Raw genomic sequence first — 57045 nt, 5'->3', positions numbered from 1 at the left:
TCTTCCTCCCTAATCGGCCTAATTTCAAGCGACGCTATCCAGATTTCTGTGTTGCGCTTGAAGACGAGCCACTTCCCGTCGGGAGACACGAGCGCCCGAGTCATTTGGCGCCTCAGTTGTGTCAGTGGCTCCGGCCTCGCTTTGTCTTTGAGCGGCAGCCGATAGAACGTGCCAGCCCCTGGCGGCCCCGAGAAGTAGAGCAACAGACCATCTGCGGAGAGCTGCGGGCGTGATCCCCACCACCACGCCGCTTCGGTGAGTTTTTCCTTTTTGCCGTCGCCGTTGAGATTCACGGCCACCACCCGGCTGGGGTCTTCCATAAAAACTAGCCGCTCACCATCGGGGCTCCAGCTCAGGTTCCAGTAGTACGACCCCGAAGCCACGGTGCGTGTCTGTCGGGTGTCCAAGTTGAACACTCTGAGTTCTTCCTTCCCGTGCTCGCTGGTCACGAACGCGAGCTGCCGCCCGTCCGGTGAAAACGCTGGCTCTCGCTCGAAGGCGTTGCCTGCAAATAGCCGCTGAGCCTGCCCGCCATCGAGCGGCTGCTCCCATAGGTAGCGCGCTGCCTCAAAGACCAGCGTGCGACCGTCCGGCGAAAGCCGGGGATTCAGGACGCTGCGCGGCGGCGCGGCGCCTCCCGGCGGGACGAAAGCGACCTTGCGCGGGAAAACAGGATCTTGAATTTCCAAGCGCACGTACGCGCTGAAGGCTATCGGTTCGTGCGATCGGCCGGGAAGCGAGATTTTCCATAAACGCCCGCCCTCGCCCAAGTAGAGACCCTTTCCGTCGGGGGCCACCGCAAAGCGCGGCGTCCAGCCCCGGGGCCGCGCCAAGCGGAAGATCTGCCTCTCAGCTCCCTCAGGGAGGGGAATGAAGAGCAAGTCTTCCGCCGGCCGTGTATACCAGCCAGCCAAGGGGTGGAAGCGGCGGCAGTAGACCCCGTCACCCGTCGGACTCGGAATCACAGGAGCGGCGTAGCCGGCAAGCGTGCGGAGCGTCGACACCGTACCTTGCTCATTCCTCACCTGAATCCGGGTTGTCGCACTGGGAGATCGGGTTTCTGGTTCGATTTCTAGATCGATTGCTGCCCAGGCCAAGCGTCCATCCGGCAGGTAGAAAACTGAGCCGATGACCTGCGGCGGCGCACTGAGGGTTTCGGGCTCTGCCCCGCCCAAGGCCACCCGGCGGACCAAAGCCGGAACTGTGTCGGGTACTGAAAATGAGAATTTAGGCATGGGCAACACGCCTGGGACCTTACGAACCAGACTCAAATAGACAATGCTCTGGCCGTCGGGACTCCAAGCCGGACGGGCGGCCCAAGCTTCGTGCGTGACCTGGGTGATTTGCCCCGTTACCAGTTTCAGCACAAAGATGTTGCCGTCGCTGCGGTCCCGGTCGGAGACGAACGCCACGCGGCTCCCGTCAGGAGAGATTGTATGGTCGGTGTCGTAGTAAGGCCCGAAGGTGAGCTGCTCGGCCGTGCCGCCCTCGACCGGCAAGCGGAACAGGTGGCCGAGCATATTGAAAATCAACCACGCACCATCAGGGGAGACCGCCACATCAGGTGCCGTGACCTCGGTGGTCTCGAACTCGATGATGCGCAAGTCGTCGTCTTGAGCGGTGGCGGTATTCGGCAGCACCAATGTCGCAAGGACGAGTGCGAACCAGATGGGGCGCCGGTGAACCACGGTGACCTCTCCCTAGATTTCCGATTCTCACAGTCTAATTGATCGCACTCACGACGTCCGCTTTGGGTCGTCAGCGGCCCCTCACGATTCTACCATCCCAACGGCCGCTTTGGGTTGCGATTTCAACCGGTCGATGCAACACATGCGGCACAATCCTGCGGTTCGATATCGTATTTTACGACGACATGGTCTAGATTCTGATAAACAACAATTTGTTTACCACCCATAACGTTTCGCTGGTTTGCTCACTCGAAATATCGGTCTCTAGGGAAGATACGCGATGCACAGACGAGAGTTCATGGTACTGCGGCCATGCGCCATCCTCGGACGGGTCCTGCTGTGCGCGCTCGCCGGATGCTTGCTGGCGGGCTGCACAACCGCGGCATTCAGCGTCGTAGCGCCGCCCGCCGAGCAGGAGGAACTGGCCACCTTCGCCGCGGCATGGTCGGACTACGAAAACCGCGTAAACGAAACGCCGCACGCGGCCGACTGCGAACCAAGGCGCTTCACCGCAGTGCCAGGTACGAAGCGTCGCGGCGCCGTCATCATGTTCCACGGTTTCGGTACCTGCCCGCAGCAGTTCCTGGAGCTGGCCCCGCGGATCAGCGCGCAGGGTTTCGACGTGCTGCTGCCGCTGCTCCCCGGCCACGGCGCCATGCCGACCGCGGGCGGCGAAGACGACCTGTCAGCCCTGCCGTCAGCCGGCGAAGACAGTTCCGGCTATTTCGAGTTTGCGACGTCGATGAATCGCATCATGGCTGCGAGCCCGGGCGAGAAGATTATTGTTGGCTTTTCGCTTGGCGGCGCCATCAGCTTGAGCGCCGCGCTGCAGGCGACCGAGCTGTACAACCGGCTATTGTTGCTCGCGCCGATGCTCGGGATTCGCGGCGGCGCCTTCATTGAGACCTTGGCGGAGGCGCTCGGCCGGACACCGGGATTCAACAAGATGATCGTAAAACCGCGGGGCTTACGTGCGAAATGTCACTCCTGGCAGGCAGCCGGCCGAGCGGGATTCTGCGATTATCGATACAAGCACGTCGTCGCGCTGATCGACCTCGTGCAAATCAACCGCCAGCTATACGCGAGGCAACCGCTGTCGAACCCGATCCAGGTCGTTACGGCCGGCGACGAAAAATACATCAGCAATGACCGGATCGCTGACTACGCATCGGCACAAGTCGATTTCGGGCCGATCTCACTCTGTTACATGCCGGCCGACGTACCACATGAGATGCTGACGCCATACGAGAACTCGGGTCGCGACATGTACTGGCTGGAACCGCTGCTGGTGGATATGGCAGCGTTTGTGGCCCACGGTCGCTTTTTTCGGGTCGTGCAGTTCGACGGCAGCGGTGAAGTTGCTCACTGCGATTTGTCATATTGAGGGGCAACACGCCATCTTCTGCGTTTTAGCTAAAGTGTTGCGTCGACCGGTTGAAATCGCAGCCAAGAGCGGACGTTCGCCGGGAAAAGAAAACCCCGCCACGGGGGTGGGGCTTTCTGCGCTCTGTGGGAAATCGGATCAGATGTTTAGCAGATCGATGATTGCTTGCGCCGCGGCTAAGCACGCTGCTTTTTCGCAAGCTCCGAAAACGGTGAGTACGTGTTGGTCAGCCCGAGCGCCTCGGCTACCGGCTTGTATGTCAGGTGCCCGAGATAGGTATTGACCCCTTTTGCAAATCCTTCATCCTCGACGAAAGCTTGGAGACCTTTCTTCGCCAAGTGCAGGGCGTAGGGCAAAGTCGCCGTCGTCAGCGCGAGGGTCGACGTTCTTGGATACGCCCCCGGCATGTTGGTCACGCAGTAATGAATGACATCGTGTTTCTCGAACACGGGTTCGGAATGCGAAGTCGGTCGTGATGTTTCGATGCATCCACCCTGGTCAATACTGACATCGACGATGACCGAGCCGGCCTGCATCTCACGGACCATGTCATCGGTGACCAGGTAAGGAGCGCGCGCGCCAGGGAGGAGGACGGCGCCGATGAGAAGATCGGTGTCTACAAGATGCTGCCGAATATTGTCCGGCGATGACAGGACGAAATTCAGGGTTGGTGAGATTTCCTGCTGCAATGTCGGGAGTCTTTCGCTGTGCCTTCCGCAAATAAAGACCTGCGCACCAAGCGCGGCGGCGGCTTTGGCGGCATACCGTCCAACGACGCCATCACCGATGATAAGCACCTTGCCATACTGCTGATCGAGAATTGTGCTGAGCAGGATGCCCTTACCCCGGTTGAACTTGGCCAGGTAATAACTGCCGATAGTCGTCGCCATATGGCCGGCCACGGCACTCATCGGTTTTAGCAGCGGCAGAGCGCCGCGCGCGTCCTCTACCGTTTCGTAAGCCACCGCGGTGACGCGATTTTGCAGCAAGGTCTCAGTCAGACTCTTGTCGGCGCCGGCCAGGTGAAAGTAGGTGAAAAAAATCTGGCCGTTGAGATAGGGGTATTCGATGGGGAGCGGTTCTTTGACTTTCAGCACCAGCTCCGAAGCCCAGGCATCGTCCAAGGGAACAGTCTCCGCTCCGGCGGCCAGGTAGTCCGCGTCGCTGAAGCCAGAACCCACACCCGCGTCTGTCTGTACATGTACCTGGTGACCTGCCTCGGTCAGGGCTTTCGCGCCTTTCGGCGTGAGCGCTACGCGGTTTTCTTTGTCCTTAATTTCCCTGATGACGCCAATCTGCATAGAAATTCTCTCCTGAGTCGTCCTACCTTAACCTCTAATCTACGAGCCCGTCGCGGTTAAGCTGAAGCGATGTCCAATACAGCATAGTGACTGCGGCATGGGTAGTGCCCACTTTGGTGCCCACTTCGACGCGGCACCAATCAATTTTGCTTCATGTTGAATGTCTGCTTTTCCCGAAAGCGGACGTTAAAATGACCAGAAATAGGTGATTCTGAAGGTCCGCTTTCGGCCATAAGCGGACGTTCGAGCAAACCAGTTTTCGCAGCGATAAGGGCCAAAAGCGAGACAAATGGCCGTTCAATAAACGTGGGCTTCATGGAATAGGGCTTTTATACGTCCTATACTTTGATTGGATGTCAAGCCAAAAAGCGCAGCCTTCTTTTCAAGCAAAGGAGAGAAAAAATGAACCGTTTTCTTCGAATCTTTTTGTATAGCGTACTTCTCATACTGCTGGTTACCGGATGCAGCAAACCAGAAAATAAGTCAGCTACCAGAGAAACTCAATCGGGAGAATCCTCAGGAACGGTGACCGTCAATGGCACTCAACTGGCTTCCGTCATCGAAGGCCTGTGGGTGGGGGCGTTCGAGCTTGAGAAGGAGTCGGTGTACCTCAGAGTTGAGTTGAAATCGGAAGACGGGGGCATAAAACTGACCGTCGTCTACATGTTACCAGGGGCACCAGGGGCGGTTGGAGATGTCCGTCTGGAATCCTCTCGCGTCAACTTTGAACTGACGAGGGATGCCGACACGATTGCCTTCGATGGACGGCTCCAAGGCGACACAATTACGGGAGTCGTCGAGCACGCCGGAGAGTCAGGCACCTTCGGACTCGTGCGGTGGGTCCAAGTTGATGACACGCTCTACGACGACTACATGGGGGCGTATGAATTGGAGCCTGGCAGAGCCGTATTCATTCGGCGGCATGATTTCCTGAAGCCGGATCCCCCCTATCCCATTTCCAGGTCATGGCTCTCCTACGTCGAGGAATCAGGGCGCGTCGGACGTCTCTACCCCTCCTCCAAGACCACCTTCTTCTCTGGGCCGACGTATCTCGTTCCCTTTCCCGTCGAGGTGGAAGTCACCTTCGTCCGCAACCAAGAGGGCAAAGTCAGCGGCCTCGTCTGGCGCGAGCGGGGTGGTGCGGAGCGAACTGCCCCACGAAGCACGCTGTACAGGGAAGAGAACGTGACCTTCCGAAACGGCGATATCACCTTGGCCGGCAGGCTCCTCGTACCCAACACGAAAGGCCCACATCCCGCCGTCATCATGGTACAGGGCGGCGGCCCAACGAACCGTAATCTGCCAGTCTTCCCAGAGTACGTCTTCGCCCGGCACGGGATCGCGGCACTCGTCTACGACGGGCGAGGGACTGGCGCCTCCACCGGAGGAGCGTGGCGTGAATCCAGCTTCGGAGATCTGGCCGAAGATGCCCTCGCCGGTGTTGAGTTCCTTCGCCGTCATAAGGACATCAACCCGAGGCAGGTCGGCATCTGGGGGTTTACCGACGGAGGGGGAGCTGTTGCCTCACTGGCTGCCGCGCGCTCCAAGGACGTCGCGTTCCTCATCATGGTATCCGCTCCAGGCCTGCCCTATGCGGAGCAGTTACCGATGGGGACAGAAGCAGCCCTTCGGGTAGACGGCTTTTCGGGGGAGGAGATTGAGGAAGCTCTCGCGTTCGTGAAACTCGAAGCCGACTTTATAAGGACCGGGGAAGAGTGGGAAAAGCTCGAAGCTGCCATTCAGACGGTGAAGGACAAGAAATGGTTCTCCTACACAGACGCGGGTTATTGGGGGGAAGCAACGTCAGAGGACCATTGGGTCTGGCGGTTCCAGCGCCTGAGGGCAGGTCACAATCCTGTATCTGTGCTCGGTGCAGTCACCTGCCCGGTCCTGGCGATCTGGGGAGAACTGGACATGTGGGTTCCGCCTGAGCCGAACAAATCGATCGTCGGGAAAGCCTTGAGAGAAGGAGGGAACACGGACTACACCCTCAAAGTGTTCGCCAAGGCTGGTCACAGCATCTGGCTCGCTGGAACCGGTGGTTTGGAGGATTGGCCTCACGTAAAAACGTATGTTCCCGGCTATTTCGAGACGATGACGGAATGGCTCCTCAAGCGGGTGGATGTGGCTAGGAGAACCGAGTAGATAATCTGAGATAGTGGTGCGTCCTCTCCCGCTGAAACTGGCACTGGTACCGAGGGAGACAAAAATGTTGATTCCGGTCCGTCAAGTTCGCTAAGGTGGGCGGAGCAGCCGTCAAGGGCTGTTGGAGCGTGATACCGAGAACAGCTATCTCACCCTGGATGCCGTCGATGAGGGGCCGATGGATCAGCTGTTGGGTCATTCCATTACCTACCGCATCGCTGTTGGTCCGCAATAAGGTCGCAAGGTATTCGCATTGCTGACCTGCCCGCATTAATTGGTCCAGTTGTTAAGTTAGTCTAAGCGGTATTGAGACAAGATTGCCTTAATTGATCAGCGACGCAATGGCCGCTTTTGGCCATTTGCAGCTACTGGGCTGAATGTTCGCTTTGGGTCGAAAGCAGACGTTTTGCTTTTACTATTTGCGGCAGCGTGACCGCCGTTCGCAATGTCCGCCATATCCATCATGAAGGCAGAACTTCCAGTATTGATTACATTCCAACTTCGAATAGTCTGTATATCAATAGGTTAAGTGGCTACGATAATAAAGGTCCCGGACTGCTGGCCACGCTACTTAACGAAAACAATGGAATCAATATGACGACGGACAAGAAAGCCGCCGATGCGACCGCCGTGTACCGCCTGCGTGCCGACCGCAAACGGTGGGCAAAGCGTCGGGAAGAACTTATAGCTGCGCGGGAAGAAAAACTCGCGGGCGGTTGCGCCGTAACGTCGAACACGATTCTGGCACTCGAGGAGCGAATCAAACAATTCGAGATGAAACTTAGAGACACCGATCACATTGATCTCAGAACCGCCGAGGAGAAACGCGGAGTAGAGCGTAATGAATACACGCGGACAAAGGAAATAGAATCCCGGGGCTTAACCGAATTAGAGATACAGGCCCGCAAGAAACGTATACAGCGACGTCGTAGGGAGTACGTGAAGAGATTCGAGGATCACGCCATCTTGATGGAGAAGGTGTTTCATGAGCTGTCTCAACAACGAATATGGGCCAAGATAGAGGCAGTAAAGAAACAATGTACGGTGCGGCTACCTGACAATACGTTCAGTATCCAACTGGATGCCGACGCTAAAGAAGAGATCAAAACACTGCGAGCCGAGTTCGATACCCTCTGCGAGAAGCACCCAGAACTGCCCCGGAACGACTTTGACAATCCGAATGCGTTGTTCGACGTTTTACTTGAACAAGATGCCGCAAAAGAATATGGCTATTCGCCCATCCTCTATCACACGGATATGGAAGGGGAGCGCACAGAGCGGTTGCCATTACTGACTGAAGAGTGGGCAGCGAAGTATCGGGAGACGCAGGAGCGTACCGACCGCGTCACCGCTCCTCCAAGACTCGAAGCGGCTCAGCGATCACTCGCAGATAGCCTTCGCCAGCTTGAGACTGTTAAGGCGGCTCTCGATGATCCGCAGAGATGCCTTGATGGACATATGGACTACCTCCGGGAGTGGGTACGAAATGAGGAGAGTGGATGCCACAAGGTGGAACAATGGCTCGCGAAAACCAAAAACGACCTCGCAGCGGCTAAGCGTAGATTTCCAGATCGTACGGAGTTAGAAGACGACGCCCACGAGGAAGCGCTGCAGTTAGACAGCACGGCCCGTGGACATCTTGCCAACGCGCGTGGACGACTGGCGACTGCACGAGCCGACCCCAAAGGGACAGGCGAAATGTTGCGCTTGAGGAATGTGCGTCAACTCCCGGTTGCCGAGGAACAGGTTCAGGACGCCGAGAAACTGGTTCAGGACGCTGAGGCGGTAGTCACGAGGCTTTTTGAGGGTCTGAAAGTAGTCTGAAACGGCCGCCTACGGCTCCTCAAAAGGTCAAATTTGTGACCTCTCGATATGTCCACCCAACGATTCGTCTGTAGCTCAATAGTCATGAGCGCTACAGACGTTTTCGCCCGTGTTTACAAACGTCAAATACCCGTTACGGCCCCCCCACGAAGCTAACAACCGAAATTCACGGGTAAATTCACCAGAATCCGAGGAATCTTACCCGGTACCGAAGGCTCCTGAGAGAGTCAAATTGGCGATCTAGGAGTGTCCACCCTACGATTCGGCTGTATCTAAATAGCCACAGAGGCTGCAGGCGTTTTCGCCAACGTTTACAAAGCCCAAATACCCTCTACTACGTCCCCACGAAGCTAACTACCGAACTCAAGCGGTAGGAATACCTACTGACTGACAGCAACAAGTCCCTTGTGATTCCCCATAATGGCGAGATCAAGCCCACCGCCGGTCCGGCCAAGGCTCTCGCAGACCTGACGCCGCAAGAGGTCGATGCCGCTCTACGGGTCGGTGATTTCCAAGAATCCAACCAAGGTTTCTGCCGGCATGAGTCGACGTCTCACGTATGGCTGATGGGCTGAAGGTATTGGAAAGCTAAAGTCACCCGCCTTACGCCCGCTGGACACTCCGTACCGGACAATCTGCAACAGCCAATCGACTCGATGCACAGGTCGATGGATTTTCAGATCGGCTTAGGTGCGAACGGACTGCCGGAAGAGGCACTGGCAAGCACCATAGCGAACATCCCTGATCCCGCGATCAAGGTGAACTAGCAAGAGCGTGACGTGTACGAATCGAACTACACCACGGCTGTTCTATTGGAGCAACGCAACCTGCGGCTCCGCGGCTTGGCCGCCGATGCGAAGACTGCCGGCGAAGTAATCAATGTACGCATTCAGCGTGAAGGCATCGATGCCGTACTTCCACAGTACGCCAGATTCGTGCGGCGAAACGCTGCATAACCCGAAATCGTCCTATTGGTTTGGGATGGTGCCGTCCTGTTGCTCCTCTTCGGGGGAGCGCAGGCTTTCATCGTTTCGAATCATGTGGACACCAACCCGCACCAAGACCAAACCAACCCGATAGGAGAACGAAATGCCATACGCAAATCCGCAAGACACACAGCCGAAAGCAATTGATATAGGCGAAATCCTGAGACATTTCTTTGAGCATTCGCCCATCGATAAGTCGAGGGGCTACGAACTGCTCAACACGGTGTCCGACGAGGAACTTGCCATATTTCACATTGTGACCGAACAGACTGACCTTGCCGACCAGCCAACTGAGAATTGCTTTATGGGTGAGCTACACTCGAAACGCAGAGGCCGCAACGTGATTGTAAAGATGGCGCGGTACGACGACCAACACCATCCGATTATCGCTATGGCGGTCTTCGATATGGATAAGCCCACGCAAGAAGAAGCCATCGATAGCTTTGCGCTGTTCGCGAATGAAACCGGCGAAGGCTTTAACCCGGTCAACTTCAGCACGTACACCAAGCAGTAAGCAGGATATGTCTGAGGAAACCCGGCGCTGTTCGCAGTGCCGGGAACTCAAACCGCTCGAAGAGTTCGGTAGGTACAAGTATGGCCGCAATGGCCGACGAGCTTATTGTAAATCGTGCCGGTCCGAGTATGACCGACGATACCGGCGGGACAACAAGTCGAAGGTCTCCGCCAAGAATGCCCGACAGCGAGCGCTAAGACTCGGACAGACGCCTGATTGGTGCGCGCCTGGAACACCGGCCTACGCCGACATTCAATCGGCCTACGTGACTGCGGAGGCATTGACCGACGCGACCGGTCTTGAGTTCCATGTCGATCACATTGTCAGCCTGTTCAACGGCGGCCAACACTGTCCGGATAACCTTACACCGCTACGTGCTGACCAAAACATCGCCAAAGGATCACGGACGGACTGGCTTCCCCCGAAGCCGGTCTTCCTCCGCGTGAGCTTTGTTACCTACAAGAAATAAACCTAATTTGCGTGAGTAGTGTCTCGCAATCCGACTCCCCGAGACGGGCTTGATCCCCCGCCTTGGGGGTCCCTTTGAGACACCTTCACGTATCCCCTTAGACACTACAACGAGACACTGCTGTGAAGAAAATAAACGCACACAACATTGACGAACGCGACCGGAGCTTCAGTCCGTATCGCATCCCCTACGATGTCGGCGACAACATCGCACAGATCATCGTGGACAACGTACTGAATCAGATACGCAACTACGAACTATTCAAGGGACTCCGACGGCGCTCTCGTCGGACATCCGCTCACAATAACCTGATGGCAGCTATCACTGCTCTCGTGTGCGGCCTGATGCATCGCGCAGTGACCTCTGAGAAGGGCGCAGGGCGCATCCATTTGAGTCGACGCACCACGGTCAAGCAAAAGAATCGCTATCAAGCGGCCTTCGAAGGTCGGCCCACAGTCAAAGCTCTCGATCTACTGACGGCTCCCGAAATGGGATTCGCGGAACTGGCCGAACGTGGTGACTACTACGCCGGTCGACAGACCGCTTACAAGGCTGGCCCGAGTCTGCTTAACCTGATTGACGACCACAAGATTGTGCCGGAAGACATGACGCTCAGTGACGACGAAGAGATCGTCATACTGAAGAGCGCAAAGCCGACACAGAATAACCTTAAGGCCGCTCACGAGAACCGCGCGAAGTGGCTCGACTACATCGACACCGACCTATCGAACGGTTACCGCGACGAAATGCGCCGGATCAATGCGTATCTTCGACACGCTGATATAGATTACAGCGGCGGCAAGTTTGTGGATCTCACCAACCGTCGCCAGCGTCGCTACTTCAATAATGCATCGTTTACTGAGGGTGGCCGACTCTTCGGCGGTTTCTGGTTGAACGGACTGCGCGCCAAGCAGCGCAAGCACATATCAATCGACGGTTGCGGAGTGGTCGAAGTGGACTTCCGATCCATGATGCCGTCACTGGCGTATGCGAATCAGGGGCTATTACTCCCGGTACGGGGGTCTATCGAAGAAGTGACCGGCCCCGATGCCTACAACATTCCAGGCTTGGGCCAATGGCGCACTGGCGTCAAGCGCATCTTTGGCGCACTCATGTTTGCTCGGAAGCCGCTCGTAAGGTGGCCGAAAGGTGTTCGCGAGGAGAACTTCAAGGGATGCGACATTCCACTTCCTGAGATCGTATCTGCCATCAAAGCGCACCATCCTGCACTCGATTCGCTATGGGAACGTGGCTTAGGTCATTATTTCCATTTCATGGAATCAGAGATCATTGTGGACGTACTGCTCGAATGTATCGAGCACAACATCACAGCACTACAGGTTCATGACGGCCTTGTGGTCTCTTTCAGGCGAGAGACGCAGGCGGCTCAGATCATGATGGACAAGTTTAATGCCCATACTGGTCAGACTACCTTCGTTCACTCCACTGCCGTAAGACTCCTCCTTAACAGGTAGGTCTCAGTTCTCTACCCCTTAGAGGGTACTACTAAGTACAAATGTCACTTAGTGAGTCCCTATAAGTCCCTTAGGGAATGACCTACCTCCCCTTAGTGGCTCACTTAAGGCTGAAGCCCTTACACAGCAACGCTTTCAGAGGAATCCAATGCCTCAATACCTACCTATGACTCCCTCCGGAGTTCCCAAAGACCCCGATGGATTCCTCGCTGGCAGCATAGCCATGGAACTTTCAAACGAAGACTTTGAGACGCTCCGGACACACAGCGGTCACACTGCCGAATCCCAGGCTGTCTGCGCAAAGCTGCGTGAGGCCGGCCAGAAGTTCTGCGGTGTCTGCAACATCGTGAAGACACTCACAGAGTTCCACCGCAATTCCTCGACAAAAGACGGGCGGCATGGAGTCTGTAAGTCCTGCGACAAGCGCAACAAGTCTCGCGCTCGCGAGGGAGTGACCCTGTTCAACTTCACTGACGCAGAGCGAAACGCTCGGTACAGAATGCGTATGACGCCCGAAGAGCGCGTCGAGTACGACCGACGCGGCAACGCACAACGCCGCACCGCGTAACCCTCAATGGTGGCGCTGGCGGGTCTACTGCACCTGTGGTCGCAGGGCTTCCTTCTGCCCGTCAGTGCCGCCTCCCTTTACTCCAAGTAGCGCAAAAGAGGCCGCTAGTGAGTCACACTAAGTATCACACTTTAGAGTCTTTCTGATCGCTGGAAGCCTTATATATCAAGGGTCTCATGAGATGGTGCCGAAGGTCGGACTCGAACCGACACGCCCGAAGGCACAGCATTTTGAGTGCTGCGTGTCTACCAATTCCACCACATCGGCGTATTCGGACTGCAAGGGGGCGGCAGAAAACCGGGCGCAAGTGTAGCATGGCAGGCTAAAGATGAGGGGTCTGCCGGATTTCCCCCCCAACAATTTTCATTTACCTGCGACCCCGCTCGCCGATAAGGCATCAGAGAAGGCGAAATGTCGACATTCCTGCAAGCCAGTATCGATCCGGCCATCGTGAGCCGTGCCCAGCGCGGCGATCTGAAAGCACATGAGCTGCTCTACAAGGCCTATGCGAAACCGGTCTATAACCTGGCGATCCGGATATTGCATGACCCGAACCAGGCCGAAGAGGTGATGCAGGACACTTTCGTCGAGGTGATCCGCAAGATCGGCAGCTACCGGGGCGATGCGCCGGTCGGCGCCTGGATCAGGCGGATCGCCGCGAACAAGGCGTTGATGGTGCTGCGTTCGGCCTGGCACCGGCTGGCCACGCCGCTGGAGGCCGAACACGAACGGCCGGCCGAAGATCACCTCGCCATGGGCGATGGGTTGCGGGCCGTGGAAGGTGCCGAACTCGAACGCCAGCTGGCGAAACTGTCGCCGGTTACCCGTGCGGTGATCTGGTTGTATGACGTCGAGGGTTATACGCACAAAGAGATAGCGACAATGATGGGCAAGACCGCCAGTTTTTCAAAATCGCAGTTATCACGGGGGCACGAAAAACTGCGCAGGATGATGGCGGATGCCGGTGAGGTGGAAACATGCATGCAAATATCGAACAGCTACTAGATCTGCGAGACGCGCAAAGTCAGGACGGCCATGCCGGTGATCCTGGGCTCAGGGCGCACCTTGACAGTTGTGGCGCCTGTAAAGCGGAATTGTCTCGCCTGGTCACCCTGCGCGAGACCATGTGCTCCTTGCCGGAAATTGAGCCGCCCGATGGTCGCTGGCGAAATATCGTGCAGCCATCTGCGGAAAGTGGCTGGTCATGGCGGCAACCGCTGGCCTGGGGCATTGCTGCGTCATTGCTGGTGATGGTCTGGCTGGCGGGCAACCTCAGCGGTCGCGACTCGATTGACAACCGCGTCGTTGCCCCGACCGGCGATGTTGCACCGCCTTATCTCGCCGTTAACCAGGACGACGACGTGGATGTGCTGATCGATCGCTCGCGTCGCCTTGGCATGTTGTTGCAGAGCTTGCCCGGAAGGCCGGAGGTCGTCCGCGCGGGAACCGATAACACCATCGCCAGCCTGGAAAACAGTCTTGCATTGGTGAATTACACGCTGAACCAGCCCGACACCGCACTGACCTCTGGCGAGGCCAGGGATTTGTGGCGGTCCAAGGTGAATTTGATGGATTCGCTGGTCAAGGTGCGTTACACCGAGGCCAGTTTTGCTTCTTTGTGATCAATGTTTTAATGGAGAAAAATATGAAAATTTTGAGGATTCTAATCGCCGGCATTGCCGGCATGTTGTTCCTGGCGTTGCCGGTCCAGGCGACCGACGCCGAGAAAATTACCGAGGAATTGTTCGCCGAACTTGATGCGGTCGCCGATGTTGAGCTGATGAACGATGTCGTGTTCGAAAGCCTGCGGTTGGCACAGGCCCAGGTGGAATCGGTGCGCGAAGAAATCGAACTCGACCGCGCCGAACACGGCGCTGAAATGGCGCTTGCCCGGGAGGCGCTGGAACATGCCGCTCGTGAGATGGCTCGACTGGGTCAGGAAATGGCGGGCGATATCGCGATTCGCATCCATCGGCGTCAGCCAAAAGCGATGCTGGGGATCAACCTTGGCGGCGGCCCGGCAACGAAACATGACAATGGCGTAGAAGTGGTCGGTGTGTCGTCCGGTGGTCCCGCCGAAAAAGCCAGCCTCGAGGCAGGCGACATCCTGGTAAAGATCGACGATGTTTCGCTCAAAGCCGATGATGAAGAATCGTCGATTGGCAAGTTGATTGCTTACATGGCGGATGTGGAACCGGGTCAAAAAGTGACCGTGGGCTATTTGCGCGATGGCAAGTCCCATAGTGCCGTTATAGAAACCACCGAGTTCAAGTTCTTCGATATGAACTTCGATTTTGATTTCTCCGGTGGTGAAGATCTTGCGTTCGCATTTAGCGCCCCGGACGGCCTGCCGGGACATGCGCCGCATATAGCAAGAAAATTTTTCGCCTTTGGCGGGCACCGGTTTGGCGGCGCGTTGGGCGATATTGAGATGGTTTCCCTGACCGAGGAGCTTGGCGAGTATTTCGGCGTCAAGGAAGGCCTGCTCGTGGTGCGCGCACCAAAGGATGAAAACATCGATTTACGGGATGGCGATGTCATCCTGAAAATCGGTGACCGCAAACCGTCCAGTCCCGGCCAGGCGATCCGCATCATCGGCTCCTATGAGGCTGGCGAAACGGTCGAGTTGCAGGTGATGCGCAACAAGAAAAAACGCAAGCTGGAAATCACGCTACCCAAGATCGATCGGGATATCAGGATTTGGAAAAACAGCGACGATGCGATCATTCACAAGTTGAAAATCGTGCCGTCCACGGGCACTTGACGATTAAAACAGACGCAGGATCTTTGTTACGGCCCGGATACTTCCGGGCCTTTTTTTTCGGCGCCGGCAGGCGAAGCTGATACCATGCGCGACCTATGCAGCTCGCCGATTTTGATTATGATTTGCCGCAGTCGCTGATCGCCCAGGAACCGCCGGAGCAGCGCGGCGCCGGCCGTCTGTTGTGCCTGGATGGCGCCAGCGGCGCATTGCGTGACCGGCAGTTTTCCGATATTTGCGATCTTTTGCAGCCAGGCGATCTGCTGGTGCTCAATGACACCCGCGTGATACCGGCGCGGCTGACCGGCCGCAAGGCAAGCGGCGGCCGCTGCGAGGTCCTGATTGAACGCATCATCGATAGCGATCGCGCGACTGCGCAGGTCCGGGCCAGCAAACCGCCGCGCGCCGGGACCCGGTTGATATTCCAGGGCTGTCAGGCTGTCGTCGAGGGCCGCGACGGCGATTTGTTCCGGCTGCGTTTCGATCGTGCGGTGATGGATTGTCTCGCGAAAGACGGTCATGTGCCGTTACCGCCTTATATTCGACGCGCCGACCAGGCGCTGGACCGCGAGAGATACCAGACCGTATACGCGGATCGGCCAGGCGCGGTGGCGGCGCCGACCGCCGGCCTGCATTTCGACCAGGCCATGCTCGACCGCCTCGCTGAACATGGCGTGGGGCAAGCACGGCTGACCTTGCACGTGGGCGCCGGCACTTTCCAGCCGGTGCGGACCGATGATATACGCGAGCATCGGATGCACGCCGAACGGGTCGAGGTCTCGGCGGAGGTTTGCGGGGCCGTGCGCCGGACGCGCGAACAGGGCGGCCGCGTAGTCGCCGTGGGCACGACCGTCGTTCGCAGCCTGGAAAGCGCCGCCGCCGGCGGCGAACTGTGTCCCATGAGCGGCGAAACGAATCTGTTTATCTATCCCGGATACTGTTTCCGCGTCGTCGACGCCATGCTGACCAATTTTCATCTGCCGAGATCGAGTTTGTTGATGCTGGTCAGCGCGTTCGCCGGGCGCGCCGCGGTATTGGCGGCCTATCGCCATGCCGTGGACAAACGCTACCGGTTCTTCAGCTATGGCGATGCGATGTTTCTCAGGCCAGACCCCGCCACCGGGCAGAACCATGAATTTTGAGTTGCGCGCCGCTGACGGCGATGCGCGACATGGCAGGATGAGTTTTGCGCGGGGTACCGTCGATACGCCGGCGTTCATGCCGGTCGGCACCTATGGCGCGGTCAAGACGATGACCGCCGAAGAGCTCGCCGATCTGGGCGCCCAGATCATCCTCGGCAATACCTTTCACCTGATGCTCAGGCCGGGCGCCGGGGTCATCGAAAAACACGGAGGTCTGCATCGCTTTATGCACTGGAACGGGCCGATCCTGACCGATTCAGGCGGTTTCCAGGTATGGAGCCTGGCGCCACTGCGCAAAATTACCCCGCAAGGGGTGCGTTTTCGCTCACCGCTCGATGGCAATGAAATATTTCTCAGCCCGGAAAAATCGATGGAGATCCAGCACGCGCTGGCTGCCGATATCGTCATGATTTTCGATGAATGCACGCCGTATCCCGCGTCATTTGGCCAGGCGCAGGCATCGATGGAGTTGTCGCTGGACTGGGCCGAAAAATGCCGCCGCCGCTTCGACGAACTGAACGAGGGGTCAGCGGACACGGCATTGTTCGGCATTGTCCAGGGCGGCATGTACCCGGATCTGCGGCAAGTGTCGCTGGCCGGTTTGACCCGGCTGGATTTCGATGGTTATGCCCTCGGCGGCCTGTCGGTCGGCGAAAGCGAGGAAGAGCGTTCGATGGTGCTGGAGACCACGGTACCGTTAATGCCGGTCGACAAGCCACGGTACCTGATGGGGGTCGGTACGCCAGCCGATATCGTGCGGGCGGTCGCGCGCGGTATCGACATGTTCGATTGCGTCATGCCGACTCGCCATGCACGGAACGGTTACCTGTTTAGCAGCGAAGGGGTCATCAAGATTCGCAATGCACGGTTCCGGGAGGACAACGGGCCGCTGGATCCTGCCTGTGATTGTTATACCTGCAAGCACTATAGCCGTGCCTACCTGCGTCATCTGGATGCCTGCGACGAGATGCTTGGCGCCCGCCTGAACACCATCCACAACCTGCACTTCTATCAGCAACTGATGGCGCGGATTCGTACGCTCATCGGCGAGGGCCGGTTTGCCGATTTTGCCCGCAAGTTTCCGGCCGGCGAGCAGGCTGTCTGAATTAGTCTCAGCTTGTGGCATAATAGCGGGCTTTCGGGCCTGCCATGGCTCGATACAGCGGTTGAAAAAACCGGTCGTTTAGCATGTTCCAATCCGTGGCAAAACCGCGGATAACCGAGGGAGACAACATGGATTTCTTTATTTCCAGCGCATGGGCCCAGGACGCCGCCGCTCAGCAGAACCCGATGTCCAGCGTGTTTTTTATAGTCATTCTTTTTGTCGTGTTCTATTTCATGCTGATCCGGCCCCAGCAGAAAAAAGCCAAGCAGCACAAGGCGATGATCGGCGCGTTGAACAGCGGCGACGAAGTTGTGACCAACGGCGGCATCCTCGGTAAACTCACCGATGTCGGCGAGCATTTCGTAACCGTCGAAATTGCGGAGGGTACCTCCATCAAACTGCAAAGACAGGCGGTTGCGACGGTATTGCCCAAGGGAACCATAAAAAGTGCCTGATCAGGCTCTGCGACAAGGAAGCTGCAAATGAATCGATATCCAGCCTGGAAGAACATTCTGGTTGTCGCGGTCATTGTTTTTGGCACGCTGCTGGCGTTGCCCAATATCTATGGCGAAGATCCGGCCCTGCAGATCGCGCCCGAAAAGCGCGAGCCCATGGGCGAACTCGGGCTGAACCAGGCCAAAGGCTTCCTCGATGAAGCCGGCGTCGAATTCCTGGCCGCCCATCTCGAGCAGGACCGCGTGGTGGTGCGTTTCGCCGATAAGGACATACAAATCCAGGCAGCCGCCGTACTCGGGGAGCAGTTTGGCGACAATTACGTCGTCGCCCTGACCATGGAACCGCGTACGCCGGATTGGTTGCGTGAGTTGGGCTTGCAGCCGATGAGCCTGGGTCTCGATCTGCGCGGCGGTGTTTACTTCCTGTACGAGGTCGACCTGCAAGGCACCATCTCACAAACCTTGGAAAGGTACAGATCCGATTTTCGAGCGCTGTTGCGCGATGAGAAAATTCCCTACCGCAGTATCGAAGTCAGCGGTGACAGGATCAACCTGACGCTGCGTAACCCGGACGACCTGGATACGGTCAACGGCCTTTTGCGTGCCTACGATGCGCAGTTGGTGCTCAGCGACAGGCGGATCGGCGGGGACACGGTAGTCCGCGTCGGCATGAGCGCGAACCTGATCAAACAACGCCAGGATTTTGCGATCCAGCAAAACATCACGACCTTGCGCAACCGGGTCAACGAACTGGGCGTCGCCGAGCCTTTGGTCCAGCGCCAGGGATTGGGTCGTATCGTCGTTCAGTTGCCGGGCGTGCAGGACCCGGCGCAGGCCAAGATCGTTCTGGGTGCGACGGCAACTGTCGATTTCAGGCTGGTGGACCAGGACAGCAATGCCTATGAGGCGCAGCGCCGCGGCCGGCCGCCGCTGGGCAGCAAACTGTATTTCGAGCGCGACGGCTCACCGGTGCTGCTCAAGCGCGAGGTCATTGTCACCGGCGACCAGCTTACCGATGCGACCTCGGGCTTTTCGGAAGGCCAGCCGGCGGTCTTCGTCAAGCTGGACGCCAAGGGCGCGCGGCGGATGCTCGAAACAACGAAGAACAATCTGAAAAAATCGATGGCCGTCGTGTTTATCGAGCAAGTCTGCGATGAACTCGGTCCCGGCAACAGCGGCTGCCTCAGGTCTTCGACCCGTGAGGAAGTGATCAGCATCGCCACCATTCAGGGTATATTCAGCAGCAATTTCCAGATCACCGGGTTGACGCCGGTCGAGTCACGCGATCTCGCGCTGTTGCTCAGAGCGGGTTCGCTGGCGGCGCCCATATTCATCGTCGAGGAAAGAACCATCGGCCCGAGCCTGGGCCAGGACAATATCGACAAGGGCTTCGAGGCGGTCAAGATCGGTTTCTTCGCAATCTTCGTGTTCATGATCATCTATTACCGCGTGTTCGGCATGGTCGCGAACCTGGCGCTATCGGCTAATCTGGTGCTGGTCGTGGCATTGCTGTCGTTGCTGCAGGCGGTGCTGACGCTGCCGGGTATCGCCGGCATCGTGCTGACGGTTGGTATGGCGGTTGATGCCAATGTGCTGATCTTCGAGCGTATCCGCGAGGAATTGCGTAACGGCAACAGTCCGCAAGCCAGCATCGCCGCCGGTTATGGCAAGGCGTTTTCATCGATTATCGACGCCAACGTCACCACGCTGATCGCCGCGGTGGTCTTGTTCACCTTTGGCACCGGTGCGATCCGCGGTTTTGCCGTCACCTTGTCGCTGGGTATACTGACCTCGATGTTTACCGCCATTGTCGGCACCCGTGCGCTGATCAACGTGATTTATGGCCGCCGTCAGCATTTGGACCACCTGTCGATCTGAGAGGGATCTCCTGATGAAAACCACGCTTGTATTTTCCGGTGTTGACTTCATGGGCAAGAAGCGAATCGCATTCGCCTTTTCGACGCTGCTGCTCGTTATTTCAGTGGGCTCGCTGTTTGCCAAGGGCCTGGAATTCGGTATCGATTTCACCGGCGGCGTGCTGCTCGAGGTGGGCTACCAGGACGCCGCCGATTTGCCGCGAATCCGCAGCGGACTCGAGGCGGCGGGCTTTGCTTCCGCGCAGTTGCAGAATTTCGGCACCGATCGCGATGTGCTGATTCGCTTGCTGCCGCAGGAAGGCGAAGCGAGCAGCGATGCGGTCGGCGTGCAAATCCTCGAAGTGCTTTCCACCCAGGACCCGACCGTGACCTTGCGCCGGGTCGAGTTTGTCGGCCCGCAGGTCGGCGAGGAACTTCGCGAACAGGGTGGCCTGGCGATGTTGTTCGCCCTGCTGTTCATCATGGCCTATGTCGCGTTCCGCTTTCAGTGGAAATTCTCGCTCGGCGCGGTCGCTGCGCTGGTGCATGACGTGATCATCACCTTGGGGTTTTTCTCGCTATTCAACCTGCCGTTCGATCTTGCCGTGCTCGCAGCCGTGTTGGCCGTTATCGGTTACTCGTTGAACGACACTATCGTCGTCTTCGACCGGATTCGCGAAAATTTCTTGCGGATTCGTAAAAGCCATGCACTGGAAGTCATGAACGTATCCATCAACCAGACTCTGAGCCGCACGCTGATCACATCGATGACGACGTTGCTGGTATTGCTGGCCTTGTTTTTCCTTGGTGGTGAAGCCATCCATTCGTTCGCGACGGCGCTGATTGTCGGTGTCGTGATCGGTACCTATTCGTCGATATACGTGGCCAGCAGCCTGGCGCTGGTCCTGGATGTTTCGACCCAGGACCTGATGCCGCCGGTGATCGAAAAAGAACTCGACGAAATGCCCTGATGCTTCGATGGGCGCGGCATGCAGGCTAAAGAGCGCCAAGTGCGCCAAGGTGGGGATGGATGGCTTTCATCAGGTCTTTATAGACCTTCGGGTTGCCGGCGATGATGTTGCCGCTTTCGAGAAAGTTTTCGTCGCCGCTGAAGTCGGTTACGAAACCGCCGGCCTCACGAATAATCAGCGCGCCGGCCGCCATGTCCCAAGGTGACAAACCGGTCTCCCAGAACGCATCGAGCCGGCCGGCGGCGACATAGGCCAGATCGAGCGCGGCCGCGCCGGGCCTTCTGACCCCGGCCGCGCTTTTTATCACCGTCTTGAGCATTTCCATATACTCGTCGAGCCAGCGGTTGTTGTTGCGGAACGGGAATCCGGTGCCGATCAAAGCGCCTTGCAGGCCGCCTTGTTTGCTGACCCGGATTCGATGGCCGTCGACTTTGGCGCCCTGACCGCGCGAGGCTTCGAAAATTTCCTGGCGCATGACGTCGTAGATCAGGCCGCATTCCAGGCGGCCATTGATCTGTAGCGCGATCGATACGGCGAATACCGGGAAGCCGTGGAGGTAGTTGGTGGTGCCATCCAGCGGGTCGATAATCCAGACAAATTCGCTATCGCCGGTCTGGCCGCTTTCCTCGGCGAGGTAGGCGTGATCCGGATATGAATGGCGTATGGTCCCGATTATTTCCTGCTCGGCCAGCCGGTCGACCTCTGTGACGTAATCGTTGCGGCCTTTTTTGGTGATCTGCATCCGCTGTAGCCGGTTGATGTTGCGGACGATGATATCGCCGGCATTCAGGGCAGCCTGCCGGGCTATGTTCAGCATCGGATTCATCGGGATCACCTGTTTATCAAAGAGCAGTAACCGCCGTTATAATACGACGGCCTTTCGGGGGCGGAAGGATAGCAAACATTGGGGGTTTTCGCCGTTGTTGATTGAAATTGAGTGGTTCTGCGGGATCTCATCGTCATGAGTCAATCGTTGAGAATCGTGTTGCTGGAAACCAGCCATGCGGGCAATATCGGCGCCGCCGCACGGGCAATGCATAACATGGGATTGGACGATCTTTGGCTGGTGGCGCCAAAATCCTTTCCCGATGACGATGCTACCGCCAGGGCCTCCGGCGCGCACGAGTTGCTGGAATCGGCAACGGTGGTTGCCAATCTCGACCAGGCTTTGCAGGGTTGTGGCCTGGTTGCGGCGGTCAGTGCCCGGCAGCGCAGCCTGGCCTGGCCTTGCAAGACGCCGCGTGAAGCGGCTGCCGAACTGGTGGCGAGCACCGCCAATACAACGGTCGCTTTGTTGTTTGGCCGTGAAAAATATGGTTTGTCCAACGCGGAACTGGAACGTTGCCACCTGTTGATCAGCATTCCGGCGAATCCCGAATACAGCTCGCTGAACCTGGCCATGGCGGTGCAGCTTCTCGCCTACGAAATTCGCCTGGCGCGCGGGCAGAGCGCTCTGCCTCCGGCATCCGCCGACCCGCCGCCGGCGGTGGCCGAAGATATGCAGCGTTTTTATCAGCACCTGGAGGAAGTTCTGCTGGCAAGTGGCTTTCTCGACCCGGATAATCCGCGACACTTGATGCGTCGCTTGCGGCGTTTGTTCAACCGCGCCGCTCCGGATGAAAATGAGATCAATATTCTCCGTGGCATATTGTCGGCGGTGCAGAAACCAACCGGGAAAAAACCCAATGACTGAATCAGGACTGCCAATATTTCTGGATTACGCGGCCGGCACGCCGACGGACCCGCGGGTCGCCGCCAAAATGTCCGCCTGCCTGACGGCGGACGGTCTGTTTGCCAACCCGGCGTCGAGCAGCCATGTGTTCGGGCGGCAGGCGAAGGGGGCGGTTGAAAACGCCCGTGGCCAGGTCGCCGGCCTGGTCGGTGCAAACCGCCAGGAAATTATCTGGACATCCGGCGCCACCGAATCCGACAACCTGGCGATCACCGGGAGCGCACGGTTTAACCGCGATCGGGGCAGGCATATCGTCACCTCGAAGATCGAGCACAAGGCGGTGCTGGATACCTGCAGGCAACTGGAAAAGGAAGGCTTCGAGGTCACTTACCTGCACCCATTGGCGGGGGGCATGATCGACTCGCAACAAGTGGGCGAAGCGCTGCGTGACGACACCATCCTGGTCTCGCTGATGCAGGTCAACAACGAGATCGGGACCATTACCGATATCGCGGCGATCGGTGAATTGTGCCGCGAACGCGCCGTGCTGTTTCATGTCGATGCGGCACAGAGCGTGGGTAAGCTGGCAATCAACCTGGCCGAGTTGAAGGTGGATATGATGTCATTTACCGGGCACAAGATTTATGGTCCCAAGGGCATCGGCGCTTTGTATGTCTGTCGCAGTCCACGGTGTCAGCTCGATCCGATCATCCACGGCGGGGGCCAGGAAATGGGTCTGCGCGCGGGAACCCTGGCGACCCACCAGATCGTCGGCATGGGCGAAGCCTATGCGATTGCCGCGGCCGAACTGGAGTCCGAATACCAGCGCCTGCTGGCGCTGCGGGAAAAACTCTGGCGCGGGTTGTCGGCGCTCGATGGCGTCTGGCTAAACGGCGACCCGCAACGGCGCGTGGCCGGAATATTGAACGTCAGTTTCGCGGGGGTGGAGGGTGAAAGCCTGCTGCTGGCGTTGCACAAGCTGGCGGTTTCCAGCGGTTCGGCCTGTATCTCGGCGAGCACCGAAGCGTCATATGTGTTGCGGGCGCTGGGTCGCGACGACCAGCTCGGGCAGGCATCGATACGCTTCAGCGTCGGGCGGTTCAGCACCGAGGCCGATATCGATTTTGCGATCGCCGAAACCACCCGGCAAGTCACCCGCATGCGCGAGCTGGCGCCGCGGACGGCGGCCGCGGACGGCGCCTGACCGCAAGCGCAGTGGAATACAGCAAGGCAGTCCTGTCCCGCTTCCGGCGCCCGCGGCACGCGGGCCGTCCCCGGCTGCCCGCGGATCGGCTGGCCATCGGCCGCGCCGGCAAACGCCGTACCGGCAGCGATGTGGTTTTCTATTTGGAGATCATCGCCAGCCGGATACACGATGCCCGTTTCAAGGCCTATGGCTGTCCGCACACGATCGCGGTCGCGGAATACATGGCTGAGCGGCTGATCGGCAGGCCAGTGGACGATGCCGTGCAGGAAACCCCGCAACAGCTTGCCGACGAGCTGGGGCTGCCGGCGGAAAAGCTGGGGCAGGCATTGATTGTCGAGGACGCGATCGCCGCAGCGCTGGCTGCATGGGAAAAGCGGTAGACTGTCAGGGATTACATTCGAAAACATCTGTGAGAAAATACCTGTCATGGCCATATCGCTGACCCAATCCGCGGCCGACCGCGTCAAGGACTACCTGGAAAAAAGAGGTAGTGGCCTGGGTTTGCGCGTGGGCGTCAAGAAAACCGGTTGTTCCGGATTCGCGTATGTCATCAATTACGCCGACGCGGTGGAGGAAAACGATACCGTGTTCGAAGACCGTGGCGTCATGGTGGTGGTCGACAAAGATAGCCTGCCGCTGATCGATGGTACCGAAGTGGATTTCATCAAGCAGGGACTCAACGAGGCGTTCAAGTTCAGGAATCCGCGCAGCAAGGGCGAGTGTGGCTGCGGTGAAAGCTTCAACGTCTGATAACTTTCACGAAAAGCCCTAAAAATACCGGTATTTTCGTCGAAAAACATGGAAAATCACTAAATGGAACGTACTTTATCGATTATCAAGCCCGATGGCGTCGAAAAAAACATCATCGGCGAGATCTGCAAACGCTTCGAAGAAGGTGGTCTGCGCATAGTCGGGTCACGGATGATGCATTTGTCCACCGAGCAGGTCGGCGAGTTTTACGCGGTTCACAAGGAACGGCCGTTTTATCCCGATCTGGTCAGCTATATGAGTTCCGGTCCGGTCCTGGTGCAGGTGCTGGAAGGCGAAAACGCCATCGCGCGAAATCGTGAAATCATGGGCGCGACCAACCCGGCCGAAGCCGATCCGGGAACGATACGCGCAGATTTTGCCGCCTCGATAGACGCCAATGTCGTGCACGGTTCCGATGGGCCGGAAACGGCTACCTGGGAAATCGGCTTTTTCTTTGGCGACGACGGGGCCTGTCCGCGCACCCGTTAGGCGGCTGCCCGATCGCCTGATAATAATGATGAATGGCGAACGCCAAAACCTGCTGGGTCTTTCACGGGCGCAACTGGAGGATTTCTTCGCCGGGCTCGACGAGAGCCCATATCGTGCGCGCCAGTTGATGAAATGGATTTATCGTCGGGGCGAAGCCGATTTCGATCGCATGACCGATATCAGCAAGACCTTGCGCCAGCGCCTCAAGGAAATTGCCGAGATCAAGGCGCCCGGGATCGTAACCGAACAACTGTCGGGCGATGGCACGCGCAAGTGGTTGCTGCGTACCGATGCGGCCCAGGCGGTCGAGATGGTCTTTATCCCCGAGGCGGACAGGGGCACTTTGTGTATTTCCAGCCAGGTCGGCTGTGCGCTGGATTGCAGTTTTTGCGCGACCGGCAAGCAAGGTTTCAACCGCAACCTGGGCAGCGCGGAGATCGCCGGCCAGGTCTGGCTGGCAAAGCGTCTGCTCGGGGAAACGGCGCTGGCGTCGGAACGCGTCATCACCAACGTGGTTTTCATGGGGATGGGAGAGCCGTTGGCCAATTACCGCAATGTGGTGCCGGTACTGCAGCTGCTGATCGACGAGCTGGGTTTCGAGTTATCGAGGCGCCGGGTTACGCTGTCCACGTCGGGGCTGGTGCCGAACCTGGAAAAACTGGCTGACGACTGCAATGTGGCGCTGGCGGTGTCCCTGCATGCGCCCAATGACGAGCTTCGCGACCGCCTGGTGCCGATCAATCGCAAGCACCCGATCCGGGAATTGCTCGATGCCTGCTGGGTATATGCGAAAAAACACCACAACCGGCACATCACTTTTGAATACGTGATGATGGATGGCGTCAATGACAGTCCCGGTCTCGCCAGGGAACTGGCGCTTCTGCTGCGTGATCGGCCAGCCAAGGTCAACCTGATTCCTTTCAATCCATTTCCCGGCACCGGGTATCGTTGCTCGCCGGCGCAACGCATCGACGAATTCCGGCAAATCCTGCTGGACGGCGGTATCATGACCACCACCCGGCGCACGCGGGGGCAGGACATCGATGCGGCATGCGGGCAACTGGCCGGCAGGGTCAAGGACCGGACCACGGCGCGACTGGGTGACAAAATGAAGCTAAAGGCAGCAAGCGCATGAAAGCCATAATCCAGCATCTGATTATTTTATCCGCGGCGCTGGCGAGCGCCTGTGTGACCACCGGGCGCAAACCCGAACCCGACAAACAATCGATCAGCGCGGCCGCCGGCTACAATTTGCAACTGGGCGTCGCTTATATGCACCAGGGTCATATGGAGGCTGCGTTGGAGATACTGGAGAAGTCGATCAGGCAGGATCCCGATCGCGCCGACACCCATACGGCGCTGGCGGTCCTGTATATCCGGCTTGGCAGGCTGGCTGAGGCGGGTGCGGAATATCGTCGTTCATTGCGCCTGGAGCCGGATAACTCAGCGACCCTGAATAATTATGGTGCGTATCTTTGCCAGCGAGGGGATTACGACGAGGCGATGGAAAATTTCGCAAGGGCGGTGAAGAACCCGCTCTACCGAACGCCGGCTGCTGCCCATACCAACGCCGGCCTGTGTGCCCGCGATAAAGGGAACAGCGGGCAGGCGGAGTCGTATTTCAGGCTCGCCCTGGCAGCGGACCCCGAATTTATCGGCGCGCTCCTGCAGTTGGCGGATTTGAGTTTCGAAGAGAAAATTTACCTGCAGGCGAGGGCGTTCATGGACCGCTATATGGCCAGTGCGGCGTCGGCGACCCCCGATGCGTTGTGGCTGGGTCTGCGCGTGGAGGAGGCGCTCGGCGACAAGGCCGCGGCCGGTGCGTATTCAATGCAGCTGCTGGAGAAATTCCCGGATTCCGTCGAGGTCCGTTGGGTGCTGGAGGCGGAGAAAAATGCCGGATGAACCGGGCAAACAGGATGAATCGCAAGAGACCCGGACCGGTCCCGGTCAGCAGTTAAGGCAGGCGCGCGAAGCACAGGGTCTTGCGATTTCCCAGGTTGCGGCTGAACTTCACCTTGGCGAATACCAGATCGATGCACTGGAGAGTGAGCGCTTCGAGTTGATCGGCGCGCCGGTCTTCGTGCGCGGGCATCTGCGGAACTACGCGTTGCTGCTCAAGCTCGACAGCGAACAATTGCTTGGGCATATGCAGTCGCTGGGTACCGACCCGAGCCCCGCAGCGGTTTCAACCGAGGTCGAAATGGCGATGCAGCGAGACAAGCGGGTGCGCAGAATTTCACTGGCAGCCGGTTTTGTGATTGTCATTGGTGCGTTGTTCTATGTGGGTCTTTGGATCATCGAGCGGACCAATAATCTCGATGGCGGCGAACCGGCCGTCACGCCGCAGATTGCGATACCGCAGGCCGCAGGCAACGATCCGGCCGGCGATGTTGAACACGATACGCCGGGCGCCGCCGCGTCGCCTCACCAACTGCCGGCGGCAGCCGGCAATGGCGAAGCGGTTGAAGCATCGCCCGAGGCCGGACCGCCAGTGAAAGTGGCGCTGCCCACGAAACGCCTGACCGTGCGTTTCAATCGTGAATCGTGGATCGAAGCTTATGACGCGCGGGGACGGCGCCTGATTTATGAGATGGGCCTGGCGGGCAGCGAGCGGACTCTGATCGGCGTACCGCCGGTTGAAATTTTCCTGGGATTTGCCGATGGCGTGGAAATCCTGGTGGACGGCGAGCCGTTTGCACTGCAAAATGCGCGACGCCGCGGCAACACAGCCCAGATCACGATTGAGAGTGATTGAAAATCCCGCTAAAAATATGAGTAAAGGTATTCAGCCAATTCGGGGGATGAACGATATCCTGCCCGGGCAGACTGCCATCTGGCAACAGGTGGAAGCGGTCGCTCGCGTGCTTTTCGCTAAGTATGGCTACCGGGAAATTCGCGTACCGCTGCTCGAACGCACCGAACTGTTCAAGCGCTCGATCGGTGAGCTGAGCGATATCGTGATGAAGGAAATGTACAGCTTCGAGGATCGCAACGGCGAGAGCCTGACCCTGCGCCCGGAAGGGACCGCGGGCATTGTGCGGGCCGGACTCAGCAACGGCCTGCTGTATAACCAGCAACAGCGTCTTTGGAGCGGCGGTGCGATGTTTCGCTATGAGCGGCCCCAGCAAGGCCGCTACCGGCAATTTCACCAGCTCGATGTCGAGGCGCTGGGATTTGCCGGGCCGGATGTCGATGCGGAGCTGATCCTGTTGTCGGCGAGGCTTTGGCGCGAACTGGGGATCAGCGGCCTGACCTTGAAGATCAACAGCCTGGGTACCCCGGAATCCCGCAAGTTGTACCGGGAAAAACTGGTCGAATATTTTAAGGCTCACGCAGATGGCCTGGACGAGGACAGCAACCGGCGGCTCAAGGCCAACCCGATGCGCATCCTCGACAGCAAGAATCCTGAAATCGCCGAAATCATAGATGGCGCGCCGTCGATCACCGATTACCTGGATGAAGAATCAGCAAGGCATTTCAAGGATCTGCGCCGCTACCTGGATGAAGCCGGCTGCGAATACCAGCTTGCGCCAAGATTGGTGCGCGGCCTGGATTACTACACGCGCACGGTATTCGAATGGGTATCCGACCAACTGGGCGCGCAGGATGCGGTCTGTTCGGGCGGTCGTTACGATGGCCTGGTGGAGCAACTTGGCGGCCAGCCGACGCCGGCCGTTGGCTGGGCGCTGGGTATGGAACGCCTGGTTGCGCTGGTGGAGCAAGCCGGTTGTGCGGCCAAGCCGGCAGACCCCGATGTATTTTTTGCGATGCTGGGAGCCGAAGCCGAGTTCAGGGGCATGCGCCTGGCCGAGGAACTCAGGGACGCGCTGGATGATATCGCGGTCGTGTGTAATGCCGGTGGCGGCAGTTTCCGCAAGCAGCTGAAAAGGGCGGATCGCAGTGGCGCAAAACTGGCCCTGATCATGGGTGAAGAAGAATGCGCCTCCGGGACCATCGCGATCAAACCGCTGCGCAGCGATGAGCCGCAGCGAAGCTGCAATCAAAACGAACTGGTTGAACGCGTGCGGCAAATGCTGGCCGCGGGCGACCAAAACCTTTAGATCGGGACAGGAGTCGAAGTGGACGAGTTTCTTTCGGAAAAAGACCAAATAGCACAACTGCGGCAATGGTGGGGCGATAACGGCATGTACATCCTCGCCGGCCTGGTCATGGGCGTGGCCGGGCTGGTGGGCTGGAACCAGTGGCAACAGTATCGGGAAACGCGGGCCATCGAAGGCTCGGAGGCTTACACGGCCATGACCGAGGCGCTGGAAAACTCCGCAGCGGCGACCGCGCTGGAGGTAGGCGCCAGGCTGATCTCTGAATACCAGGATACGCCATACGCCGACCTGGCGGCATTCGCGCTGGCGAAATATCACGTGGGACAGTCGGAACCGGGACTGGCCGCGGGCTATGTGTCCGGCGTGCTCGAAAACACGCGCGATGAGGAAATCCGGCATATTGCGCGGCTGCGGCTGGCGCGCCTGCAAATGGAGCAGGCAGACCATGCCACCGCCTTGCAAACACTGGCTGTTCCCGAACCAGGCCGGTTCGCGGCGCGTTACCACGAACTCAGAGGAGACGTCCATTTTGGTCTGGGCGACCGCGCCGCCGCGCGTGACGAATACAGGCAGGCGCTGGGCCTGTTTGAGCGGGGTGTGGTCAACACTCAGTTGTTGCAGATGAAACTGGATAGCATGGCCGAGGAACCCACTGAAGCGCCGGGTGAGGATTCATGATCGACCCCATTTACCGCCTGTTGCCGGTTTTCCTGGCTGCCGCCCTTGCCGGGGGTTGTGGAATTTTTGGCAAGGATGAACCGGCGGACCCGCCCGTCGAGCTGGCGGGTTTTGATCAGGAATTCCGGGTGCGCAAGGTCTGGAGTGTCAAGATCGGCGGCGATACGGAGAATCTCTACCTGGGTCTGAACCCGGTTAGCGATGGCGCCCGGGTCTATGCGGCCAGCTACGACGGCAAGGTCATCGCGGTCGATACGATCAGCGGCAAGACTTATTGGAAGACCTCCATGGACATCGCGTTCTCCGGCGGACCGGGCGTGGGTGAAGGCATGCTGGTGCTGGGCAGCGGCAATGGCGAGGTGGTCGCCCTGAATACCGTCGATGGCACGCAGCGCTGGCGGACCAGCCTGAGCAGCGAGGTGTTATCGACGCCTGCAATCAGCAGGAATATCGTGGTCGTGCGAACGGTCGATGGCAGTGTTCATGGCCTGTCAGTGACCGACGGCTCACCGGTCTGGCTGATCGAACAGGAGGTCCCGCGGCTGACGCTGCGCGGAAACTCCAGCCCGGTAATCAGCGGCGACGTCGTTATCTGTGGTTTTGACGATGGCCGGGTCATGGCGATTTCCCTGGCAGACGGCGCCACGGTCTGGGACACGCTGGTCAGTCCGGCGACCGGCAAGACGGAAATCGAAAGGCTGTCGGATATCGACGGGCAGTTGCTGGTGATGGGCGCGGATATTTTCGTCGCCGGTTACCAGGGGCGGGCCGCGATGCTGGCGCTGGAATCGGGGCAGGCTTGGTGGGAACGCGAGCTGTCCAGTCATCGCGGCATCTCCAGCGATGGCAGCACCTTGTACCTGACCGATGACAAAAGCCACATCGTTGCGATGGCGCGGCGCAACGGTGAAATCATTTGGCAACAGGACGCGTTGCACCGCCGGATGCTGACCACGACCGCGGTCTATGGCTCTTTCCTGCTGGCCGGCGATTTTGAGGGCTATCTGCATTGGTTCAGGCGGACGGATGGACGGCTGGCGGCGCGCAACAAGGTTGGCGGCGGCCGGATCAGTGCGACGCCGCTGGTGCTCGATGACCTGGTTTTCGTGCAAAGCGATGGCGGTCGGTTGTCGGCTTACCGGGCAAAACTGCCCGCCGACGAGGACTGAGGCCTCGATGAACGCGCCGGCGGTCGCGGATCCCGGTGGCGGCCTGCCGGTCATCGCCCTGGTGGGCCGGCCCAATGTCGGTAAATCCACGCTGTTCAATTTCCTGACCCGGACCCGCGATGCGCTGGTGGCCGATGTGCCGGGGCTGACCCGCGACCGGCAATACGGCTTTGGCAAGATTGGCCCGCGGGATTACCTGGTCGTCGATACCGGCGGCCTGTCAGGCGAAAAGGAAGGCATCGCCGCGCTGATGGCGCGGCAGACACAAGCCGCGCTGGACGAAGCCGATGTCGTACTGTTCATGGTGGACAGCCGTGAGGGTCTGATGCCGAGCGACGCCGATGTCGCGGAAATGCTGCGTCGCCTGGGCAAGACTTTATACCTGGTGGTCAACAAGGCCGAGGGTTTGCAAGCGGATGCCGCCGGCGCCGAATTCCATGCGCTGGGCATGGGCGAACCGCTGGCGATCTCCTCGGCGCACGGGCACAACATCGCGGCCTTGATGGAGCTCGTACTCGAGGATTTTCCGGATACCAAAATCAATCTCGACAGCCTGTACCCGGGAATCCGGGTCGCCGTCGTCGGCCGTCCCAATGTCGGGAAATCCACGCTGATCAACCGTTTCCTCGGCGAGGAGCGGCTGGTTACCTTTGACCAGCCCGGCACCACCCGGGACAGCGTATTCGTGCCGTTCTCGCGCGATAAACACGATTACACGCTGATCGACACCGCCGGTGTACGCCGCCGGGCGAGGGTCAGCGACCTGGTCGAGAAATTCAGCATCATCAAGACCCTGAAAGCGATCGATGACGCCCACGTGGTGATCGCGTTGGTCGAGGCCCGCGAAGGCGTTACCGATCAGGATGCCGGCTTGCTGGGACTGATCGTGCAACGTGGCAGGGCGCTGGTGCTCGCGGTCAACAAATGGGATGGCTTGAGCGAGGAGCAAAAGCAGAATACCCGCCGCGGCATCGAGTTGCGCCTGCCATTCGTCGATTTCGCCTCGCTGCATTTTATATCCGCGCTGTATGGCAACGGCGTTGGTAAATTGCTCGGCGAGGTCCGCAAAGCCTACGCGGCCGCGATGCGCGATCTGTCGACGCCGGACCTGACTGCGTGCCTGGAAGACGCGGTCAGCCGCCACCCGCATCCGCTGGTCGGTGGCCGGCGGATCAAGTTACGTTATGCCCACCAGGGCGGCAGGAATCCGCCGATCATCGTCATCCACGGCAACCAGACCGCCAAGGTCAAGGCTGATTACCGGCGTTACCTGATCAATCATTTCAGGAAGGTCTTCCGCTTGAAAGGCACACCGATACGCGTCGAGTTCCGCAGCGGCAAGAATCCCTACGCGGGCAGGCGCAACAAGCTGACCCCGCGCCAGGAGAAAAAACGCGAGCGCCTGAGAAAACACGTTAAACGCAGATAGCTTTAGCCCTGCGTCGTTTCCACCTTGCCTTTCCACAGACCGCCCCGGCTGTAACAGCGCCAGGCCCACGGAATCCAGCGGATCAGCGCAAAACTCAGCCACAGCGCCCACAGCAATATGGCTACCTTGTACAGCCACATGGGTGCGGTAATGGTGTTGCCGGTCGGTAACTCGCTGTCGGCATGATCGGCGAACCAGTTCAGCGTGTTGTCCTGGCGGTCGGAATCGACGATCTGCATGTCCGGCGTGCCGAGCAGGCCCTCGGGCACCGAGGTCAGCAACTGCATCAGGACGACGACCGAAAAAATCCCGAGCGCTATCTGCAGCAAATTGAATTGCTGCCTGGCGAGCTTGTCGCGAATGTCCTGCTGATAATCCATGACGAACAGCCAGGCCGCCATCAGCATCAGCACGCCCCACGAAAAAGTGCTCAGGCCGAGGCCGAGCAAGACCCAGTCTCTGCGGCGCAATGGCGTGCGCTTGATTTTTGCGAGCCCCAGCGCGATTGCGATCATCAGCAGCAACGCCGGCCAGTAAAGCACGGCCGGACCCAGCGCGGGACCAGCGGTGTACAGGATCCAGCGGTCCTCGGGCACCTGCAGGCGCAGGTGAATATTGCTTGCCGGGGAGTTCAGGTCGACCGCCGCCGTGCGGTTGTTGCTGCCGGCTTTTTGCGAATCGCGCCACTCGATCGTCACCTGGTGGCTACCCGGTTCGATGCTCAGCGGCAGCAGCCCGTTGTCCGGTCTCACCTGCAGCGGCCGGCCATCGACCATGACCCGGGTCACCTCGGCATCGGCGGGCAGTTTGATCGTATGCTGCTCGCCCTGGGTGCTGCGGTAGGAAAACTCCAGCGTCGAACTGGCCGAGCGCTTGCCGATGTTGCTGGTCAGTTGCACATTATCGATCGCCAGCGTGTCGCCGGCGATCGCGGCCGGGCGCGATACCGAAATATTAAGGGTCTCACCCGGCAGGGGATCGAATTCGGCGACCCAGTACGAGTCGTCCGTGTTGTCCGGGTTCGCCTGGACCTCGGGTACGCCGGTGAAATCGATGTGCCAGGTCGGGCTGGTGGTCAACTGCCAGATTTCTGTCCAGCCGCTGTCCGTCGTCGCCACCAGTTGCAAAGCGTCGCTCCGCTCCAGCCTGGATACCCAGCGAAACGAACGTCCGTTGGCCGGCAGTGCTGCGATCACTTTGCCATTCCTGACCTCGACATCCTCACTGACGACGGACTCACCCTCGAGTAACGGTATCTCAACGGTGATGGAGCCGGTGGCAGGCGCTGCGCGTTGCACCGTTGTCCAGATCGTCCAATCGAGGTTAAATGCAAATTGCCGTTTAACCCTGACGAAGGTCGGGAAGCGATCGGAGCTCAGGGTTTTTTTCTCGCCGTCTTCCCTGATCCGGGTCAGTCCGATGCTACCGGCCAGCAGTTTGCCATCGACGACGCCAGACGCGTCCCAGCCGGTGGTCTGCAGTTCGACCCGGTGCGGCCGTTCCGAAAAAAACAGTTCCTGCGAGTCGTTTGCGTTGAGCGGACCGCTGAGCCGGACCTGGTGCACGCCGGCGTCGAGTTCTATCCACATCACGCCATCCGGCGTGCGCAAGATATTCCTCCTGGGCTGGCCATCGACCCGAACGGTTGTGGGTTCCCAACGATCGCCGCTGCCGGGCAAGGGTACGGCGACATTCACGATGGCCTGCACATCGAGGATCATATCGACCCGGTTATTGCCAACGGTCACGCGCGCGGCTGTATTCCGCGCAGCGATTCGCGCATTCCGGGTTTTTCGTCAGTCTTTGTTTGAGTTCCGTTAACAGAGTCTGATCAGGGATCTCGGCATTGGCTGTCGGTATCGTGCCCGGCGCTGCCAGCAGGCCAGCCAGCAACATGACCATCACCACCGATCCCTTGCCCGGCATCCATTTATCCATGCCGGCGGGCAGCCGGTAATTCCTGCGCGCGAGTCCGAGCAACACCAGCGCCAGCAGCAGTACGCTGGCGACACGCCAGATCGCGGTCAGCCACAACGGCATGATCACCATCCTGAAACTCTCGCTTGCCAGCACCGGGCCGCTCCAGCGCAATTGGTAGTTGTTCCACGACCACTGCGGTTTACCCGGTCCGGTCTGCAACAAGGTGTTGGCTGCATAGCGATCCATGAGATCCGCCTGGACAATCATTGAGCCGGTAACCTCGATCAATCCTTGTTCCGCCACTTCCAAGTCTGCCGGTTGATCACTACGCGGCTTTCTTGCGGGCTCGTCCGCGAGGAACCGATCAACCCTTTGCATTTTGTCCGCCACCCCGGGTGAACGGCTGAAATACGCACCAGCATACTGAAACTCCGTCAACCGGCTGTGCTCCAGTTGCGGGAACATCGCCATGCGCACCTGATTCGCGGCAAAGGGCAGCGCGATCACCAGGACCGTCAGGAAACTGAGCGCGCGGTAACGCCGGGTCAGCGTGCGGAAGCGGCCTTCGGGCGCGACCGAGGTCAGCGCGATCGCAATCAGCAGGTTCAGCCAGCTCCACACCGGCGCGAAAACCTCCTGGTAAGTCAGCGTCATCATGACCAGGACCAGCACGCCGAACAATGGTGTGAGCATGCGCCCCGCGGCCACGGCGATCAGCAGCACCAGGAAAATATCGAGCAAACGCCAGCGCTGCAGCCAGGCGCCGCCCGAATGATCGGCCCCCGGCGCTGCGAGCAGCCGGTACCCCGGCGGCAGTGACAGGGTGGTCCTGATATTGTCGAACTGCGCGTTCCAGCCGCCGGTCGCCAGCGACGAACCGGCGCCTTCGATCCGGCTGACGGTTTCGATATCGATATTGGGCTGGCGCAATTCCACGCCGGTCCAGCCGGGCTCGCTGCCCTCGGTGACCAGCAGGTTTTCGCCGTTGTGATTGTTGCGAACGCTGGCCAGGCGGTAAGGCGGCAACATATCCAGCCGCCAGTCCATGCGCATCTGGCCTCTGATCAGGTCTTGCGCTGTGTAATCCTTGCCATCGAAATCCAGCCAGAGCTTGCGATTCAGGGTCAGCCGGTTGGCATCCTGGTCGGATAAGCCACGCTGTCTTTCGACGATGCGCATGGATTGATCCGCCGCCAGCCGGAACGCGGCGAAATTTCTCCACTCACCGGGTATATCGACCTGCGATGGATCGACCGGCGATGCCGCTTCGGCCGCGCTGACCCGCAAGCGATTATCCGGCTGGTATGACCAGATTTCCTGCGCCGGCCAATGTTCGCTCGGCGCGCTTCGCGCGATTTCGTTGCTGGCCGATTCGGCGCGCGAGATTAGCGTCAACTGCCAGTTGCCGGGGCGTACTTGCACGCGCAGCCGGCCATCGGTTTCGAGCCGCGCCGGCAGTTCGCTGTCCAGTCGCATCGGCGTGTGCCCCGGCAGCAACGCCATGCCGAGCACTTCTTCGCGGCCAGGACCGGAGACATTGAGTTCGATCAGCGTGGTCACAATGGTCGGGACGCCGTCGCTGATCAGCCGGTAAACCTCGACGCCGATCTGCTCTTGTTGTTCTACGGTTCTTTGCCGTTCACCCAGCCAGACGGTGTCCTTCCTGCGATCGGGCATAGCGACCGGGCGGCCATCCAGCCTCAGGCTCAGCAAACCGGTCGCCAGCGGCACCCGCAGGCTGCCCGGTCGGGCGTGCCAGGTGAAGCTGCCGCCGAGCCGGTGGCTGCCGGCCGCAAGATAAACAAAAGGATGCGAGCCGCGCCTGACCACTGCCGCGGGCCGGCCGTCTACGCTGACCGCTTCGGGCCAGTTTTTCTGATCGCCGGGCAGCGCTGCCCAGCCGGCTTCGTGTACCGTCCAGGTCTGCTCGAAGCTGCCGTTGCCCTGGTTCAGCGAAAGCGACAGCACGCCCGGCCAGGCGCAAAGGTGATTGCTTTCCTCGCCTGCGCCGCGGTTCGCGTAGAAAGGACAATTCCTGAATTCCTCGCCTTGCAATACCCACTGCCGCCAGGGTTCGAGATCGGGTGGGACATAGGCATCGGGTTGCTGGGCAAAGCCGGTCGTGGAAAGCAGTACCAGGGCCAGGAACAGGGAAAGCGGAACTCGGGGATTGTGCATGCCGTAGACTCCATGACAAGGACCGATGATTCACTCACGAATCTGTCGATAATAACGCAGCCAGTGTCTTGGGGTGTTGGCGGCCGGGTTTTTTGGCTTTGCGCGGTGGTAGAATCCGGGGTCGCGGGGCCACCGGACCCGCCAACGCAACGGAAACACGCCATGACGACAGCCAGGAAAATTCTGCAACTGGATGCGCCATTTACGATGCACTTGGGCGGCCATCTGCAGCAGATGCAAATTGCTTACGAGACCTGGGGGCAACTCAACTCCGAGCGCAGCAATGCGATCCTGGTGTTCACGGGCCTGTCGCCATCCGCGCACGCGGCCTCTTGCGAGAACGATCCGTCACCGGGCTGGTGGGAGCCGATGCTCGGACCGGACAAGCCGCTGGATTCGCATCGCTATTTCATTATTTGCGTGAACTCGCTCGGCAGTTGCTTTGGTTCTACCGGCCCGGCGTCGGTCAACCCGGAAACGGCCAAGCCCTACCAACTGGATTTCCCGGTGCTTTCCATCGAGGACATCGCCCGCAGCGCCCACCTGGTCGTCGAGGCGCTGGCGATCGAAACGCTGTACGCGGTCGTCGGCCCGTCGATGGGCGGCATGGGCGCGCTGGCCTATTGCCTTTTTTACCCGGATGCCAGCGAGCGCATGTTGTCGATTTCGTCCGCCGCCAGGTCCTTGCCGTTTGCGACGGCGATACGCTCGCTGCAAAGGGAAATGATCCGCAACGACCCGGACTGGCGTCAGGGCAGTTACCCACCCGGTGAAGGACCGATCAAGGGCATGCGCATGGCGCGCAAGCTGGGCATGATCAGCTACCGCTCGCCACAGGAATGGGTCCAGCGCTTCGGCCGCGAACGGGTCCCCGAGGAAAGAAAAACCGGGGATGCTTTTTGTATCGATTTCGAAATCGAGGCCTATCTCGAAGCGCATGCCGACAAGTTTACCGGCCAGTTCGATGCGAACTGTTACCTTTACCTGTCGCGGGCCATGGACTTGTTCGATGTCGCCGACCACGGCGGCTCGGTCGATGCCGGTCTCAGCCGGATCAAGCTACGGCAAGCGCTGGTCGTCGGCGTGGAAACGGATATCCTGTTTCCGCTGCACCAGCAGGGCGAGTTGGCGATCGGCCTGGAGGCGGCCGGTATTGAAACCGAGTTTGTTCGGCTGAGTTCATTGCAAGGCCATGATTCCTTCCTGGTGGACATGGACCGGTTGCGACCCGTCGTCGCCGGTTTTTTCGCCTGAGCTAACGACCCAGCCCGGCAATCAGCAGGCGCCGGTAAATTTTTTCCTTGAGGCTGAGCGCAGTGGCGAGTTCCATTCTTTTTAGTAAGCCGGCGATTTCTTCGTTGACGGCGCCGGGGAACAGGATGTCGCGTACCAAGCCCATTCTGCCCGCGTATGAAGTGGACGCGGCCTTGATTTTTTTGAGCACGCCGGCAATCCGCAATTCTTCGTCGCTCAATTCGGTACCGAACGGGAAGCGGCTGAAATAACCATCGGCGCGGGCAGCGGCCAGTATTTGTTGCAGGCGCTGCGGGTGGTTGTTGCTGAAGCGGGCGGGGATCCGGTAGTCGCGCGGCAGCTTGCCGGCGGCAATGGCCTCCCGCCGCAAAGCCTCCTGGAACCGCGAGTCGGTGATATTGAGTAACGCACCGATCACCTCGCTATCGGTCTTGCTGCGCAGGTCCGCGATCCCGTATTCGCTGATCACGATATCACGCAAGTGGCGCGGGATCGTGGCCCGGCCGTATCTCCACAGAATATTGGAATCGATCCGGCCGCCGGATTCCCGCGTGCTCTTGACCATGATGATCGAACGCCCGCCCGGGATCGCGTGCGCCATGCTGACGAAATTGTATTGACCGCCCACGCCGGAGACGACTTCGCCGCTGGCCAGGGTGTCGGAAATGACGCTGCCGAGGAGGCTGACCATCAGGCAACTGTTGATAAACCTCGCGTGTTTGCGTTGCAAGGTGTCGAGCTCTTCGCGGCCGTACAACTGGTTGATTTTTTCCACGCCGGTCATGCAGATCAGTTCGCTTTCCTCGCGCGGCATCGCCGCAAGAGCCGCATAAAAATCCTGCGGACCGAGAAAAAAGCCGCCATGGATCACGGTGCCGCCGCGCAACCCGGGTCCCAGGCAATGTTGCACGAACGCGTCGAGCGACGCGGGGTCTGCAAGGTCGGCCGACAGGCGCCGGCCGTCGCCGCACACCAGCTTGTCGCCTTCGATCGCCACCGCGTCGTCGATTACGCCCAGTCGTTGCAGGTATTCGAGTGCGTGATCGTTGAGTCGATGCGGGATCAAGCCTTCTTCCAGCAAGGCCCGGATAACCGAATGCGGGTTATCGTCGTCGATGCGGCCTTCGTTGATCAGGGTCTGGATCAGCAGATCGTCATAGACTTTGCGCTTGACGATGCGGTGCTTGTATAACTGCAAAACGCCATCGACCAGCATTTCGGTGGCGGCAAAAAGACCGCTGGCAAAACGGCCGGTTCCACCGATCGTGGAGATCAGCTCCCCATGGTTGGCAATGGCATCGGCAGCATCCAGCACTGAGATATAGGCGGTATTGTCTTGTTCCCGGAGTATCAATGCCGATGCGATGGCATCGCCCAGGGAACCGATGCCGATTTGCAAAGTGCCGCCATCGCGAACCAGGGCGCTGGCATACAGACCGATCATGTGATCGACATCGGTGATCGGCGGCCGCGGCGTACCGAACAGCCTGAAGTGGGGTTCGGGCGTATCGACGACCGCATCGAAAAAATCGCCATCGACCATCGCATCGCGATACATGAACGGCAGGTTCTGATTGACTTCGGCAACCAGTGCGACTTTGCGATCGCTCAGCGCGCGCATTTTCCTTGCCAGCTCGAGCGACACATCCGGGTTGCAGCTCAGGCTGTAGCGCAGCCTGCCATCGACCTCCCGGCGGCTGACCAGCTGGCCCAGCACATTGATCCCGCGGGCCAGCATGTCGCGCGCGACATGGGTGTAATTGCTGGCGACGAAGTTCTGTTGTGCCCTGGCATTGCCCAGCATTTGCCCGGGCGCGAAGAAAAATTCGACGATCTCGACATTGTCCGGCGTTTCGCCGCGCCGCCGGTCCAGCGCGTAATCCAGATCCACATAATCGCCAAACACGCGTTCGACGAACGGCTCGAGAAAGCGCCGCTCCAGATCCGACTTCGCCAACGGTTTTTCCAGGGTCAGCGCCGTGCATATCGTCAACTGAAGGGCGGGATCTTTTTTGGCCCGCTGGTACAGCGCATTGACGAAACGATTGGGTTTGCCCAGCCCGAGCGGAATGCCGATGACGATCTCAGTGCCCACCGTGTCGATAACAAAATCCACACAGTCGTCAAAGTCGGTACAGGTTTTCATCGGGCGGGGATGGGTTCGACGAGAAACAACTCGGGATTGACCCTCACGCGGTTGAGGCTGACACTCCAGTGCAGGTGCGGGCCGGTGACCCTGCCGGTCTGGCCGATTTTGCCGATCAGGTCGCCGCCGTCGAGGCGGTCGCCATCTTGCACGTCGATCTCGCTCAGGTGGCAATACATCGTGACCAGGCCCTGACCGTGATGAATCAATACGGTATTGCCGTTGAAGAAATAATCGCCATTGGCGACCACGACGCCGGCCGCCGGTGCGACCACATCGGACTGGTCCGGCGCCGCGATATCGACGCCGCTGTGCGGGCTTCTCGGTTGCTCGTTAAAAAAACGTTTGAGGCCGAAGGCGCTGCTGCGTGGCCCGATCGCGGGCAAACGAAAAGCCGTGTCCACCGGCTTTTCGTCCCACGAGCCAAAAGCCCGGGCCATTTCCCGGCGATCGCCGGCAATTCGCACGAGGTCTTCCGCGGTCGGATCGACCTGGCGTTTATTGCCGATCGTCAGCCGTTGTTCGGGGTAGTCGATATTCGCAATGACAAAAGCCAGCGGCAGGGCGGGCCCATCCGGATTATCGATGCTCAGGCTTGCCGGTCCCGGCGCCATCGACAGCGGGATGCCGACGACGGCAAACCAGCGATCGTTTTCGGCGACCACCATGACCGGCCGGTCCCTGAAGCTGACTCGCGGCCGCGTATCACCGGTCGCCGGCAATTCGATCACGGCGACCCCGCCGGGGACCGCCTGGTGTCGCGGTAGCGCGGCCGCGGGCGGGCTGGCGATCAGCACAGCCAACAGCAGCCCGGCGGCGTAAAAACCTGCTTGGGTCATTGCTTATGGGTTTCCTCGACGGTCGATGTGGCCGCCCCCCGGGCGAAGCGAATCCGGATTTCATCGCCTTTTTTCAATGCACCGGCATCGCGGATGATTGCCTCGCCGTGGCTGACGATGGCGTAACCGCGTTCGAGCGTCGCCTGCGGGCCGATCGCCTGCAATGCTCTCGCCAGCGGGTCCAGGCGCTGGTGCATCCTGCCCAGCTTGTCTTTGGCGGCGCGTCGCAGGCGCAAACTCAGTTCATCGAGTTTCTGCCCCTGCCGATTGAGCAACCGGCCCGGGTGCGCCTGCGCGAGGCGTTTTTCCAGCCAGCCGGTTTTCTCCCGCCTGGCCGACAAATACCGTCGCACCCGATTGCGCAACCGGTCCAGGTTCACGGCGAGGGTGTTCAGCCATTCTCTTTGGTCGGGCACCGCTATTTCGGCCGCGGCCGATGGGGTCGGTGCGCGCACATCGGCGACAAAATCGGCGATCGTAAAATCGATCTCGTGGCCGATCCCGGAAATCACGGGTATCGGGCATTCGAAGATGGCCCGCGCCACCGCTTCTTCGTTAAAGGCCCAAAGGTCCTCCAGCGAGCCGCCGCCACGAGCCAGGATCAGCAGGTCGCAGGAGCCATGGGTCTCGGCCAGGGACAGGGCGCGGACGATCTGGCCGGCGGCGGCCTCGCCCTGCACGGCGACCGGGTAAATCAGCACTCGCGCCACCGGAAACCGGCGTTTCAGTACCTGCAGGATATCCCTGACCGCGGCGCCGGTCGGCGAAGTAATGATGCCGATTTTTCTCGGCGCGGCCGGCAACGGCTGCTTGTGATCCGCGGCAAACAGGCCGGCATCGAGCAGCTTTTTCTTGAGCCGTTCGAATTCGCGCTGCAGACGGCCTTCGCCGGCTTCTTCCATGCTCTCGACGATCAGCTGATAACGACCGCTGACCTCGTAAATACTGACTTTGGCGCGGACCAGGACCTGCATGCCCTTGGCTGGCCGGAAGCCAAGCCCGCGATTCTGCCCTCTAAACATCGCGCAGGAAACCTGGGCCTGTTCGTCCTTCAGCGAAAAATACATGTGGCCCGAGCCGTGATGGGTGAAATTGGAGATTTCGCCTTCCAGCCAGATCAGCCCGAAGCTCTGCTCCAGCATGTCCCTGGCTTCCTGGTTCAGGCGGCTGACGGTGAAGATTTCACGATTTGGGCTCGGATCCATAGCCGGTATTTGACCATGAACGCCGGCTGGTGGGAACCAGCGCAGGGGGCAGGTTTACCTGGTCGCTCCACAACAGTAAAATGGCCGGTTTACTCGATGAGGGGACGCCATGCGAATCGTTCAGGAAGCACTGACCTTTGATGACGTCCTGCTGCTGCCCGCCTACTCGGAAATCATGCCGCGCGAGGTCGATCTCGGTACCCAGCTGACCGCCAGCATCCGCTTGAATCTGCCGTTGTTGTCGGCGGCAATGGACACGGTGACCGAATCCCGCCTGGCCATCACGCTGGCCCAGGAAGGCGGTATCGGCATCATCCACAAGAACATGACCGCAGCGATCCAGGCCCGCGAGGTCAGCCGGGTCAAGAAATACGAAAGCGGCATCATTTCCGACCCGATTACGACCGGACCCGACGCGACCATCCGTGAAGTCATCGCGCTGACCCAGGCTAACAATATATCCGGCGTGCCGGTCGTCGATGGCGACACGCCGGTCGGCATTGTGACCCACCGGGATTTGCGTTACGAGACGCAACTCGATGCGCCGGTGTCATCGGTAATGACGCCAAGAGACAAGCTGGTCACGGTTCGTGAAGGCGCCGACAAGAAAGAAGTGCTGTCGCTGTTGCACAAGCACCGGATCGAAAAAGTCCTGGTCGTCAGCGCAGATTTCAAGTTGCGTGGCATGATTACCGCCAAGGATTTTCAGAAGGCGACGGAGTTTCCGAATGCCTGCAAAGATCAGCTTGGCGCGCTCCATGTCGGCGCCGCGGTGGGCATCGGCGAGGGAACCGATGAACGCGTTGCCGCCCTGGTCGCCGCCGGCGTCGATGTCGTGGTCGTCGATACCTCGCACGGCCACACCAAGGGGGTGCTCGACCGGGTCGCGATGATCAAGTCCGAGTATCCCGACTTGCAGGTGATCGGCGGCAATATCGTGACGGCGGAAGGCGCACGAGCGCTGGTCAAGGCCGGCGCCGACGCGGTCAAGGTCGGCATCGGTCCCGGTTCTATATGCACGACTCGCATCGTCGCCGGCATCGGCGTCCCCCAGGTCAGCGCCGTATTCGACGTTGCCGAAGCGATGGCGAAAAAAGGCGTGCCGTTGATCGCCGATGGCGGTATCCGTTATTCGGGCGATCTGGCCAAGATCATTGCCGCCGGCGCCCACTCGGTGATGCTGGGCGGGTTGTTCGCCGGCACCGAGGAATCGCCGGGCGAGGTCGAGCTTTACCAGGGTCGCTCCTACAAGGCCTACCGGGGGATGGGGTCGCTGGGCGCGATGGCGCAGAAAGACGGTTCCAGCGATCGTTATTTCCAGGATACGGCCGACGAGGTCGAAAAGCTGGTGCCCGAAGGGATCGAGGGGCGAGTCCCCTACAAGGGCAGCTTGATCGCCATCGTCCACCAGATGGCCGGCGGCCTCAGGGCCGCGATGGGTTACACGGGTTGCCGCAATATCGAGGAAATGCGGACCAAACCGGAATTCTTGCGGATCACCAGTGCGGGCATACGCGAAAGCCATGTGCACGATGTCGCGATCACCAAGGAAGCCCCGAATTACCGGGTCGACTGAACGGGGAGCATCGATGGCTGCAGCGACTCCCGACCCGACCCGGCAACCGGATATCCACGCCCAACGCGTGCTGATCCTGGATTTTGGCGGTCAGTACACCCAGTTGATCGCCCGCCGGGTCCGCGAGGCCGGCGTTTACAGCGAAATATATCCTTGGGACACAAACGACGACGCCATCCGCAAATTTGGCCCGCATGGCATGATCCTGTCGGGCGGCCCCGAATCGGCAATCGACGACAGCGATGATGCAATGACGCCTCGTGCACCCGCTGCGGTGTTCGACTATGGCGTGCCGGTACTGGGTATCTGTTACGGCATGCAGACCATGGCCGAGCAGCTTGGCGGCAAGGTCACCACGGCCGGTCACAGCGAATTCGGTTATGCCAGCGTGCAGAGCGTGGGCAATTCACGCCTGCTCAGCGATATCGAGGATCGTTTGGCCGATGACGGCACAGCGTTGCTCGACGTCTGGATGAGCCACGGCGACCGCGTCGATGAACTGCCCGCGGGTTTCAGCGTGATCGCCCGTACCGGCAACGCGCCAATAGCCGGGATGGCGGACGAGGCGCGCGGCTTTTACGGCGTGCAATTTCACCCCGAGGTAACCCATACCAAGCAGGGCGAGCGCATCCTGAGCCGCTTCCTGCACGAGATTTGCGGGCTGGCCTCCGACTGGACGCCGGGCAACATCATCAGCGACAGCATCGCGAAGACTCGTGAGCTAGTGGGAACGGACCAGGTATTGCTCGGGCTTTCCGGTGGCGTCGATTCAGCGGTGGTTGCGGCAATGTTGCACCAGGCGATTGGCGATCAACTCAACTGCGTGTTCGTCGATCATGGCCTGATGCGTCTGCACGAAGGCGACCAGGTCATGGCCATGTTCGCGAAACACATGGGCATCAAGGTCACCCGGGTCGATGCCGAGCGGCGTTTTCTCGATGGCCTGCGGGGGGTCACCGATCCGGAAGAAAAAAGAAAAATTATCGGCCGGTTGTTTATCGAGATTTTCGATGAGGAAGCGCACAAGCTCGAAGGAATCAAATGGCTGGCGCAGGGCACGATATATCCCGATGTCATCGAGTCGGCGGGCGCCAAAACGGGCAAAGCGCAGCTCATCAAGTCGCACCACAATGTCGGCGGCCTGCCCGAGAAAATGAACATGCAATTGGTCGAGCCATTGCGCGAGCTGTTCAAGGACGAGGTCCGGAAAATCGGTCTCGAGCTGGGCCTGCCATTCGATATGCTTTATCGGCATCCGTTCCCCGGCCCCGGGCTTGGCGTGCGCATACTCGGCGAAGTCAAAAAGGAATACGCCGACCTGCTGCGGCTGGCCGACGATATTTTTATCGACGAGCTGCACAAACACCAGCTGTATGAAAAAACCAGCCAGGCCTTCGCCGTTTTCCTGCCGGTCAAATCGGTAGGCGTGACCGGCGATGGCCGGCGTTACGACTATGTCATTGCGCTGCGCGCCGTCGAAACCATCGATTTCATGACCGCACACTGGGCCCGTTTGCCCTACGATTTTCTCGACCACGTCAGCCGCCGGATTATCAATGAAGTCCCCGGCGTATCCCGGGTTACCTATGACATCTCCGGAAAACCACCAGCCACCATCGAATGGGAGTGAATCATGGAAGTTTTAGGAATTATTGGATTTATTTTTGCACTTGCCGCACTTGGCAAAGTAATAAGACTTGAGATGAAATTGAAAGAATTGGATGTAATAAATAAAGACTACATGTGAACAATCATGGCCGATACTGAAGCGGGAATAAATCCGGACCAGGAATTCATGACCCGGGCGTTGGAGCTTGCCACGCAGGCGCGGGATCAGGGAGAGGTGCCGGTGGGCGCCGTTGTCGTGCACGGGGACGCTGTCATCGGCGAGGGCTTCAACCAGCCGATCGCGCTGGCGGATCCATCGGCTCATGCCGAAATGCAGGCCATGCGCAGGGCCGCCCGGCGTATGGACAACTATCGCCTGGCGGATGCCACGCTGTATGTCACGCTGGAACCTTGCGCCATGTGCGCCGGCGCGATGGTGCATGCGCGAATCAAGAGACTGGTCTACGGCGCAGCCGATCCAAAAACCGGCGCGGCCGGCTCGGTGTTCAACCTCGTGCAGGCGGACTCGCTCAATCATCGACTCGATGTTGAAGGCGGCGTCATGGCGAAGGAATGCGGGGAGTTGCTCAAGGACTTTTTCAGGAAGCGGAGATGACCGACCAGCGCCGCAGTTTTTCCGCATAGATCATCGCGGCATGCGCAGGGCTGGTCGATGGCAAGCGGATCAGCTCGATCGAACGGATGCCGGCTTTCTCCAGGTCAGGCGACACCCGGCGTTCAAATATGCTGGCCGCTGTCGCGCCGTTGAAGAAAACCCGATCGATGCGCGGGTGCGCCAGGAAAAAACCGACGAAGTCGTTCGTTACCGCCGTTTTCATATCGATGTTGGCATCCAGGCTGCCGCTTCGTTCGCAGGATTGCAGCACGTCCCACAACGCGACGCCGGCATCGAGCAGGCCTTGCAATCGTTCGGCGTATTCGCCTCCGCTCGCGATGCCAAACAGCTTAGCCATGATCGGCCAGAACGCGTTGCGCGGCTGCGCATAGTATTGCCGCCGTTCGAGAGACATGATGCCGGGCATGGAGCCGAGTACCAATACGCGGGAGTCAGCGTCGGCGACGGGTGGAAAGCCGGTCTCAGGCCTCAATCGGTTTTTTGGGCTGTTGTTCTTCATCGTCAAGGTCCAGCCGCTCCCTGAACGGGCTGGAGTCCGAGTACAGCCACAGCAGCACATCGTAATAGCTGCGAATATTGTCCACGTAATGGACCGGCTCCCAGCCCCGCGCGTAACCTCGCCGTACCCGCGAATACCATTTTTTCTGCGTCAGCAATGGCAGGCTGCTCCTGACATCGACCCAGCTATCCGGGTTCAGTCCCCGAATTTCAGTAATGATCCGGGCATCTTCCACGTGGCCCCAGCCGACGTTATAGGCCGCCAGCGCCAGCCAGGTCCGGTCGGGTTCGGGGATGCGCTCGGGAATCCTGCCCATCATCTCCCGGATATACCGCGATCCACCCGAGATGCTTTGCACGGGATCGATCCGATTCTGGATGCCCAACTGACGTGCGGTCAGTTGGGTCAGCATCATGATGCCGCGCACGCCGGTCGGCGACACCGCTTTCGGGTTCCAATGCGATTCCTGGTAGCCAACCGCCGCCAGCAACCGCCAGTCCATGCCGGAATCCGCCGCGGCTTGCTGGAAACTGGTCCTGAACTGCGGCAGGCGGGTTTCGATATGCCGCAGAAACGCCCGCGTGCCGACATAATCGAAATTTCCGACATTGCCATAATATTTCTCCAGGATGCGCTCGAGCTCGCCGCTTTTCCTGAGTCCGGCAAAGAACTGTTGCACCGAATCGTGCAAGGCCGGCGAATTTCTGGGTATGGCCCAGGCCAGCGGCAGATTTTTTCTCAACTGAAACGCAACCCGGACTTCCGGATGGAATTTCTGCGACACATTGAACTCGCTGGAATCCGCAATCGTATAATCGATCTTGCCCTGCGCGACCTGGTAGATCAGTTCTTCGCCGGTGACGTTTGGCGTTTCGATCCAGGCCAGGTCGGGGTAGCGCTGACGCAATTGATGCAGGGTGTCGGCATGCGCACTGCCCTTGATGACCTCAATACTTTTGCCGATCAGGTCTTTGGGTTCCCTGGGCCGTCGCGTATTGACGCGATAAACCAGGAATTCGGAAATGTCATCGTAAGAGGGGCCAAAGGCGACCTCGACGAGGCGGTCCGCGGTGATGGTTAGGCCGGCGGCCGCGATATGGGCGCGACCGGATTTCACGCCCGGTATCAGCGTCCGCAGTTCCTCATCGACATCGATCCTGAGCTCGACGCCCAGCTCCTCGGCGAACCGGCTGACCAGGTCGTACTCAGGCCCGATCGGGCCTTCGTGTCCGATGTAATAGGTCGTGGGGCTGTTCCGGGTGATGACCCGCAGCTCACCGAGCGTCTTGATCTGTTCCACCAGTGACGGCGGTCTCGAGCAGGTACCCAGGACCACGGCGACCAGTAGCGCGGTCACGACTCGCAAAGGATCCATCCTCTCACCAGCGGCTTGCAGGTCCGCCGATGTCAGTTGCGTCAAGGCAATGATAGCGAAATTCCAGGTCAAAAAATGCGAAATTGCCGACATTTGCTGCAACGCAAAAAAGAAAACCCCGCCACTCGGCGAGGTTTCCGTTGCCTTTGCAGATTACCCGCAGGTTACGGCGTTAGTGTCGCCAACGCTTCCGCCAATAGCGTATAGACAGGCGCTTGCGATGCACAATCGGCGATAAAGTCTTTCTTAGGTTGCGGGCCTGGACCTTTCCCCAGATCGGGCGTACCACGCAACTTACATCCGTCTGTTCGCTCGATGGCCTGGGTGAGTTTCTTGATAGCTTTCTCGGTATCACCCGTTTGCAATGCCTCGATAACCTGCGCCAGGTGATTGCCAAGCGCCGTCTGATTACCCTTCGTTGTTATTTTGTCCGGGGCCAAAAAGGCGATGATATTGATGGCGTCCACAGCTTTCATTTGAGCAACAGCAGCTTCCACCGTTATGACGAAGACGGCTACCTCGTCCGGTGCGGAATCTGCAAAGCCGTCGTTGACGACCAGTTGTGCTTCATAGGTGCCTGGCAGGTCCGGTATAAAGGATGGTGAAACGGTGTCCGGCCCGGTGAGAAAAGCGGCGCTGCCTGCTGGCCTGACCGTCAATGCCCACGCAAAAGTAATGGGATCGAGATCCGCATCGTCACTACCGAATCCATCCAGCGTAACCATGAACCCTACGACGCTACCCTGGTCCATGCCGGCGTCGGCGGTCGGCGCCACGTTCAAGGACGATATCGTCACAGTGTCCAGTACGCTGGGGAGGCCGCCTTCATCGGTCACCACCAGGCTGACGACATAGTCACCTGGCAGGTCTGTCGTGAAACTCGGCGCAATGGTCGACGCACCGCTGAGTGTCGCGCTGCTGCCTGCTGGTACGCTGTCGAAACTCCACGCATACAGCAGATCCTCTGATGGTGTAACGTCGTCGGATGAGCCGCTGCCATCCAGAATCACAGAATCACCGGCGTGGATCGACTGATTGGCACCGGCTTCGGCGGTCGGGGGCTCATTGATAACCGTGCACTTGCCCGCGTTTCCGGCGCTCACGATCGCCTGAATCTCAATCTGCGTCAGGGCGCGGTCATAAAGACTGAGCTCATCGATGATGCCATCGAATACTTCACAACGTGAGCTCGGTAGGGTCGGCGTGCACGAGGCGCCAATTGTTAAGGTAGTCGTAGGGTCAGTTGACAAAGTTGACAGAATTATCGGGCCTGCAACAAGCCTCGAGTCAATTAACCGCCCGTCGATATAAATTTTCTGGGCAATTCCATCGTAGGTCGCTGCAACATGATGAAATCCATCGGTGAAATTGTAAGGCCCGCCGTCGTCGGCGATACCGCTTACCGGAACACTAAGTTGCTGATTCCCGGAAGCGGTGGGAAAGAAGAAAGTGAGACACGGTGCTGGCGAAGCGCAGAAGCCAATCTGGAACGACAGCAGAAACGCACCTGAGCCCCCGGAAGGCAAAGTGTAATTTTTCCGAACAATCTCCCGTTCGTCACTAAACAAGGAGGCCAGGTCTGGATTGATCCAGGCTTCGATCGTCACTTCTGCCAGATCGGCACGATTGAGCCCGCCACCACCGGGGATGTCGACAGAAGCGTCGTGTGATGGCACCGGGCCACCCGGAAATTCATATCCGCCACCAACTTTACCGGCCACCGCGTTAACGGTGCCAATCACCGTGCCATCTGCACCGCCGACAAGATCGACCGCCACGTTGCCGGGTGATATTTCGTCCAGCGGCCACCAATTGATGATATTGGCAGGTGGCGCGGTACAAGCATCTGGCGTAAACACTTCCATCGAACTCAATAGGACGGTACTAGCACCGCCCATGACATAGAGTTGGTTGCCGATGACCGCAGTGCCATGTTGCGAGCGCGCCGTCGGTATCGGAGTCTGGGTCGTCCAGACATCCGTTACCCGATCGTACGCCTCCAATAGGTCCAGATTTGCACCTACACCATCATTTCCGCCGACGGCATAGAGCAAACCGTCGATCACGCCAACGCCCAATGCCGTCCGTGCAGCGCTCATATCGGTCAAGGTTGTCCAAGGAATTGAACCCGCGGGCGCTCCCAGGAGAGGATCCAAAGCCGGATCGTAGACTTCAAGTTTGCTGGACGAGAAACCGCCGCCGCCGAATCCACACCCACCGGTTCTCTGAAAACCGCCTGCCACGTATAACTTACCGCCAATCGCCGCCGCATGCATACCGTCTCGACAGGTTGGCATGTCTGTGAGCGTTGTCCAGGCGTCCAAAGCCGGATCGTAGCGTTGCAGAACATTATTCGACGGGCAGAAGATGTTACATTGAAAAAATCCTCCGACCGCATACAGCTTTCCATCGATTGCTACGGCAGCCAGACCCGCTCTTCTACCATTGGTCGAACCTGGATATGCCGGCATGGGCGCAAGCGTTGTCCAAGGGTTCGAACCCGCTGGCGCACCCAACAAAGGATCCAAAGCCGGATCGTAGCGCTCGAGCGTATTGGTCACAAAACTGCAGGCGGGGCCAAAGGGTGGCGACCCCAAGCATCCGCCGGCAACATATATCTTGCCATCGATGATGGCGGCGCCATGTCCTCCCAAGTGTGCCGATTGCGGTGTCCCCGGTGACCAGCTGTCAAACGCAGAATCGTAGACGATCAGGTTCGATACGACATTGAATCCCAGGCCCGGAACTTCGTCGTGAACACCGATTACATAAATCTTTCCGCCAATAGCTACCGCCGGGTGCGCTCCCCGCGGTGTCGGCATCGGAGCCTTGGTCTCCCAAGTGCCTTGGGCCAGGGATTGGTTCGCAAATACGAAACTGATTGCAACGATTAAAGTAAGAAACTTTGTTGGTTGAATGAAATACCGGCGCATGGTCCGAACTCCTTTGCAAAGGCATTCAGGCTGCTTCGGATTTCTATACAGTTGTGCGCCCAAGGTACCCTGCATTGCAGTGGCAGCCCGGCTGTCTTTGGGTCCTTCGGGGAGTCATCCATGGCTTCTCGGAGGAAGCGAGGACCCGTGGCTTTCCGTCTCCGTCTTTTGGCGGATTTGGCTTTGTCGTTTATTGTCCGTCTAGCATAGTACAAGCCTGCCTGGTTTGTGCGGCATTTAACTTAATCTCGTTTCTGGTGCGACAATTCCAGGAAATCAGTAGCGCCGGAACACCAGCGAAGCATTGGTGCCGCCGAAACCGAAATTGTTGCTCATGACCGTGTTCAGGCCGGCGTTGTCCCTGGTCTCCCGCAAAATGGGGAAACCTTCGGCTTTCGGGTCCAGTTCGAAAATATTGGCCGAGCCAGCCATGAAATCGTTCTCCAGCATCAGCAGGCAATGAATTGCCTCCTGTACGCCCGCGGCGCCAAGCGAATGGCCGCACAAGGATTTGCTCGAGCTCAGTGGCGGTATCTGTTCATCGAACACTCTGGAGATGGCGTCGAGCTCAGCGATATCCCCCACCGGCGTACTGGTGCCATGGGTGTTGATGTAGTCGATCGGCGTGTCGACGGTGGCGATCGCCTGTTGCATACAGCGCACCGCGCCTTCGACTGAAGGTGCGACCATGTTTTCACCATCGGACGTCGCGCCATAACCAACCAGCTCGGCATAAATTTTCGCACCGCGAGCCTTTGCATGCTCCAGTTCTTCCAACACCAGCATGCCGCCGCCCGCGGCGATCGCGAAGCCGTCGCGCCCGGCGTCAAAGGCGCGCGACGCCGTCGAGGGCGTGTCGTTGTACTTGGATGTCAAAGCGCCCATGGCGTCGAACATCATCGCCAGGATCCAGTCTTCTTCCTCACCGCCACCGGCAAAAATCAAGTCCTGTTTGTCCCACTGGATTTGTTCCATCGCAGCGCCGATGCAATGGGTACTGGTCGCGCAGGCGGAAGTAATGGAATAGTTGAGGCCGCGAATTCCGAAATGCGTGGCCAGGCATGCGGAAACGGTACTGCTCATGGTGCGTGGGACCAGGTACGGGCCTACGCGGCGCACGCCTTTTTCGCGTAACTTGTCAGCGCCCCAGACCAGGTTGGCGCTCGATGCGCCGCCTGAACCGGCGATTATCCCGCTACGCGGATTCGAGACCCGGTCATCGGTCAGGCCGGCATCATCGATGGCGTTTTGCATGGCAACGTAGGCGTAAGCGGCGGCATCGCCCATAAAGCGAAGAGCCTTGCGATCGATGTGCTCGCTGAGATCGATATCGACCGAACCGCAAACGCGGCTACGCAAACCCATTTCCTGGAATTTTTCATTGAAGCTGATGCCCGATTTTCCGTGGCGCAATGAATCAATGACGGTTTCCTTGGTATTCCCCAAACAGGAAACCAGACCCATACCCGTAACGACTACCCGACGCATACGTTTGCCCTTAAAAATTATCGGTGGAAAGGAACAGCCCGACGCGTAAGTCGTCCGCCGTATAAATCGTTCGCCCATCCACGGCAACGGTACCGTCGGCGATAACCATGATCAATTTTCGGGTAATCACGCGCTTCATATTCAAAGTGTAAGTCACCTTTTTCGCCGTCGGCAGGACCTGGCCGCTGAATTTTACAATGCCCACGCCCAACGCTCTCCCCTTGCCCTTGCAACCTTTCCAGGTGAGAAAAAAACCACACAACTGCCACAACGCGTCCAGGCCCAGACAACCGGGCATGACCGGATCACCGACAAAGTGACAAGCAAAAAACCACAGCTCCGGGTTGATATCCAGCTCCGCTTCAATATATCCCTTGGAGTGGAGCCCGCGATCGTCGTTAATTTCAACAATGCGGTCGAACATCAGCATGTTGCCGGTCGGCAGTTTTCCCGCATCGGGACCGAACAAGCCTACACTGCCGCAGGTCTCCAGTTCATCCCGAGTGTAGGAATTTTTCTTGTTTTCCAGGCTGGCCATGTGAATGATTGTTTCCTGTTCGGCGCAACGGGGGTTTTTGTTGGCGGAGGGGGTGTCCGCCTACTTGGTGTCTAGCGCCTTGAGTTGCGTCCCTCAATCCGTTATCTAGCAATGGCTGCAGCAATTCGATAGTCCGACATTGTCCAACCTAGTCTGTTAATATCCGATATATTATGTGGGGTGAAATGTGGGGTAAGTAGAGAACTATCATGAAGACTAGGGGGCCACATCCTCATAAGGCGCTCACAGCGACCGCTGTCAGGGCGCTCAAGAAGCCTGGAAAGTATGCAGATGGCAACGGATTATACCTGATTGTGGACGTCTCAGGCAGCAAGCGGTGGGAGCTTCGCACCGTCGTACAGCGCAGGCGTCGAGACATTGGTCTCGGCGGACTGACGCTGGTATCACTCGCTGAGGCCCGTGAGGAAGCCGCCTGCATGAGAAAGACCGCTCGAAAGGGTGGTGACCCGTTGGTGGAGAGACGGAAAGCCAGCGCGCAGATACCAACCTTCAAAGAAGCGGCAATATTGGTGCATGAAGAACATTCCGCTACGTGGAAAAACAAAAAGCACGCCGCACAGTGGATCAAAACGCTCAAGGAATACACATTCCCGTTATTTGGTGATCGTTCAGTTGACCTAGTAGATACCCCAGACGTTCTGAATGCCTTATCTAAGATATGGTTGACAAAGCCGGAGACGGCAAGGCGAGTGCGACAGAGAATCGGCACGGTACTGGACTGGGCTAAAGCTGCAGGACACAGAACCGGTGATAATCCGATCAATGGCATAGTGAAAGGACTACCAAACCAACCAAAGAAACAGAAACACCATGCCGCCCTTCCTTATTCGGAAGTAAACTCGTTCATCAGAAAATTGGGTAAGGCCGACGCAAATGAGTCCACACGCCTAGCCTTTGAATTTCTAATATTGACAGCTACTCGTACTAGCGAAGTTATCCTGGCTAAATGGAGCGAAATAGAGGCAGAGAAAGAGACGTGGACGATTCCGTCCGAACGGATGAAGGCTGGACGGAAATTTCGAGTACCCCTCAGTCAACGTTGCATAGAGATACTGGCGCAAGCGAAAGAACTATCTTACGGTGGGCCGTATATTTTCCCGGGTCGATCTGAAAAGAAGCCACTATCTACTATGGTCTTTCTGATGATGATTCGCCGCATGGGCAAGGAAATTACGGCGCATGGGTTCCGATCTTCATTTCGCGATTGGGCGGCCGAACTAACCAATTTCTCCCGTGAGGTTTGTGAGATGGCGCTTGCACATACCGTTTCCGATAAGGTTGAGGCGGCGTATCTGCGCGGAGACTTATTCGATAAGCGCCGTCAATTGATGGACACTTGGGCGGCGTTCGTGGGATCCGACACAAGTGCCAAAATTTTGACACTTAGAGCATAAGGGTATTCACATGCCGAAGCCGCCGCGAAAAACCGGGTCCGCAAATTGAATGCCTAAACGTCATTGTCTAAGCGAAGACACTCGTGAAAAGCTGATTGACTTACTTGGCCTCGACCCGTCTGTCAATCTAAACGACCAAGAGAAAGCCGCTCGAGCAATCACGCAAGTGGAGGAGGTTCTTGGACATTACAAGCAGCATCTTAAAGATTTACAGTCCCTGCCACGCGCCAGAGCACGAGGCCGGCCCAAGAAGGAAGTGCTTCAAAAGGTTATCGGTGAATTACGCAGAACCTTTAGACAGCACGTCAGTGAGATCGATAACATACGTAAGATCACGGGCGCAATTAGTAACCTGTCTCCTGCAGAAAACGAAGAGCGAGAATTCATACATTTTGCTCTGAAAGACGCGAATATTCGGCACCCCAACCGGAAGAAAATCAGACGCTCATACAACAAACAAGGTACCCCATTGGCGGACCGAAACAAAGTTATCGAAAAAATCGAGGCGGAAGCGGAACGAAGAGCCAAGAATTCATCGAAAACGGAGATGTGTCCGAGAATTAGGCAAATCCTAAAGTATTTTCGGGCCTCGTGAGATCTACCGGACAGGTATAGATGGCTTCATACCTCTCAGTATGGAGTCACATCATGTCGTATCAACTTCCCGAAACGGGCTATCTCCGCATAACTCAAATAGTCGGCGACCCCAATGCCGATCCGCCCATCCCTGCCATAATCCCTGTTGGTAAATCCACCTGGTGGGATGGTGTCAAATCGGGCCGCTTCCCTAAACCAGTGAAACTTGGGCCACGCACCACGGCATGGAGAGTGGAAGACATTCGAGCTTGGATCGAACAGGTCAATTCGCATGAGTAGACCAACATCCGAGGCACCCCTCATTCCAAACAACAATTCTAGCCATTCTCCCCAGCAGAACAGCTACACAAGTGATCGCCTTCAGCTCTTGGAAAAAGGTTATGGGCCGCTGCCAGCCGATGGGAAGGCAGTTCGCCTTAGAAAGTGGAATAGCATAACAATTGACCGGACTGAAATTGAGTCCTGGGCCAATACGAGCTTGGGGATCAATACCAGTCTTCGCTGCCACAACTTGGCCGGGGTTGACATTGATGTTGATGACAAGCAACTCGTCAATTCTATAGTCGCGATGACTCGCACCGAGTTAGGCAATTCACCATTTGAAAGGGTTGGTCAGGTGCCCAGATCGTTACTAGTTTATCAGGCAGCCCAATCCGATATTCGCAAGCACGTGGTGAAATTTCGACACAACAATAAAGCACAAAAAGTCGAAATCCTCGCTTATGGGCAGCAGTTTGTAGCATTCGGAATTCATCCTGATACTCAGAAAGAATACGACTGGGTAGGCCCAAAGAACCCGATGAATACTAGTATTGAGGATCTGCCAATTGTAACTCGTCAAGGCATCGACAATTATCTGCTCGCATTAGAGGTGTTTCTCGAAAATTACGGCTGCAATATCATCAAAAAAAACGTATCGACGAAAAAACGACGAATTACCAATGGGGGTCGAATTCATGCGGATTTTCTCAGAGCAGCTCTCGATCACATTTCCGCCGATGATTACGATGAGTGGAGAACCGTCGGCATGTCTCTTCATCACGAATCGGATGGGTCTAGCGCAGGCTTCGAAATGTGGGACGAATGGAGTCGGACCTCTAGCAAGTATGACGAGTCACGTGAGAATGAGTGCGAGTCCAAATGGCATGGCTTTTGTCATACGTCCCACGGTGTTACCGGTGCCACTGTGCTTGGGTTAGCTAAAGAGGCTGGCTTCAAGTTAAATGAGTATTCCGGTCCACGTGAAGATTATTCGGCAGACATCGTTAACCTCGAGTCCGATAACCTAATACATGGGAACGATCGTGCATGCGCCCGCCATAGTAGCGATGAGTCTTTTCCAGAAGAATTGCTGAAACCGCCGGGACTGGTAGGCCTGGTCGCCGAGTACAGTAACAATGCCGCATTTCGTGATCAGCCGCTCTTGGACATTTGCGCAGGTCTCATTACCGTTGCCTCTCTAACAAGAAATTGGTTCGTTGTAGGACCCTGGCGCACGCCACTCAATCTCTATGTGGTTGCGGTTGCGGAGACAGGTGAAGGAAAAGAAGCGCCGCGTAAAGCTATAAAGGCCGCCTTGAGTGTCGTTGATGGATTGGTTCGGGTTAAAGAGTCAGTGTCTTCTAGCACCGCACTCCTGAGGGCATTAAGTTCCTCGGATCGCCATGACATCACGTTATTGATTGATGAATTTGGTCGATTCCTGAATGTGGCCGCCAATCCAAACAATTCCCATGCTTACGATCTAGTTTCAGAGTTAATGCGGTTATTCGGTCAAGCGGATACCACTTATGCCGGAAAAATTTACGCTAATCCACAGGACAACATTCCAAGTATAAATAGACCATTCGTTTGCATGTTTGGCACCACCACTAGACGATCTTTGACGGACGCCCTCTCAAGTAAGGATGTTGTTGATGGAACGCTAAATCGCTTGCTAATCGTCCAGACACATAATCGCCGACCTGCTTACAAAAATCCTAACATCAATATTGGCAATGATCTCAAGTGCGCTCTGAAAAATCTCCAACGGTTGGATCCGTTTGAACTCCCGGATGAGACCGGTGACGACCCGGCAGACCCAATGATTATCTGTGTTTCTCCGGAAGCGGAAGCAGCACTGAAAAAATATCGCAATGAGGCGGAGGAATGTCGTGTAGCCAATGACAATCTCGGTCCATTGTATGCACGAGCTCTTGAAAACGCAGTTAAGGTCTCTGGTATCCTGGCGATAGGTTGTGCAGCCGAAATGGGCCCAATACAAAATACCAAACCAGTTGTCGATATAGAAATTGCGAATTGGGCTATCAGTTTTGTGCGATCGTGTGTAAGCGGAATTGTCAAGATTGGTACCGAAGAGATCGCGGACAGCAATATTGACCGCGCGATAACACAAATTCGCAATTACATAATCGCTATGACCACTGAATGGGAAAAAACGAAGGCCGCAAGAGATAACGACAAACGGGAAATGAATATCAAGGGATATGTGGCAAGATCACAAATCACCAAACGATTTCAGAAAATGCCCGCGCGTCTTAGAGATGAGGCGATCCAGACGTTGATACAATCAGAGGATATTAAGTGTGCCACTGTGCCAGGTGATAAAACTGAGTGGTTCAAACCATTGCGTTATGAGTGATTTCCTCCCTGTTTCACCATCTGCAGGTGAACCCCTCAATCGTCCGAGACTCAGCGGTAGCATGCCTTCCCATAGTGATATTTCTATCATTTCA

Annotated in this window: 49 protein-coding genes, 1 tRNA gene, 1 pseudogene and 1 riboswitch; of the genes and pseudogenes, 37 read left to right on the top strand and 14 right to left on the bottom strand. The window is 58.2% G+C overall.

The genetic code is table 11. The features are described from left to right. On the bottom strand, window positions 1–1688 hold a 1688-nt coding region (locus IIA05_08275), incomplete at its 3' end, for a PD40 domain-containing protein (GenBank protein MCH9027093.1). A gap of 280 nt (window positions 1689–1968) precedes the next feature. On the opposite strand from IIA05_08275, the gene IIA05_08270 reads away from it, so the two are divergent. After that, the gene (locus IIA05_08270) at window positions 1969–3072 is read left to right on the top strand and encodes an alpha/beta fold hydrolase (protein ID MCH9027092.1); all 1104 of its coding nucleotides are present in this window, start codon (window positions 1969–1971) and stop codon (window positions 3070–3072) included. 176 nt (window positions 3073–3248) lie between these two features. Here the strand turns inward: IIA05_08270 and ald are convergent, their stop codons facing one another. Further along, window positions 3249–4373 (bottom strand): alanine dehydrogenase, encoded by a 1125-nt coding sequence (gene ald / locus IIA05_08265; GenBank protein MCH9027091.1) that lies wholly within the window; start codon window positions 4371–4373, stop codon window positions 3249–3251. Between the two features lie 402 nt (window positions 4374–4775). On the opposite strand from ald, the gene IIA05_08260 reads away from it, so the two are divergent. The 8 genes and pseudogenes from IIA05_08260 (at window position 4776) to IIA05_08225 (ending at window position 12354) form a co-directional block, all read left to right on the top strand. Beyond that, window positions 4776–6518: an alpha/beta hydrolase gene (locus tag IIA05_08260; GenBank protein ID MCH9027090.1), complete on the top strand. Its 1743-nt coding sequence runs from the start codon at window positions 4776–4778 to the stop codon at window positions 6516–6518. 118 nt (window positions 6519–6636) lie between these two features. Next, a pseudogene (locus IIA05_08255) lies at window positions 6637–6750 on the top strand (IS91 family transposase). 197 nt (window positions 6751–6947) lie between these two features. Then, window positions 6948–8342 carry a hypothetical protein gene (locus IIA05_08250; GenBank protein MCH9027089.1) on the top strand — a complete coding sequence of 465 codons (1395 nt, stop codon included), beginning with the start codon at window positions 6948–6950 and terminating at the stop codon, window positions 8340–8342. 779 nt (window positions 8343–9121) lie between these two features. After that, the gene (locus tag IIA05_08245) at window positions 9122–9298 is read left to right on the top strand and encodes a hypothetical protein (GenBank protein MCH9027088.1); all 177 of its coding nucleotides are present in this window, start codon (window positions 9122–9124) and stop codon (window positions 9296–9298) included. A 133-nt stretch (window positions 9299–9431) separates the two neighbouring features. Continuing rightward, a complete protein-coding gene (locus IIA05_08240) occupies window positions 9432–9842 on the top strand; it encodes a hypothetical protein (protein MCH9027087.1) in 411 nt (136 codons plus the stop codon). 7 nt (window positions 9843–9849) lie between these two features. Continuing rightward, on the top strand, window positions 9850–10311 hold the full coding sequence (locus IIA05_08235; GenBank protein MCH9027086.1) for an HNH endonuclease: 462 nt from the start codon (window positions 9850–9852) through the stop codon (window positions 10309–10311). A 122-nt stretch (window positions 10312–10433) separates the two neighbouring features. Further along, complete coding sequence (locus IIA05_08230) at window positions 10434–11786, top strand: hypothetical protein (protein ID MCH9027085.1); 1353 nt, start codon at window positions 10434–10436, stop codon at window positions 11784–11786. A 346-nt stretch (window positions 11787–12132) separates the two neighbouring features. Next, window positions 12133–12354 (top strand): hypothetical protein, encoded by a 222-nt coding sequence (locus IIA05_08225; GenBank protein MCH9027084.1) that lies wholly within the window; start codon window positions 12133–12135, stop codon window positions 12352–12354. Between the two features lie 182 nt (window positions 12355–12536). Here the strand turns inward: IIA05_08225 and IIA05_08220 are convergent. Next, a tRNA-Leu gene (locus IIA05_08220) sits at window positions 12537–12621 on the bottom strand. A 144-nt stretch (window positions 12622–12765) separates the two neighbouring features. Here IIA05_08220 and IIA05_08215 point away from each other — a divergent pair. The 8 genes from IIA05_08215 to secF all read left to right on the top strand — a co-directional run bounded on the left by IIA05_08215 (window position 12766) and on the right by secF (window position 20644). Continuing rightward, window positions 12766–13359: an RNA polymerase sigma factor gene (locus IIA05_08215; GenBank protein ID MCH9027083.1), complete on the top strand. Its 594-nt coding sequence runs from the start codon at window positions 12766–12768 to the stop codon at window positions 13357–13359. Further along, complete coding sequence (locus IIA05_08210) at window positions 13332–13976, top strand: hypothetical protein (protein MCH9027082.1); 645 nt, start codon at window positions 13332–13334, stop codon at window positions 13974–13976. The genes IIA05_08215 and IIA05_08210 overlap by 28 nt, the downstream gene beginning before the upstream one ends. Before the next feature lie 23 nt (window positions 13977–13999). Beyond that, complete coding sequence (locus IIA05_08205; protein MCH9027081.1) at window positions 14000–15118, top strand: PDZ domain-containing protein; 1119 nt, start codon at window positions 14000–14002, stop codon at window positions 15116–15118. A 95-nt stretch (window positions 15119–15213) separates the two neighbouring features. After that, the gene (queA, locus tag IIA05_08200) at window positions 15214–16257 is read left to right on the top strand and encodes a tRNA preQ1(34) S-adenosylmethionine ribosyltransferase-isomerase QueA (GenBank protein MCH9027080.1); all 1044 of its coding nucleotides are present in this window, start codon (window positions 15214–15216) and stop codon (window positions 16255–16257) included. Further along, window positions 16247–17362 (top strand): tRNA guanosine(34) transglycosylase Tgt, encoded by a 1116-nt coding sequence (gene tgt, locus IIA05_08195; GenBank protein MCH9027079.1) that lies wholly within the window; start codon window positions 16247–16249, stop codon window positions 17360–17362. Before queA ends, tgt begins: the two co-directional genes overlap by 11 nt. A 128-nt stretch (window positions 17363–17490) precedes the next feature. Next, window positions 17491–17817, top strand: coding sequence for a preprotein translocase subunit YajC (gene yajC / locus IIA05_08190; GenBank protein MCH9027078.1), 327 nt, complete (start codon window positions 17491–17493; stop codon window positions 17815–17817). A 27-nt stretch (window positions 17818–17844) separates the two neighbouring features. Beyond that, window positions 17845–19695, top strand: coding sequence for a protein translocase subunit SecD (secD, locus tag IIA05_08185; protein MCH9027077.1), 1851 nt, complete (start codon window positions 17845–17847; stop codon window positions 19693–19695). A 13-nt stretch (window positions 19696–19708) separates the two neighbouring features. Further along, a complete protein-coding gene (secF, locus tag IIA05_08180) occupies window positions 19709–20644 on the top strand; it encodes a protein translocase subunit SecF (protein ID MCH9027076.1) in 936 nt (311 codons plus the stop codon). Between the two features lie 25 nt (window positions 20645–20669). On the opposite strand, the gene IIA05_08175 is transcribed toward secF, so the two are convergent. Continuing rightward, a complete protein-coding gene (locus IIA05_08175; GenBank protein ID MCH9027075.1) occupies window positions 20670–21470 on the bottom strand; it encodes an inositol monophosphatase in 801 nt (266 codons plus the stop codon). A gap of 135 nt (window positions 21471–21605) precedes the next feature. Between IIA05_08175 and trmJ the strand changes: the two genes are divergently transcribed. The 12 genes from trmJ to der all read left to right on the top strand — a co-directional run bounded on the left by trmJ (window position 21606) and on the right by der (window position 32102). Continuing rightward, window positions 21606–22337 (top strand): tRNA (cytosine(32)/uridine(32)-2'-O)-methyltransferase TrmJ, encoded by a 732-nt coding sequence (gene trmJ / locus IIA05_08170; protein MCH9027074.1) that lies wholly within the window; start codon window positions 21606–21608, stop codon window positions 22335–22337. Then, window positions 22330–23520, top strand: a complete 1191-nt coding sequence (locus tag IIA05_08165) for an IscS subfamily cysteine desulfurase (GenBank protein ID MCH9027073.1) — start codon at window positions 22330–22332, stop codon at window positions 23518–23520. Before trmJ ends, IIA05_08165 begins: the two co-directional genes overlap by 8 nt. An 11-nt stretch (window positions 23521–23531) precedes the next feature. Continuing rightward, complete coding sequence (locus IIA05_08160) at window positions 23532–23903, top strand: iron-sulfur cluster assembly scaffold protein (protein ID MCH9027072.1); 372 nt, start codon at window positions 23532–23534, stop codon at window positions 23901–23903. A 46-nt stretch (window positions 23904–23949) separates the two neighbouring features. After that, a complete protein-coding gene (locus IIA05_08155; protein MCH9027071.1) occupies window positions 23950–24273 on the top strand; it encodes an iron-sulfur cluster assembly accessory protein in 324 nt (107 codons plus the stop codon). A 63-nt stretch (window positions 24274–24336) separates the two neighbouring features. Then, window positions 24337–24762, top strand: a complete 426-nt coding sequence (ndk, locus tag IIA05_08150) for a nucleoside-diphosphate kinase (protein MCH9027070.1) — start codon at window positions 24337–24339, stop codon at window positions 24760–24762. Window positions 24763–24787: 25 nt separating this feature from the next. Continuing rightward, on the top strand, window positions 24788–25897 hold the full coding sequence (rlmN, locus tag IIA05_08145) for a 23S rRNA (adenine(2503)-C(2))-methyltransferase RlmN (protein MCH9027069.1): 1110 nt from the start codon (window positions 24788–24790) through the stop codon (window positions 25895–25897). Further along, window positions 25894–26667 (top strand): type IV pilus biogenesis/stability protein PilW, encoded by a 774-nt coding sequence (gene pilW / locus IIA05_08140; GenBank protein MCH9027068.1) that lies wholly within the window; start codon window positions 25894–25896, stop codon window positions 26665–26667. Before rlmN ends, pilW begins: the two co-directional genes overlap by 4 nt. Next, window positions 26657–27520 carry a helix-turn-helix domain-containing protein gene (locus tag IIA05_08135; protein ID MCH9027067.1) on the top strand — a complete coding sequence of 288 codons (864 nt, stop codon included), beginning with the start codon at window positions 26657–26659 and terminating at the stop codon, window positions 27518–27520. The genes pilW and IIA05_08135 overlap by 11 nt, the downstream gene beginning before the upstream one ends. Before the next feature lie 16 nt (window positions 27521–27536). Then, a complete protein-coding gene (hisS, locus tag IIA05_08130) occupies window positions 27537–28826 on the top strand; it encodes a histidine--tRNA ligase (GenBank protein ID MCH9027066.1) in 1290 nt (429 codons plus the stop codon). Between the two features lie 18 nt (window positions 28827–28844). Beyond that, entirely contained in the window at window positions 28845–29504 is a 660-nt protein-coding gene (locus IIA05_08125; GenBank protein MCH9027065.1) for a tetratricopeptide repeat protein, read from the top strand. Beyond that, window positions 29501–30673 carry an outer membrane protein assembly factor BamB gene (gene bamB / locus IIA05_08120; GenBank protein ID MCH9027064.1) on the top strand — a complete coding sequence of 391 codons (1173 nt, stop codon included), beginning with the start codon at window positions 29501–29503 and terminating at the stop codon, window positions 30671–30673. Before IIA05_08125 ends, bamB begins: the two co-directional genes overlap by 4 nt. Window positions 30674–30680: 7 nt before the next feature. Then, a complete protein-coding gene (der, locus tag IIA05_08115; GenBank protein MCH9027063.1) occupies window positions 30681–32102 on the top strand; it encodes a ribosome biogenesis GTPase Der in 1422 nt (473 codons plus the stop codon). Window positions 32103–32104: 2 nt separating this feature from the next. Here the strand turns inward: der and IIA05_08110 are convergent, their stop codons facing one another. After that, complete coding sequence (locus IIA05_08110) at window positions 32105–33850, bottom strand: hypothetical protein (GenBank protein ID MCH9027062.1); 1746 nt, start codon at window positions 33848–33850, stop codon at window positions 32105–32107. Next, a complete protein-coding gene (locus IIA05_08105) occupies window positions 33834–36200 on the bottom strand; it encodes a hypothetical protein (GenBank protein ID MCH9027061.1) in 2367 nt (788 codons plus the stop codon). Before IIA05_08105 ends, IIA05_08110 begins: the two co-directional genes overlap by 17 nt. Before the next feature lie 162 nt (window positions 36201–36362). Between IIA05_08105 and IIA05_08100 the strand changes: the two genes are divergently transcribed. Beyond that, window positions 36363–37454 carry a homoserine O-acetyltransferase gene (locus tag IIA05_08100; protein MCH9027060.1) on the top strand — a complete coding sequence of 364 codons (1092 nt, stop codon included), beginning with the start codon at window positions 36363–36365 and terminating at the stop codon, window positions 37452–37454. A 1-nt stretch (window position 37455) separates the two neighbouring features. Here the strand turns inward: IIA05_08100 and IIA05_08095 are convergent, their stop codons facing one another. Genes IIA05_08095 through xseA form a run of 3 tightly spaced genes read right to left on the bottom strand, consistent with a single transcriptional unit; the run spans window position 37456 to window position 41644 of the window. Next, window positions 37456–39600 carry an acetyl-CoA hydrolase gene (locus IIA05_08095; protein MCH9027059.1) on the bottom strand — a complete coding sequence of 715 codons (2145 nt, stop codon included), beginning with the start codon at window positions 39598–39600 and terminating at the stop codon, window positions 37456–37458. Continuing rightward, window positions 39597–40439: a peptidoglycan DD-metalloendopeptidase family protein gene (locus IIA05_08090; protein MCH9027058.1), complete on the bottom strand. Its 843-nt coding sequence runs from the start codon at window positions 40437–40439 to the stop codon at window positions 39597–39599. Before IIA05_08090 ends, IIA05_08095 begins: the two co-directional genes overlap by 4 nt. Beyond that, window positions 40436–41644, bottom strand: a complete 1209-nt coding sequence (gene xseA, locus IIA05_08085) for an exodeoxyribonuclease VII large subunit (protein ID MCH9027057.1) — start codon at window positions 41642–41644, stop codon at window positions 40436–40438. Before xseA ends, IIA05_08090 begins: the two co-directional genes overlap by 4 nt. 109 nt (window positions 41645–41753) lie before the next feature. Here xseA and guaB point away from each other — a divergent pair, with 109 nt between their 5' ends. From guaB to tadA, 3 genes are all read left to right on the top strand, one after another. Beyond that, entirely contained in the window at window positions 41754–43220 is a 1467-nt protein-coding gene (guaB, locus tag IIA05_08080) for an IMP dehydrogenase (GenBank protein ID MCH9027056.1), read from the top strand. A gap of 13 nt (window positions 43221–43233) precedes the next feature. Further along, window positions 43234–44850 carry a glutamine-hydrolyzing GMP synthase gene (guaA, locus tag IIA05_08075; GenBank protein ID MCH9027055.1) on the top strand — a complete coding sequence of 539 codons (1617 nt, stop codon included), beginning with the start codon at window positions 43234–43236 and terminating at the stop codon, window positions 44848–44850. 165 nt (window positions 44851–45015) lie between these two features. Then, entirely contained in the window at window positions 45016–45444 is a 429-nt protein-coding gene (tadA, locus tag IIA05_08070; GenBank protein ID MCH9027054.1) for a tRNA adenosine(34) deaminase TadA, read from the top strand. On the opposite strand, the gene IIA05_08065 is transcribed toward tadA, so the two are convergent. From IIA05_08065 to fabA, 5 genes are all read right to left on the bottom strand, one after another. Then, window positions 45428–45964, bottom strand: coding sequence for a DNA-deoxyinosine glycosylase (locus tag IIA05_08065; protein ID MCH9027053.1), 537 nt, complete (start codon window positions 45962–45964; stop codon window positions 45428–45430). The two genes, tadA and IIA05_08065, sit on opposite strands and share 17 nt — an antisense overlap. After that, window positions 45927–47432, bottom strand: coding sequence for a membrane-bound lytic murein transglycosylase MltF (mltF, locus tag IIA05_08060; protein MCH9027052.1), 1506 nt, complete (start codon window positions 47430–47432; stop codon window positions 45927–45929). The genes IIA05_08065 and mltF overlap by 38 nt, the downstream gene beginning before the upstream one ends. A gap of 71 nt (window positions 47433–47503) precedes the next feature. After that, window positions 47504–50272, bottom strand: coding sequence for a hypothetical protein (locus IIA05_08055; protein ID MCH9027051.1), 2769 nt, complete (start codon window positions 50270–50272; stop codon window positions 47504–47506). Window positions 50273–50350: 78 nt separating this feature from the next. Continuing rightward, window positions 50351–50464: riboswitch (cyclic di-GMP riboswitch) on the bottom strand. An 84-nt stretch (window positions 50465–50548) separates the two neighbouring features. Beyond that, window positions 50549–51760, bottom strand: a complete 1212-nt coding sequence (gene fabB, locus IIA05_08050) for a beta-ketoacyl-ACP synthase I (GenBank protein MCH9027050.1) — start codon at window positions 51758–51760, stop codon at window positions 50549–50551. 10 nt (window positions 51761–51770) lie between these two features. Next, complete coding sequence (fabA, locus tag IIA05_08045) at window positions 51771–52289, bottom strand: bifunctional 3-hydroxydecanoyl-ACP dehydratase/trans-2-decenoyl-ACP isomerase (protein ID MCH9027049.1); 519 nt, start codon at window positions 52287–52289, stop codon at window positions 51771–51773. A gap of 218 nt (window positions 52290–52507) precedes the next feature. On the opposite strand from fabA, the gene IIA05_08040 reads away from it, so the two are divergent. Genes IIA05_08040 through IIA05_08025 form a run of 4 tightly spaced genes read left to right on the top strand, consistent with a single transcriptional unit; the run spans window position 52508 to window position 56951 of the window. Beyond that, window positions 52508–53713: an integrase arm-type DNA-binding domain-containing protein gene (locus tag IIA05_08040; protein ID MCH9027048.1), complete on the top strand. Its 1206-nt coding sequence runs from the start codon at window positions 52508–52510 to the stop codon at window positions 53711–53713. A gap of 49 nt (window positions 53714–53762) precedes the next feature. Continuing rightward, window positions 53763–54308, top strand: a complete 546-nt coding sequence (locus IIA05_08035; GenBank protein ID MCH9027047.1) for a hypothetical protein — start codon at window positions 53763–53765, stop codon at window positions 54306–54308. Between the two features lie 53 nt (window positions 54309–54361). Next, window positions 54362–54589: an AlpA family phage regulatory protein gene (locus IIA05_08030; protein ID MCH9027046.1), complete on the top strand. Its 228-nt coding sequence runs from the start codon at window positions 54362–54364 to the stop codon at window positions 54587–54589. Beyond that, window positions 54582–56951, top strand: coding sequence for a PriCT-2 domain-containing protein (locus IIA05_08025; GenBank protein MCH9027045.1), 2370 nt, complete (start codon window positions 54582–54584; stop codon window positions 56949–56951). Before IIA05_08030 ends, IIA05_08025 begins: the two co-directional genes overlap by 8 nt. Window positions 56952–57045 lie beyond the last annotated feature (94 nt).

It is taken from the genome of Pseudomonadota bacterium (assembly GCA_022572885.1).
GTDB lineage: Bacteria > Pseudomonadota > Gammaproteobacteria > Steroidobacterales > MnTg04 > MnTg04.
The sequence above is the reverse complement of the archived record's forward strand: the minus strand, read 5'-3'. Positions and strand labels throughout refer to the sequence as shown.

What these genes read in the sequence shown, in the direction of transcription:
- IIA05_08055 (MCH9027051.1), bottom strand. Translation starts at nt 50,272, where the DNA reads ATGCGCCGGTATTTCATTCAACCAACAAAGTTTCTTACTTTAATCGTT.
- hisS (MCH9027066.1), top strand. Translation starts at nt 27,537, where the DNA reads ATGAGTAAAGGTATTCAGCCAATTCGGGGGATGAACGATATCCTGCCC.
- rlmN (MCH9027069.1), top strand. Translation starts at nt 24,788, where the DNA reads ATGATGAATGGCGAACGCCAAAACCTGCTGGGTCTTTCACGGGCGCAA.
- IIA05_08240 (MCH9027087.1), top strand. Translation starts at nt 9,432, where the DNA reads ATGCCATACGCAAATCCGCAAGACACACAGCCGAAAGCAATTGATATA.
- bamB (MCH9027064.1), top strand. Translation starts at nt 29,501, where the DNA reads ATGATCGACCCCATTTACCGCCTGTTGCCGGTTTTCCTGGCTGCCGCC.
- tadA (MCH9027054.1), top strand. Translation starts at nt 45,016, where the DNA reads ATGACCCGGGCGTTGGAGCTTGCCACGCAGGCGCGGGATCAGGGAGAG.
- IIA05_08095 (MCH9027059.1), bottom strand. Translation starts at nt 39,600, where the DNA reads ATGAAAACCTGTACCGACTTTGACGACTGTGTGGATTTTGTTATCGAC.
- guaA (MCH9027055.1), top strand. Translation starts at nt 43,234, where the DNA reads ATGGCTGCAGCGACTCCCGACCCGACCCGGCAACCGGATATCCACGCC.
- IIA05_08175 (MCH9027075.1), bottom strand. Translation starts at nt 21,470, where the DNA reads ATGAATCCGATGCTGAACATAGCCCGGCAGGCTGCCCTGAATGCCGGC.
- secD (MCH9027077.1), top strand. Translation starts at nt 17,845, where the DNA reads ATGAATCGATATCCAGCCTGGAAGAACATTCTGGTTGTCGCGGTCATT.
- IIA05_08030 (MCH9027046.1), top strand. Translation starts at nt 54,362, where the DNA reads ATGTCGTATCAACTTCCCGAAACGGGCTATCTCCGCATAACTCAAATA.
- guaB (MCH9027056.1), top strand. Translation starts at nt 41,754, where the DNA reads ATGCGAATCGTTCAGGAAGCACTGACCTTTGATGACGTCCTGCTGCTG.
- IIA05_08165 (MCH9027073.1), top strand. Translation starts at nt 22,330, where the DNA reads ATGACTGAATCAGGACTGCCAATATTTCTGGATTACGCGGCCGGCACG.
- xseA (MCH9027057.1), bottom strand. Translation starts at nt 41,644, where the DNA reads ATGGATCCGAGCCCAAATCGTGAAATCTTCACCGTCAGCCGCCTGAAC.
- IIA05_08135 (MCH9027067.1), top strand. Translation starts at nt 26,657, where the DNA reads ATGCCGGATGAACCGGGCAAACAGGATGAATCGCAAGAGACCCGGACC.
- queA (MCH9027080.1), top strand. Translation starts at nt 15,214, where the DNA reads ATGCAGCTCGCCGATTTTGATTATGATTTGCCGCAGTCGCTGATCGCC.
- tgt (MCH9027079.1), top strand. Translation starts at nt 16,247, where the DNA reads ATGAATTTTGAGTTGCGCGCCGCTGACGGCGATGCGCGACATGGCAGG.
- IIA05_08025 (MCH9027045.1), top strand. Translation starts at nt 54,582, where the DNA reads ATGAGTAGACCAACATCCGAGGCACCCCTCATTCCAAACAACAATTCT.
- IIA05_08035 (MCH9027047.1), top strand. Translation starts at nt 53,763, where the DNA reads ATGCCTAAACGTCATTGTCTAAGCGAAGACACTCGTGAAAAGCTGATT.
- IIA05_08215 (MCH9027083.1), top strand. Translation starts at nt 12,766, where the DNA reads ATGTCGACATTCCTGCAAGCCAGTATCGATCCGGCCATCGTGAGCCGT.
- ndk (MCH9027070.1), top strand. Translation starts at nt 24,337, where the DNA reads ATGGAACGTACTTTATCGATTATCAAGCCCGATGGCGTCGAAAAAAAC.
- IIA05_08260 (MCH9027090.1), top strand. Translation starts at nt 4,776, where the DNA reads ATGAACCGTTTTCTTCGAATCTTTTTGTATAGCGTACTTCTCATACTG.
- mltF (MCH9027052.1), bottom strand. Translation starts at nt 47,432, where the DNA reads ATGTCGGCAATTTCGCATTTTTTGACCTGGAATTTCGCTATCATTGCC.
- IIA05_08040 (MCH9027048.1), top strand. Translation starts at nt 52,508, where the DNA reads ATGAAGACTAGGGGGCCACATCCTCATAAGGCGCTCACAGCGACCGCT.
- trmJ (MCH9027074.1), top strand. Translation starts at nt 21,606, where the DNA reads ATGAGTCAATCGTTGAGAATCGTGTTGCTGGAAACCAGCCATGCGGGC.
- ald (MCH9027091.1), bottom strand. Translation starts at nt 4,373, where the DNA reads ATGCAGATTGGCGTCATCAGGGAAATTAAGGACAAAGAAAACCGCGTA.
- fabB (MCH9027050.1), bottom strand. Translation starts at nt 51,760, where the DNA reads ATGCGTCGGGTAGTCGTTACGGGTATGGGTCTGGTTTCCTGTTTGGGG.
- IIA05_08235 (MCH9027086.1), top strand. Translation starts at nt 9,850, where the DNA reads ATGTCTGAGGAAACCCGGCGCTGTTCGCAGTGCCGGGAACTCAAACCG.
- IIA05_08270 (MCH9027092.1), top strand. Translation starts at nt 1,969, where the DNA reads ATGCACAGACGAGAGTTCATGGTACTGCGGCCATGCGCCATCCTCGGA.
- IIA05_08105 (MCH9027061.1), bottom strand. Translation starts at nt 36,200, where the DNA reads ATGCACAATCCCCGAGTTCCGCTTTCCCTGTTCCTGGCCCTGGTACTG.
- IIA05_08205 (MCH9027081.1), top strand. Translation starts at nt 14,000, where the DNA reads ATGAAAATTTTGAGGATTCTAATCGCCGGCATTGCCGGCATGTTGTTC.
- IIA05_08100 (MCH9027060.1), top strand. Translation starts at nt 36,363, where the DNA reads ATGACGACAGCCAGGAAAATTCTGCAACTGGATGCGCCATTTACGATG.
- der (MCH9027063.1), top strand. Translation starts at nt 30,681, where the DNA reads ATGAACGCGCCGGCGGTCGCGGATCCCGGTGGCGGCCTGCCGGTCATC.
- IIA05_08090 (MCH9027058.1), bottom strand. Translation starts at nt 40,439, where the DNA reads ATGACCCAAGCAGGTTTTTACGCCGCCGGGCTGCTGTTGGCTGTGCTG.
- IIA05_08210 (MCH9027082.1), top strand. Translation starts at nt 13,332, where the DNA reads ATGCATGCAAATATCGAACAGCTACTAGATCTGCGAGACGCGCAAAGT.
- yajC (MCH9027078.1), top strand. Translation starts at nt 17,491, where the DNA reads ATGGATTTCTTTATTTCCAGCGCATGGGCCCAGGACGCCGCCGCTCAG.
- secF (MCH9027076.1), top strand. Translation starts at nt 19,709, where the DNA reads ATGAAAACCACGCTTGTATTTTCCGGTGTTGACTTCATGGGCAAGAAG.
- IIA05_08065 (MCH9027053.1), bottom strand. Translation starts at nt 45,964, where the DNA reads ATGAAGAACAACAGCCCAAAAAACCGATTGAGGCCTGAGACCGGCTTT.
- pilW (MCH9027068.1), top strand. Translation starts at nt 25,894, where the DNA reads ATGAAAGCCATAATCCAGCATCTGATTATTTTATCCGCGGCGCTGGCG.
- IIA05_08155 (MCH9027071.1), top strand. Translation starts at nt 23,950, where the DNA reads ATGGCCATATCGCTGACCCAATCCGCGGCCGACCGCGTCAAGGACTAC.